Genomic DNA, 57671 nt, shown 5'->3' on the forward strand with positions numbered 1-57671 from the left:
CCGGTGGGCGATCCTCCCGTGCAGCGCCTTGACCCAGGCGCGGGACGGGTGGTGCCCGCTGTCCGTCGAACGAGCGTGCAGCCCGTCCGGGTACATCGTGGTGTTCTCCCCGTCGAGCTTCTCGGTGACGACGACGTCCCGGCCCGCGAAGCCGGACAGGTCGGCGGCGCGCACGTCGTCCGGGCCGACGCCCGGCGACCAGGGCAGGTGGGGAGTGCGGGGATAGTGCACTCGCATGATCCGCTCCTGCCGACGACCGACGATTCTCAGGGCCGCGTCGACCATAGGGGCGGGCGGGTCGGCGAATCCATCGAATTCCCGTCGGCCCGTGCGTTCGCCGGTCCGTGCCCGGCGGGACGACCGGTGACGCGCGCGGCTCCGGATGGGTGGATACCGCGCGACCGGTCCGAGATGTCGGGGGACGGCACATCCGATGGTCCGCGGCCCGTAGACTGCCCGGGTGTCGCTTACCCGGATCACGCTCTCCCGAGTCCCCGCGCCACTGCGCCCGCTGCTGGTCAAGCATCGTGAGCTGGTGAAGTTCGCCTTCACCGGCGGTGTCTGCTTCGTGCTGACCGCCGGGGTGAACTACGGGCTGAAGCTGACCGTCATGAAGACCAAGCCCGTGACGGCGCTCACGATCGCGATCATCGTTGCGACGATCGCGTCGTACCTGATGAACAGCGGCTGGTCCTTCCGGGCCCGCGGGGGCCGCAGCCGTCACGTCGAGGCGGTGCTGTTCTTCGCCGTGAGCGCCCTGGGCGTGGCCGTCAACGACATCCCGCTCTACCTGGCGCGCTACGCGTTCGACCTGCAGTACCCGAACGTCAGCCACGTCACCCAGGAGGTCTCCGACTTCCTCAGCGGCATGATCATCGGCACCCTGATGGGGATGGCCTTCCGCTGGTGGGCCATGAAGAAGTGGGTGTTCCCGCACGAGAAGACCCGCGGCGGCGTCACGACGGCGAACGCCGGGCGTCTGCCCACCCCCGCCGACGAGGAGTCCGAGCTCGTCGCCTGATCTGCACGCCCACCCGGCGGGCCGGCCTTAGGGCCTGTCTCGAAGTCCCGCTGTCCTACTGCGCGGTGCCCAGGCGGCGCCTCGCCGCGTTGTCGTCGGTCGCCAGCCAACACCAGGCTGACTCCCTCCTCCGCCTTGCGAGGCACCACCTGGACACCGCTCGCTACGGACGGGGACTTCGAGACAGGCCCTAGCAGCCCCGCCAGCGCTCCAGGACGGCGTCGACGTCGGCTCGGATCCGCTCCCGTGCGGTCATCCGCGGCACTCCGGACATCAGCAGCGTGTCGTAGCCGGTGTCCTCGTGCCGGATCGACGCGACGACCGCGGCTCTGACCGCCCCCTCGTCCAGGGCGCGCCCGGCGGCGGACCGCCCGACGCGCCCGCTGCCGCGCGTCCCGGCATGGCGGGCGATCGCGTCCGCCCGGTCGGCGGGGCAGCCCGGGAACATCCGCCTGATCTCGCCGGCCATCCTCGCCTGGAACTCCACGTCCTCATCGGCGCGCCGTTCACGGTCACGCTCCCGCCGCCGGGCCCGTACGTCCTCGTCGGCGAGGCACTGCTCCTCGGCCAGTTCCAGTGCGGGCTCCTCGACGAGCAGCCCCTGCCGGTCGTACCGCTTGCGTCGCCGATTGAACCGGACGACCACGGCGGACAGGGTGCTCGCCTTCTTCGCCCGCCGGGTGAGCGCGGCGTCGCCCGAGGGCAGGAAGACCAGGTGATCCATGTCGGCGCAGGTCAGGCAGGTCGACCGGTCGTCCTCCAGGATCATGAGGTCGCCGGTGCCGTGACAGACCGTGCAGTTCCAGTCCTTGAGCGGCATGACGACCACCAGGTCCGGAGCGCGGTTCTGCCGTTCGATCAGCCGTTCGCGCCTCGCCTCGGACAGGTCGGGGGACAGCCAATGCGTCCGGAACGCCCGCTCGACGGCCTCGTCGCCATCGGAGGTGAACCGTAGGGGCCGGCGATCGCGGGAGGCGGCGACGTACGCGGTCTCGCTCGGCCTCAGCCCCTGGCGCTCCGCCCATTCGCGGAGGGTCTCCAGCGCGGTGGCGAGCTTGTCGGCGCGTACGCTGAGCGCCTCCTCCAGGTCGGCGATGCGCCCCTGACGCCACTCGTCGACCCGCCGGGCGGGCAACCAGCCGAGTCCGGTCAGGACGTCGATCATGGACACCGACTTGGAGCCGGCGAGGGCGGCCTCGGCCGCGGTGACGACTCGGCGTTCGAGAGCCGAGGCGGTTGCCCGGTTCATGACGCCCAAAAATACTCGACCGGCCGCCCCTGCGCCCCGTCCGTCAGGCGGGCTGGACCTCCACCGGCACCCCGTTGAGCACGGCGTTGCCCGACAGCGGGTCAAGGGCGCGCGGGTCGGTGAGGGCGTTGGCGTTCGCCCCAGGGTGCGCGGCGGCCACGGACATCCGGGTGCCGGGCAGGCCGTGACCCCAGCCGTGGGGAAGGCTGACGACCCCGGGCATGACCTCGGCGGTGACCTCCACCTCGGCCTCGATCGTGCCGCCGGTGCTCGTCACCTTGGCCGTTCCGGCGTCGGTGAGCCCCAGCCGGCCGGCGTCGTCGGGGTTGACCTGGAGCGTGCAGCGGTTCGAACCCCGGACCAGGCCGGGCAGGTTGTGCATCCAGCTGTTGTTCGACCGCAGATGGCGGCGGCCGATGAGGACCAGGCCCGTACGGCGGCGGGCGAGGCCGTCGCGGAGGCGGCCGGTGTCCTCGGCCAGCGGCGGCGGGCACAGCTCGACCCTGCCGGACGGGGTCCGCAGCACCTCGGGCAGCCGGGGCTTCAGCGGGCCGAGGTCGATGCCGTGCGGCGCGTCGCGCAGCGCCTGGAGGGACAGGCCGCCGGGGTTCGCGCCGAAGCCGTCGCCGTACGCGCCGAGGCGCAGCATGAGGTCGAGGCGGCGCAGCGCGGGGGTGTCGCCGGTGAGCAGCGGGAGCAGCTCCGCCGGGTCCCGGCCGTGGACGGGGGAGGACGGGTCGGCGACGGCCTTGCCGAGGAGGTGGGCGATGATCGACTCGTCGACACCGGCGTCCTGCCCGGACACGACGCCGATGAGGCGGGCCAGGATCGCGCACTCGTCGAGCTCACCGTCCCGGAGGGGGAGCGCGGGCGGGGAATACCGCGCGTTGTTGCGCACGGCGAACTCCCCGAACGCGATGTCATAGTGCGGGGACCGGCTCGGCGGAGGCGGCGGGAGGATGACGTCGGCGTGCCGCGTTGTCTCATTGAGGTACGGATCGACGCTGACCATGAACTCCAGGCCGCCGAGCGCGTCGCCGAGGCGCTCGCCTCCTGGCGTGGACAGCACCGGGTTGCCGGCCACCGTGATCAGGGCGCGCACCTGGCCCTCGCCGGGGGTGAGGATCTCGTCGGCCAGTGTGGTGGCGGGCAGCTCGCCCTTCACCTCCGGCAGCCCGCGGACGCGGCTGCGCCAGCGGCCGGTCCGGAAGCCGGGTCCGGTGCCCTTGCCCGGGCGGCGGTGCGCGCCGAGGGGGAACATCGCGCCGCCGGGCCGGTCGAGGTTGCCGGTCAGCGCGTTGACGACGTCGACCAGCCAGTTGGTGAGCGTGCCGAACTCGGCGGTGCAGGTGCCGATGCGGGCGTAGACGGCGGCGCTGGGGGCGGCGGCGAGCTCGCGGGCCAGCCGCCGGATCTCCTCGGCCGGGACGCCACAGACCTCCGCGACCCGCTCGGGGGCGAAGTCGCGGCTGAGCCGCTCCACGTCCGGCACGCCGTCGACACCGGGAGTGTCGGCGACCAGCCCCTCGGCGAACAGGGTCTGCACGACGCCGAACAGCAGGTACGCGTCGGCGCCCGGCCGGATCGGTAGGTGCCGGTCGGCGAGGCGGGCGGTACGGGTCCGGCGCGGGTCGACGACGACCAGGGTGCCGCCGCGCCGGCGGAGCGCCTTCAGCTTCCCGGGGAAGTCGGCGGCGGTGCACAGGCTGCCGTTGGACTCGAGGGGGTTGGCGCCGAGCATCAGCAGATAGGAGGTGCGGTCCAGGTCCGGCACCGGGATGGCGAAGGGGTCGCCGAACAGCAGCCCGCTGGAGACGTGCTTGGGCATCTGGTCGACGGTGCTCGCCGAGTAGACGTTCGTGCTGCCGAGCGCCCGCGCGAGCGGTCCGGCGTACAGGCCGCCCGCCAGCGTGTGCACGTTGGGGTTGCCGAGGTAGAGAGCGAGCGCCTGGCGGCCGTGGCGTCCGACGACTCCGTCGAGGCCGCGGCGCACCGCCGCGAAGGCCTCCTCCCAGCCGACCTCACGCCAGTCGTCGCCGTCGCGGACCATGGGGGAGCGCAGCCGGTCGGGGTCGTTCTCCAGCTCGTCGATGGTCGCGCCCTTGGGGCAGATGAAGCCGTGGCTGAAGACGTCGGCGCGGTCGCCCCGGGCCCCGGTGACCCGGCCGTCGGTGATCGTCAGCTCGAGGCCGCACGTGGCCTCGCACAGGGGACAGATCCGGTACGCGGTCGTCGTCTCGGGCATCGGCCCTCCACAGCCCTGGGTTGTTTGACGCAACGATAGGACTGCGGGCACCGTAATGGAACCCGATTCGGGTTTCGGTTTCTCGCCGGACGGGCGACCCGGCCGCGTCGCCGGTCCGCCGGTCCGCCGGTTGCGGGTTGCGTGGTCGTCGGTCGCATGTTCGTCGGTCGCATGTTCGCGGGTCGCGGGTCGCGGGTCGCGGGTCGTCGGTCGCGGGTGGGGGTGTCGCCAGCCGCCGCCGCCGCCGTCGCCGTCGCCGTCGCCGATCGCCGTTGCCGGGCCGTGCCGGCGGGCCACGGACGCCGGCGAGGTCGCCGCCGAGGGCGGCCTCGCCGGTCCCGCGTCAGCGCGCGAAGACCTGGAAGTCGGCCGCCCTGACCTGGCCGGAAAGGGGGCTTCCGGTCGTGCAGTCGGTCGGGACGTTCGGGTCGTTCGTCTGCTGACCGGCGTAGTCCGGACCACCCGTGCACTGCGAGGCGGCGACCTCGAAGCGCAGGTGCGTGGCGGTGGTCCGCGGGATGGTGAAGGACCGCATGGTCAGGTCGGGCGCGACCGGGCGCGGCCGGACCGCCGGGAAGGCGTTCTTCGCGCTGGTGTAGGCCGTGCGGTAGTCGGTGGCCTTGGAGCAGTCGACCGTCGCCGAGGCCGTGCAGGCCAGGATCCTGAACGACCGCAGCGCGGTGAACCGGTTCTGGCCGCCAGTGTCACCGCCCGGGTCGTGCGGATCGGCCGGCCGCAGCAGCGCGCTGACCTGGACGCGCCGCACCTGCTGCGGCCCGTTCCCGGCGAGACGGACGGTCACCTGCCGGCCCGCGACGGGCGTCCCGGCGGAGCCGAGTGAGGCCCACGTGGTGCCCTCGTCGTCGTCGATGAGGGCGCCGAGGTCGACGCCGTCGCCGGTCGCCGTGGCGCCGCCTGCCGCCGAGGCGAGGTTGCGCGGCAGCCGCACCCGAACCGTGCGGTGCGATCCGGACGTGACGCGCGCGGTGAACCGCGCCATGCCGTGGCCCGGCGCCTGGGCGACCATCCGGTACCGGCCCGCCACCATCGCCGCGGTGTCCGGCCGGTCGGTGCTCGCGTCGGTGTCGGCCACCGGCACCGCCCGGGCCTGGTAGTCGCCCACGAAGAAGCGGGCGCCCGGCACCGGCCGGCCCGCCTCGTCGACCGCCTCGAACCGGACCGTCGCGTTCTTCGCGCCCGGTGAGGCGAAGCTCGGCGTCGCGTCCGTGTCGTTGGTGGTGTTGCTGGCCGCGTCGGCGCCCATGCCGCGCCCGGCGAAGGCGTTCCACAGCAGGGCCTGGTCGGCGCCGCCGAACCGCATCCGGTCGGCGGCGAGCATCGCGTCGCGCGCGTCGAAGACGAGTTGCACCCACCGCCGGTCGCCCGGACAGCGGGTGACCGGGATACGGCCCTCGGCGCAGGACCTGCGCAGGGAGACACTGCCCGCGCCGTAGCGGGCGATGAACGCCCGGCGGACGTCGTAGTTGACGGCGTTCCAGATCTCGCCGTCCGCGTGCACCTCGGGACCGGTCAGGTCGAAGCCGAGGTCACCGTAGTTCAGCGGGTTCTTGGACAGGTCGTAGTCGCGGATGCCCCGCACCCGGTTGCCGGTGACGTACGGGCCGGTGACGAAGGGCGACTGGCCGGCCGGCAGCAGGTGGTTGGCGTCGAGGTACTCCATGGCGACCAGGTCGGACCAGGACTCGCCCATCGAGTTGGCCTGGTAGCCGCTGAGCCGGTTGTCGGGGCCGGCCACCATCCGGTTGGAGATCGCGTGGGTGTACTCGTGGCCGATGACCGACATGTCGTAGTCGCCGTCGACGCAGGGGGAGTAGAACGAGCCGGCGATCGACTGCCACAGGTACATGTTGGTCGTGGGCGGGTTGCCGTCCGGCGGCGTGGCCTGGTTGGCGTTGTCCCGGATCAGGCTCGTCGTGACCCGCGCGCCGGACTGGGCGTTGCCGTGCTCGGGGTCGCCGCCGAGCCCGCCCTTGCCGAAGTCGTCGTCCTGGAGATTCCAGGCGGTCTCGGTGAACCCGAGGTTGTAGGAGAAGTCGTGCATGCGGTTGTGCATCGCGTGCAGGTTGGCGTCCGCCGCATCGATGTCGTTCCGCTGCGGGCTGTCGAAGACCCCCGGCGCGCACTTCTGGGCGTACCACTGGTTGGTCCAGGGGTACTTGTACTCGCGGTCCGGACGCGGTGTGGCGAAGCCGTTCATGTTGAAGCCCGTGCCGGTGGCGTTGTTCCACGCCTCGGCGGCCCACTCGTTGTTGCCGCGGGTCGTACCGGTCGAGGCAGTGCCACTGACGCCCGGGTCGACGTCCCAGGCGAGCGGGGACGCCGGGTTGCCGATGACGCGGTCGCAGCCGGCCGTCCTCGTCAGGCACCACGTCTCACGCGTGTCGCGCGTGCGGTAGTCGGTCGGCGGGTTCGCCGGGAAGGCCTTCCACTGCGGGTCGTCGGCCTCGTCGTCGACGTTGTCCTGACGGACGAGGACCTCGCCGGTGCGCGCGTCGACATAGCTGGTGTAGGACTGCGCGCCGTCGGGCGCGTCGTCGTTGACCGACACCTCGTACGCCGCCCGCGCGCCGCCGGCCGGCATCGGCACTGCGACGAGCTTGACGGCCTGCGTGCCCTGGAGCCCGCTCGCGGCGTACTGCCGCCAGTCGCCGGCGGTTCCCCGGGCGGTCACGGTCCCGGCGTCCAGGCGGACGTCGCGGGCCGCGGCCCGCACCGCGTCCTTCTCGGTGAGCGTCGGCGGCGCGGGCGTGGAGACATCCGGAGCGAGCGTCGAGCTCACCTGGTACACCGTGCCGCCGGCGACGCCGACCACGGCCAGCCCGTCGTGACCGGCGGGCAGGCCGCGTATTGCCACCGCGTTGACATATGCGTAACCGCACATATACAGTCTGTGACTGATCTGAGATGCCCGGTGCGGTATCGGCGTGCGGGGCCCCCGTTCCACCGGAGAGATGGTCCGGGGCCTCCCCGTGCGTCGTTGGCCGCGCCGGTATGGCCAGGTCGCAGGGAACCCGCCGTCCTGGGAGCGGACCGCACGCGAGACGTGCGTCGCCGCCGGGGGTTGAACGTGGGGGACCAGTGCGTCCAAGACCGTTCGGGGCGTGCCGCTACGCGGGACCCACTCGTGCTCAGTGTTAAGGAACGGTGCCCAGCCGGTTCCAGTGGACCGCTGCCATTGGGTGAGGTCGCGCTGCGCGGTGAAGCGGGCGCGGCCTCCCAGGCGGCGTCACGGTCGTCGGCTCCATAGTGCTCATTCGGGACCGGGGGCCTCGCGCGAACCCGCCGTCGGCTCGGCGGCGACCGCCCCCTCTCCGAGGGTGAGGAGCGCTCCTGCCGACATCACCGCGATCAGTCGATGGACTCTTGGGTGTCTGCGGTACTTGCGCACTGGCACACCGCCTTTGGGGGATTTGCGGGGTACTGGGGCGAATTGTGCCGGGAGCTTAAAATGTGCTGTAAGCAACCGTCAATGCGGTAGAAGACGCGGCTCGGTAACAGCTGGTCATTACCAAAGGTGAGGGATGTGGTTTGCTCGTCCGAGCCGGTGACGTGGCATGCGACGCGGAAATTCGTCCTCGATCGGAGCGAATACGGCGATTTACGGGAATCGCCATTTATCACATCCGCGCGCTTTTTTCATGGCCGGTTCGGGCCAGTGGGCAGGAGGGGATGGCTCTGGCGATCCGGGCATGGCCGGAGCCGCCTCTTCCGTGATCCGGCCAGGTCGCCTCAGTGCTTCGCGGTCGGAAGGCGGCCGCCCGGCCGCCGGAGGAGCGTGGCCCGCGTAGACGCCGGTGGCGCCGAGGATCTACGGTTTTGGCGGAATCCTGACCAAGATCCAATCCAGGATGACACGGTGGTGTCATGATCGCCCAAGTCGAGCCGCGCGATGCGCCGCGGTCCCGCCTTCTCCTCGTCGAGGACGACGCGGAGCTCAGCGAGATGCTCGCCCGGCTCTTCACCGACGAGGGCTACCTCGTCGACGTCGCCCGCGACGGCCAGCGCGGCCTGCACCTGGGCCTGAGCCGGCCGTACGACGCGATGATCATCGACCGGGGGCTGCCCGCGATCGACGGCCTCGACCTGCTGGTCCGGCTGCGCCGGCGGGCGGTCGCCACCCCCGTCCTGGTCCTCACCGCGCTCGGCGCCGTCGCCGACCGGGTCGCCGGGCTCGACGCGGGCGCCGAGGACTACCTGATCAAACCGTTCGAGGTCGACGAGCTGCTGGCGCGGGTACGCGCGCTGCACCGCCGCAACCGGGACAGCGCCCAGGTCCTGCCGTTGGGCGACGGCCGGTTCGACCTGGCGGCCCGGGTCGTGACCCTGCCTGACGGCGGGCAGGTGACGCTGTCGGGCCGGGAGTACGAGCTGCTGAGGGCGCTGGCGACGCGCCCCGACCAGGTGCACACCCGCGCCGCGCTGCGCGAACGCGTCTTCGAAGCGGCACAGGCGGAGTCCATCGTCGACACCTACGTCTACTACCTGCGCAACAAGCTCGGCCGGAAGGCCGTGCGCACCGTACGCGGCGTGGGCTACCAGGCAGGTGAGCTGTGAGCCGGATCGCCGGGCCACGGGGCGGGGGAGCCGTGAGCGGATCGCCGGCCCACCCGGGCGGGGGAGCCGTGATCAGAGCCCCGGACCTCGAGCGCCGTCTGCTGGTCCGCGCCCGTACCGTCATCACCGCCCAGGTCGCCGGCGCGGTCACCCTCGTCATCGCACTGGTCGGAGTGCTGGTCTACGGCGTGACGATCGACGGCCAGGGCTCCTCCGCACGGCGGGACCTGGCCGGCGCGGTCGCGCGCGCCGACATCGCCCACCCACCACCCTGCATCTGGCTGTTCGAACTGCGGGGCGCCGCCCTGACCACATCCCCCGGCGCGCCCACCGACCTGCCCGTGCGCACTGAGCTGCGCCGGGTCGCCGCCGGCCACCGCCCCCGGACCGGCCGGTTCACGGTCGGCCGGCGGGCCTACATCGTCCGGACCGAGTTCCGGGCCGGCGTGGTCCGCCAGGCGGTCATCGACCTGCGTTACCAGGTGGAGGAGCGGCGTCGCCTGTACGAGGCGCTGGCCGCGGCCGAGGCCGCCGGGCTGCTGGCCGCGCTGCTCGTGGGTCAGCTGCTCGCCCGCCGGGCGATCGCGCCGCTGGGCGAGGCGCTCGCCCGCCAGCGCAGGTTCGTGGCCGACGCGAGCCATGAGCTGCGCACGCCGCTGACCCAGCTGCACACGCGGGCGCAGCTGCTGGAGCGGCGGCTGCGGCCCGACGCCGACCCGTCGGCCCTGGCCACCGAGGTGCGGCGGATGGTCACCGGGACGCGCCAGCTCGGCGAGGTGATCGACGACCTGCTCCTGTCCGCGCAGCTGCGGCAGACGCGCCGGCTGTTCGGCCCGGTCGACCTCGGCGCCCTCACCGACGGCCTGATCATCGCCGAGAGCGCCCGCGCCGAGGCGCGCGAGGTGACCCTGGAAGTACGGCTCCGGGACCTGGGCCCGCACGTCGTGCGCGGCGTCGAACCCGCGCTGCGGCGGGTGGTCACCTCACTGGTCGACAACGCCTTCGGCCACACCGCGCCCGGCGGCCACATCACGGTGACGCTCTCCCGTGACGGAGCCATGGTCGAGTTGGAGGTCCGCGACGACGGCGTGGGGCTCGACCCGCGGGACGCCGAGCGGCTGTTCACGCGGTTCGCCCGCGGCGAGCACGGGGCGGGCCGCCGGTTCGGCCTCGGGCTGGCCCTGGTGCGCGAGGTCGTCGACGGCCACGGCGGCACGATCGAGGTGGACGGCCGCCCCGGGGCGGGGGCGGCCTTCACCGTCCGGCTGCCCGCCGAGCGGACGGCCGCGACCGCGCGGTCTGCCGGCGTCGAGCCGTCCACCCGCACCGAGCCGGCGGACCAGGCCGAGCCCGCCGGCGACCCGGTCAGCCCGTCTCCGCCTCGACCAGTGGCAGCCCGGCGGTCTCCATCCCGGTGAGCCACAGCACGAGCGCCGCGGCGGCGACGGGCGTCGCGACGACGAGCGCCAGCGTGCGCAGCTCCGGCGCCGACGTCAGCAGCAGTGGGCCGAACATGCCGCCGACCTTTCCGGCCGCCGCGGCCAGGCCGCTGCCGCCGGCGCGCAGTGCGGTCGGATAGACCTCGGTGGAGTACGGCGACAGCAGCGCGATCATGCCGCCGGCGCCGGCCAGCAGCGTGACGAGCAGGACGAGGAGAAGCCCCCGGCCGCCCTCGCCGTCGACGCCGAGCACCGGGAAGAGCACGAGCACCCCGCCGGTGATCGCCGCGTAGCAGAACATCGTCCGGCGGCTGCCCCACCGCCCGTACAGGTAGGCGGCCAGGGCGGTGTTGGGCACCGCGAACAGTGCGGAGAAGAACAGCAGCGCGCTGGCCGAGGACTTGTCGTGGCCCAGGAACGTCGGCAGGAAGGTGATGAACCCCCAGTTGACGATGCCCCAGCCCAGGCCGTACAGCGTGATGGTGGCCGTGCGCCGCCGGAACGGCGGCACGAGCAGCGCGCGGAGCCGGAACCGGAACGACGACCACGCCGGGGGCGTCGCGGAGGCGGTGCCGGCCGGGCGGGTCGTGATCCCGTACCGCGCCATCACCCGGGCGGCCTCCTCGTCCCGGCCCACGGACAGCAGGAACCTCGGCGACTCGGGGATCCAGCGGCTCAGCACGAGCAGCAGCGCGCCGGTGGGCGCGCCGAGCACCCACAGGATCCGCCAGCTGAAGTGCGGCACCAGCAGGGTGGCGGCGCCGCTGGCCACGAGGTACCCGAGGGCGGCGCCCAGGCCGCTCTGCAGCACGATGAGCCCGCCGCGCCGCCGGGCCGGGATCGACTCGGCCATCAGCGAGTAGACGGTCGGCAGCATGCCGCCCGCCGACGCGCCCATGAAGAAGCACATGACGAGGTTCCACCCGAGGCCGGGCATGAAGCCGCAGATCGAGGTGGCGATGTAGATGACCGAGGACAGCAGGATCGTCGACCGGCGGCCGAAGACGTCGGCGAGGAACCCCCACAGGATCGAGCCGGTGACCGTGCCGGTGATGGCGACGAACGGCAGGGACGCCGCCTCCCGGGTGCTGATCCCGTACTCCTTGGCCATGCCGGGCACCACGAAGCCGAGCGAGGCCGGCTTCATCGTGTCGACGACCAGCCCGATGGTGAGCACGACCACGAGCAGCCAGTGCGCGCGCGACAGCGGCGCCTCGTCGAGGGCGGCGTACGGGACGGCGGGAGCGCGCCGGGCGCGGGTGGCCCGCTCCTCCCTCCCGGGCAGCATTCCCCAGACGCACAGGGCCAGCCCGGCCACGATCAGCGCCATGCCGAGCGACATCGTGCGGCCCATCGGCATGCCGGCCATCATGAAGTGGTCGTGCCGGGCCATCACGTAGTCGGGGACGTGCAGGAGCACCCCGGCCGCGACCAGCAGGCATCCCAGCCAGAATCGTTTCACCGCGGCCTCCCGGTGACGGGGCAGGCCGAGGCCGCCTCGATGTTCGCGAAGTGGCGCTCGCACAGCCGTTGCCGGCGGGCGTCCCAGACCATGTAGCCGCCGAGGACGAGCTGGACGGCGCTGCGCCACAGGTCCTCCCACCGGTCCCGGACCCGCATGGCGGCGAGCACCGCCGCCCGCCGTACGCCCGGTGCCGCCGCGTCGCGGGGGACGAGCAGGCACGGCCCGCGGTTGGGAACGGACCGGGTGTGCGCGGCGGAGGTGTGCAGTGTGAAGCGCCGGGCGATCTCGCGAGCCGCGACCCGCATCGTGATCGGGGTCAGGTGCCAGGCCGGGCAGGGCCGGTTCGCGGCGATCCCGAACGGGATGTGGTTGACGTCGCGGGCCGACAGCGTCTCCCAGCGCTCGGGCCGGAACTCGCCTGCGTCCTCGAACCCGGCGCGGTGGAACGCCGGATAGTCGAAGCACAGCACCGAGCCCGCCGGGATCGTCGTCTCCTCGACCCGCACCTCCGCGGAGGTGATCCGGTGCGCGATGCCGAACAGCGGGTAGAGCCGCAGCGTCTCGTCGATCACCCGGTTGACGTACCGGTCGTCGGCGTCGCGCAGCCGCTCCTGCACCTGCGGGTGCTGCGCGAGGACCATGAGCAGGTGGGTCATCGCCTCCGACGTCTGCACGATCGCGGTGTTGAAGAAGGTGCCCTGCAGGTACAGCGCGCGCTCCCGCGCCGACAGCCCCTCCGGAAGGGGGTGCCGCACGTCGGCGAGGCGGCGTTCCAGGTAGTCGGTGAGCCGGTGCCGGCGGTCCATGTGCCGCAGCCCGCAGCACTTGAGGGCGGTCACCACGTCGTCGGCGTTGGCGACGATGAGGTCGCGTGCCTCCGGCGGGCAGCGCTCGCCGAACACCACCTCGTAGTAGAACTCCGCCCAGATCGGCATCATCAGGTCGCGCAGCCGTACGGTCGTCATGCCGTCGATTCCGCTCAGGCCCCGCTCCACGCACTGGGCGGTCAGCTCCTCGGCCCGCACGGTCGGCATGGACAGGAACGCGCGGGTCGTCCTGGCGACCTCCTCGTAGAGCGGCCCCGGCTCCAGGTGTTCCTGGTGGATGTGCGGGCCGGGCGCGAGCCAGTACCAGAACAGGTCCGACAGGGCGGCGCCCTTACTGCGGCCGTTCGCCGCCGGGTCGGCGTACACCTGCCTGAACCGCGACACGTCGACGAGCGGGCAGGGGACGGTGATCCCCTCGTCGCCGTTGACCCGCTCGAAGATCCACACGCGCAGCGCGACGACCCGGCCCGGCAGCCAGTACGGCAGGCTCAGGACCAGGACCGCCGCGGCGACGGCCACGATCACGGGTGGCATCGGACGAAGCTCCGGTCGAGATCCCGGACCGACGCGCAGCCGCACTGGACGAGGGCGTGGTCGACCTCGTCGCGGATCCGCTCCAGCACGCCCTTGACGCCCTGCTCGCCCTCGGCCGCCAGGCCCCAGACCACCGGGCGGCCGAGCGCCACCGCGCTCGCGCCCAGCGCGAGGGCCTTGAGCACGTCGGTGCCGCGCCGGATGCCGCCGTCCATCAGCACGGGCAGGCCGCCGGCGGCGTCCACGATCTCGGGGAGCACGTCGATCGTCGCGGGCACGGTGTCGAGCTGGCGGCCGCCGTGGTTGGACACCAGGAGCCCGGCGACGCCGGCCTCGGCGGCGAGCCGGGCGTCCTCCCGGTGCAGGACGCCCTTGAGCACGATCGGCAGGTCGGTGATCTCCCGCAGCCAGGCGATGTGGTCCCAGGAGATCTCCGGGGACATGGTGATCTGCCGGACGTCGCCGGGGGCGTCGCCGATCCGCAGGTTCTCGCAGCGCATGCCGTCCGGCAGCTCGTGGAAGTCGTTGCGGTCGTCGCGTTCGCGCCGGCCCAGGGCGGGGGAGTCGACCGTGATGACGAGGGCCGTGCAGCCCGCGGCCTCGGCCCGCCGGATGATCGCCTCGGTGAAGCCGCGGTCGGGCTGGATGTACAGCTGGAACCACAGCTTCGCGCCCGGCGCCTCGGCCGCGATGTCCTCCACCGCCACGGTCGAGGCCATGCTCACGATCATGATGGTGTCGGCGGCGGCGACCGCCCGTACGGTCGCGCGCTCCCCGTCGGGCGCCGCGATCCGGTGGAACGCCGTCGGCGCCACCAGCACCGGCATCGACGCGCGCGTGCCCAGCAGGGTCACGCCGAGCTCGCGCCGGGCGCTGCCGCGCAGGATGCGCGGGACGAGCGCGAGACGCGCCAGCGACGCCTCGTTCGCCCGCAGCGTGACCTCGTCGCCCGCGCCGCCCGCGAAGTAGTCGTAGTACACCGGGTCGAGGCGCTCGCGCGCCACGGCCTCGTACTCGCGCAGGGTCCGCACCGCTCCTCCCTCAGGCCGAGACCGTCGCGGTCCGCGCGGCGAAGAACGCCCGGAGCGGTTCCCTGTGTGTCGTCGGGGAGTCCCACTCGTTCTCGAGGTTCTCGGTGATGTGGTGCGTCGCGACGAGCTCCTGACCGCGGTAGTGCCGCACGACCGGGTGCAGGTAGTGGCCCTCGTCCGCCCGGCCGGCGTCGCTCTGGGCGATGCGGCGGACCGAGATGTCGAACGGGTCGTGCTTGTCGTGGTCCGGCCCGTACTCCAGGGTGATCCGGTAGTGGTCGGGCAGGTCGACGTGGTCGAACGGCATCTCCTCCAGGTACCGCGCGCCGTCACCGTCGATCGCGATCACGTCCGCCAGGAAGCCGAACTGCTGCCACAGCGCCGACGTCCGGTTGACGCGCTCGAGCACCGCGTCCGCCAGCGCGTCCGGTGTGGCGGGAAGGGCGCGGTGCGGCCACTCGGCGTCCTGGTACCTGCTCTCCAGGATCCGGTGGAGGGACCGCACGCCGTACCGGAACCCGTGGATGAACCCGCTGGTCCCCCGCTTGAAATCCCGCGACTGAGTGATCGTCCCGGCGAAGTACAGGCCGGGGACGTTCACCGACTCCCACGCCGGCGTCAGCGCGGGGAACCGGTCGCGGATCGTCAGCTCGGGACGGCACGTCTCGTCGAAGATCGAGGCGTCGAAGCGGAAGCCCGTGCACGCGATCACCCGGTCGTACGGCACGTCCTTGGTGACCTCGTCCGCGCGGGAGAAGCTCACGGTGACGAGGTAGCCGTCGTCCCGCTTCTCGATCTTCTTGATGTTCCCGTCGAGGATCGCGTTCTGCGACTTGAGCTGGTACGTGTCGAGGAAGTTGTTGTTGACGGCCCGCAGGTGCCCGACGAAGTGCGTCTTCCACGCCAGCCGTACGGAGCTGGGCCCCGCGACGTGGATCACCGCGGCCTTCTCGATGAGGTTCTCGGCGGTCTCGAACGCCGAGTTGCCCTTGCCGATGATCAGGACCCGCTGGTCGGTGAACTCCGCCGGGTCGACCGACACGGTCGTGTACAGGTCGGCGGTCTCGATGCCGGGGATCGGCGGGACGTACGGCCGGGAGAAGCCGGTCGCCGCGACGAGGCACCGGGCGCGGTGCACGTCGCCGTTCTCGGTGCGCACCTCGAAGCCCTCGTCGTCGCGCGTGACGCGCGTGACCCGGCTGTCGTACGCGATGCGCAGCCCGGTCGTCTTGGCGAAGTCGGCCAGGTAGCGCACCATCTCGTCGGCGGGCGGGTAGTAGCGTTCGGTGTAGCGGGTGAACAGCAGCTCCGGGTCGTCGGACAGCAGGGAGTTCCAGTCCATCCGCAGGTTCAGGTCCGGGTCGGTCCACCCGGTGTGCACCTTGTTGCTGGAGATCAGCGTCCGGTGCCGGGGAAAGGTCTTGAAGAAGGTCCCGGGCGTCGAGCCGGCCTCCAGGATCAGGTAGTCGCGGCCCGCCTTCTCCAGGAGATATCCGAGCTGGAGTCCTGCCGGTCCCGCTCCGAGCACCAGGTAGTCCTTCACCACGCCCACCTCAGCAGTTCGATCAGGGTTCAGACGCGGCAAGCATGGGAGCGCGAATCTCAGAGGATCCTCAGAGATCCGATGTGACGAACCGCCCGACCTCCCCGGTGTCCGCTCCCGGCCACGCGGCTGTGGTAGATCAACAGGGCCGTCCCCGTCCCCGTTGCCTGACGCATTACGAAACTTGGACTATTCGTTCCCTTGAATCGTTCGTGTTTATGGCGATAGGTTGGGTGCCATGACCGCACCCCAGACGCCGACCACCGCCGATGAGCTGCGCGGTGTCGGCCTGCGGGTGACGGCCGCCCGCGTCGCACTGCTCGAGACCGTCCGGGGCGGTGACCACCTTGACGTCGAGGCGCTCGCCTCGGGGGTGCGCGACCGCGTGGGCCACATCTCGCTTCAAGCCGTCTACGAGGCCCTCCACGCGCTCACCGCGGCGGGACTCGTACGCCGGATCGAACCGCCCGGCAGCCCGGCCCGGTTCGAGGGACGCGTAGGGGATAACCATCACCACATCGTCTGCCGGTCGTGCGGTGTCGTCGCCGACGTCGACTGCGCGGTCGGCGAGGCGCCCTGCCTGACCGCGTCCGACGACCACGGCTTCTCGATCGACGAGGCCGAGGTCATCTACTGGGGCCTGTGCTCCGACTGTTCCACCGCCCGTAGTTCCTGAGCATTGTGATCCGCCTAGTCCGGAAGGATTCCCATGACCGAGAACCATGACCCGATCGTCACAGAGTCGGCGACGGAGGAGGCCGGAGGCGGCTGTCCGGTCGCGCACGGGCGCGCCCCGCACCCGACTCAGGGCGGCGGTAACCGCCAGTGGTGGCCGGAGCGGCTCAACCTGAAGATCCTTGCCAAGAACCCGGCCGTGGCCAACCCCCTCGGCGAGAAGTTCGACTACGCCGAGGCGTTCAAGAGCCTCGACCTTCCGGCCGTGAAGCGGGACATCGCCGAGGTGCTGACCACCTCACAGGACTGGTGGCCGGCGGACTTCGGTCACTACGGCCCGCTCATCATCCGGATGGCGTGGCACAGCGCGGGCACCTACCGGATCAGCGACGGCCGCGGCGGCGCCGGGGCGGGCCAGCAGCGCTTCGCCCCCCTCAACAGCTGGCCGGACAACGCGAACCTCGACAAGGCGCGCCGCCTCCTGTGGCCGGTCAAGAAGAAGTACGGCCAGAACATCTCGTGGGCCGACCTGATGATCCTCGCCGGCAACGTCGCTCTGGAGTCGATGGGCTTCAAGACCTTCGGCTTCGGCGGCGGTCGTGCGGACGTCTGGGAGGCCGAGGAGGACGTCTACTGGGGTCCCGAGACCACCTGGCTCGACGACGAGCGCTACACCGGCGACCGGGAGCTGGAGAACCCGCTGGGCGCCGTCCAGATGGGCCTGATCTACGTCAACCCGGAGGGCCCGAACGGCAACCCGGACCCGCTCGCCGCGGCCCGCGACATCCGTGAGACGTTCCGCCGGATGGCGATGAACGACGAGGAGACGGTCGCCCTGATCGCGGGCGGTCACACCTTCGGCAAGACCCACGGCGCGGGCCCGGCCGACAACGTCGGCGCCGACCCCGAGGCCGCCCCGATCGAGGAGCAGGGCCTGGGCTGGAAGAACTCCTTCGGCACCGGCAAGGGCGGGGACGCGATCACCAGCGGTCTCGAGGTCACGTGGACGCCCACCCCGATCAAGTGGGACAACACCTTCTTCGAGACGCTGTTCGGCTACGAGTGGGAGCTGACCCAGAGCCCCGCCGGCGCGAACCAGTGGACGGCGAAGGACGGCGCCGGCGCGGGCACCATTCCCGACGCCCACGACTCGTCGAAGAGCCACGCGCCGACGATGCTCACGACCGACCTCGCGCTCCGGTTCGACCCGGTCTACGAGCAGATCTCGCGGCGCTTCCTGGAGAACCCCGACGAGCTCGCGGACGCCTTCGCCCGGGCGTGGTTCAAGCTGACCCACCGCGACATGGGCCCGGTCGTGCGCTACCTCGGCCCGGAGGTTCCGGCCGAGACGCTGCTGTGGCAGGACCCGCTCCCGCCGGTGACGCACGAGCTCGTCGACGCCGAGGACATCGCCTCTCTCAAGGCGAAGATCCTCGCCTCGGGCCTGACGGTGTCCCAGCTCGTGTCCACCGCGTGGGCGTCGGCCTCCTCCTTCCGCGGCAGCGACAAGCGCGGCGGCGCCAACGGCGCCCGCATCCGCCTTCAGCCGCAGGCCGGGTGGGAGGTCAACGACCCCGACCAGCTGGCGACGGTGCTGAGCGCCCTGGCGAACATCCAGGAGACCTTCAACGCCGCCCAGACCGGCGGCAAGCAGGTCTCGCTCGCCGACCTGATCGTGCTCGCCGGCGGCGCGGGCGTCGAGAAGGCCGCCAAGGACGCCGGCGTCGAGATCGAGGTCCCCTTCACGCCGGGCCGCGCTGACGCGTCGCAGGAGCAGACCGACACGGAGTCGTTCGCCGCGCTCGAGCCGACCGCCGACGGGTTCCGTAACTACCTCGGGAAGGGCAACCGGCTCCCGGCCGAGTACCTGCTGCTCGACAAGGCGAACCTGCTGACCCTGAGCGCCCCCGAGCTGACGGTCCTCGTCGGTGGCCTCCGCGTCCTCGGCGCGAACTACCAGCAGTCGTCGCTCGGCGTGTTCACCGCGAACCCCGGCACCCTGACCAACGACTTCTTCGTCAACCTGCTCGACCTGGGCACGACGTGGAAGTCGACGTCCGAGGACGCGACCACGTTCGAGGGCCGCGACGCCACGGGCGAGGTCAAGTGGACCGGCAGCCGCGCCGACCTCGTCTTCGGGTCGAACTCCGAGCTGCGCGCGCTCGCGGAGGTCTACGCGAGCGACGACGCCAAGGAGAAGTTCGTGACGGACTTCGTCGCGGCGTGGGACAAGGTGATGAACCTCGACCGGTTCGACCTCGTCTGATCCCGTCTGATCAGAACGTCCAGGCCGGCCCGCACGGGCCGGCCTGGACGTTCTCATTTCCGTGAACAGTGCTCGTCAGCCCTGAAACCACTACTGACCTGCATCGCAGTATCGCCAGCACGTGCTGGGGCGGACTGATCTTACGGTCCAGCGATGCCTCGGCACCGTACAGGAGCGCCGCGCCCTGCTCGTCGCGATAGCGCTGGTCACGGCATGCCCGCGAGGTTTCCAGTCACGGGGCGACGGATATCTTCCCACCAGCATCTGATGTGTCCGGTCGCGTGGTGGGGGGCCATGGATCTCTGGCAGCAGGGTGTGTTCAGCGGCGTGGTGGCGGCGCTCCTTCCGGTCGCCTCGTTGGCTGCTGCGTGCGGGGCGGATCGCGACCTGCGAACCGCTTCCGCTGTGGCCCCCGGCTGCACGTCCCCTCCGACGGTCACGCCGCTCGGCTGCATCAGCAAGGTCGCCGAGACACGCCTCACCGAGTCGCAGGTACGGGCGATCCGCAAGGCCTGCCGCGACGCGGCCGAGATCCCGCAGGTGGGCACCGACGATTGCGGGAGAAAGCTTCGGGGGGTGCCCTGGCACCACCAGCGGTGCAGGCTTCAGGACCTGTGCGCAAAGGCGCTCAAGGTCTCCTCTGGCGCCGCCCCCGTGGCTGGATACATCGAAATCATCGACTCTCGGCCGCCCGGCGAGTCACTGTGCAAACCCAGCATGTGCCTGCACGTCGGCGTGCCCACACCGGATGTGCTCAACCAGATCATCGGACCGGCGCCGCGTACCACCTCACCCACGGGATCGGTTGGACCAAAGGAGTCGCCGACAGCGTCACCGACGCTGCAGACCTCACATCCAGGGCCGACGGTGACCACCTCCGGGCACGGTACAGGAGGACCCGGACCAGGAGGACCCCCACCAGGAGGACCCGGACCAGGAGGACCTCCACCAGGAGGACCTCCACCAGGAGGACCTCCACCAGGAGGACCCCCACCAGGAGGACCAACTGGGTGAACAGAGGCTTGCGACGAGAGCGGCCGACCCGCCAGGCGGCTGGGAGCCCGGCCCGTTGCTTGATTTCGTTGTCCGGCTGCTGGTGCCCGCCGGTGTTCTGACCGCGCTGGTGTACTACTTCGGGTACACGCGCGCGAAGGCGCAGTACGAGTACTTCGGCGTGGACCTCGGCAGTATCGGGTTCTCGACGAAGGACTACCTCGTGCGAGCCGCAGGGCCGCTGTTCACCCCGCTGGCAGCGGTGCTGGTCGCCGGGGTCTTCGTGCTCATCGCGCACCACGTGCTCGTATTTGTGCTTGACCGCCTGTCCCTGCGGTGGCGGCGCGTCATCTGGGGTGTCCTGGCCGGCGGCGCGTTCGTCACACTCATCGTCGGTGCGATCGGCCTGTATAACGTGCACTGGCCGATCACTGGTCCGCTTTTTTCACCTGTGGCCCTCGGGGCAGGCGCACTGCTGCTTGAGTACGCCACCGAGAACGCGCTGATCCGCGGGGCGGTGCCGGACGGGCTCGCGGCGGTCCTTGCCTCAACCCGTGCCCTGCGCCGTGGCCTGCTCGTCGCGGTCGCACTGGTCGCGGCCTTCTGGGCAACGGCCGGCGTCGCGGATCGGCAGGGCCGGTCCCATGCGCGGGCGATCGAAGTGTCGCTGATCACTCAGCCGCAGGCGATCGTGTACAGCCGTGAGCGCCTGCGGATCGAGGGGCGGCGCGGTGTCCAAATGAGCCGGCTCGGCGGCAGCACGGACTCGGCATACGCCTTCCGCTACGACGGCCTGCGCACCCTCTTGCACACGCCGGGCCGCTGGTTCCTGCTCCCGACGGACTGGACGCCTGACAACCGACAACCGGTCATCCTGCTGCCGGACTCCCGCAACGACATCAGGGTGGAAGTGGCACCGCCCTCCTAAGCTGTTGTTGTCCCACCCGTGAGGGAAGCGGGCCAGGCCATAGTGTGCGGTGGAGTGCCCCACCGGACGAACGACGTTTGCCGCTGGGCGCCATTCCGCGCATGTTCCGCAGCCTCGTCGCACCGGTCCGGAGTGCTTACCCGCGGGTGCGGTGAGACGTGGTGACAGACGGAATCGCGTGGGTGAGTGCTCCCGTTCGCGGGGAGGCAGGGGGCTGCGAAGCCCGCGCTTCACTCTCGATCGACACGGCGACTCCGCCCGCACCCTGCGCGCAGCCTGATGACGGCGAGTCCTCGTGTGGTTCTTCTCGTACGCTCGCGCACAGCTCCCAATAACCCTTTGTCTCGAATCCCTCCAGGTGCTTAGTTGTGGGCCGTCCTCGTTCCTTAGCACTTGGAGACCCTGTGAGCACACCCCAGTACACCCCGCATGGGCTCGTCTACGAACGCGCCGGTTGCAGCGGCGACGCCCCGATCGTCCTCATCCACGCTGGCGTAGCCGACCGGACCATGTGGGATGCCCAATGGGAGGCCCTCACGGCCAAGTTCGACGTCGTTCGCTTCGACCTTCGCGGCTTTGGCGAGTCCAGTAGGCCACCCCGTGGTCGCTGGTCACATACCGAGGATGTCCTGTCCGCGTTGGGCTATCTCGACATCAGTCGGTGTCACCTCGTGGGAGCCTCGTTCGGTGCCGGGGTCGCGACCGAGGTCGCCCTACTCAAACCGGGGCTGGCTCTGTCCCTGCTGCTCTGCCCGCCAGGCGGGAGTTTGTTGGCGGAGTTGACCGAGGACCTCAAGGACTTCTTCGAAGCGGAGAAGAGCGCCCTGGCCGCTGGCGATCTCGACGCAGCGGTGGAGGCCAACATCACCGCATGGGTGGTCGGCCGCGACCGAGAGCCGTCCGATGTGGCATCCAGCGTTCAGGATCACGTACGCCGTATGCAGCGGCGCGCGTTCGAAGTTGCAGAGTTCTTGGGCGAAACCGGCGAAGCCGAGTTCGACCCACCAGCACTCGAACGCCTGCCTGACCTCACCGTTCCGGTGCTCGTCCTCGTCGGAGGGCACGACCTCGATACCACTCGTGACTCCGCCGAGCGGGTCTGCCAAGCGCTCCCTGACGTCCGCCGTGTCGACTGGCCCGACGTTGCCCACCTGCCCCCTTTGGAGCGACCCGAGGATTTCCTCACACTTCTGCTGGAGTGGGTGGCTCAACATCCGAGCCGATAGGGCACTCAAGCAGCCCAGTTGATCATTTATGGCAGCCGGTCGCGCAATGCCGTTGGAACTTGTTGCAGGAGGTCAGGGCCGGTTTTTGCTGATCAACTACGGCAACGGCGGACGCCCGATGATCAAGGCATGCGTTCCTTGGGAAGGCTTTTCCCTTTGGGGCTCTGACTAGCGCTAAGTCAGTCACGGCCGGAGGCATAGCCGCACTGTGGGCGGAACGAGCGTGCAAGCTGAGTTGCCCCGACGTCACAGGGATCTCTTCGGCGTGAAAGTGATCAAAGTGCCACACCGCGGGCGTGCGCAGGCTGCGACCGGCACCGGATAGGTCAGCGACGTTCAAGGGCTAGGCGGCCTCTTAGGCGGCCCGGTCGGTCGTGTACTGGCCACGGTGCGCTGCTCGTGTGAAGCCACTGACGGGTGTATGCAGTTCAACGTGACGAGGAAGCCGTGGCAACGCTTCTATGGATTGACCGCCGCGCACCTGGATGGTTGCCGTATCAGGGACTCGCCCGGGAGATTGCGACGGGCCTTCGACGCCAGGAGCCACCATCGCGGATCCGAGGTCTTCGACAGTTCGTCGAGACTATCGGCTTGTAGCCCGGAGCCGTTCATGCCGTCGAATATAAGTGTCGTGGTTATGGCGTGGAAAAGAGTTCAAGTTTTTCACAGTGATAAGATAGGTGGCATGCTTCGAACTGGAGTTACGGAAAATAAGGCAGTTTCCAGGCCGATGCGGCGATTCTTTCGGGAACTTCAGAGAAAACGGAATATAAGCGCCGAAGACGTTGCCAAGAATTATGCCCGATATTTTTGCCCTATAGCGAATTTCGGGCCCGCGAAGCACGAGAAGAAAGTATCAAGATCCCGCTATCACGTCAGCCTGGCGACGAGTGACATGAGCTTCGCGCAATTGACCAAGCGTACAACTCTAATATCGGATACGCTTTTGCTTTCACATAATCGACGGGGACAGTTTCGTGGGATTGGCCGTTATCAAACACCTCCAATAGGTTTGCAGGAGCAGGTCGGCCCAGGTATGGAGGACATTATTGGTCCTCCATATCCGGAGTTTGGGATCTACTGTGATGATCTCTCAAACTTGGGACAGTGGATCCTAGATACTAAGCCTCTTCTGCGGGCAGGCCTCGTTTGGTATCTTCCAAGCTTTGCGGTGAGCGATAAGGGCACGGTCGATGACATTCGTGGTTCTAAGATCCTGGGAGAGGGGCACGAGAGTGTCGATTATATAATCCGTGACGGCAGAGCCATAGACGCCTCTGGGGCCTCACCCTTTAAGAAACAGGCTCGTTCGGCCGATTCTTCAGATCGATCTCCCGTTCCTTGATGGGATTAGCCTCGAGCGTTTCAGTCAGATCACGGTCGATGAGTTCAATTCATATGTCAGCTTTCGTGACTATCTTCGTACGTCGCTTCTGGATATGGATGATGCGCTCGATGCTGTCCAATCGGAGATTGAGCTAGCTAAGATCGGTTTGCATATATCCGACCATGTGCGATCAATGGCGGCGGACATGAGAAAAGTGCAGAAAAGGCGTGCGGTAGCCATCACTGGTGCGAGCGTTGGAACCGTCGCGGCGATCCTGACTGCGGTGTACGGGCCCGCGCTGAAAGACGCTCTCGCGATAGTTGGAGCGACGGGGGGCGCAGGCTTGTGGTCAGTAATTCAGCACCTTGCCGAGGACAATCGAGGCTCCTTTAAAGAGAACACCTGGTATTACGTATGGACTCTTCAGCGGAGAGCCGAACGGCTTTAGCGGTGATAGTCATCGTTCCCCGGAACGCCTGCAGTGGGGTCATGGTGACGGTAGATCGCCATGAGGCGAGCCCGAGATCGTGATCTTTACGGAGAGTGCCTGCCCGTAACGTCGAGCAGCTCGGTCATGCCTCTGTCCCGCTCGGCGGGCGGGCCAGCAGGGCCTTGGTGCGCAGGAACAGGTCCTCATCCTTCATTCGCACGGACTTTGACGTCAGGTCATCGACGAGGCGGCGGAGCAGCTTCAACCATTCACCAGTGAGGACGGCCGTCTCGACGGTGAGCCTGCTGCGCTCGTTGAGCAGGAACTCATAGTTGCCCACGACGGTATCCCAGTGGGAGTCGATGACCAGCTCGTCCTTCTCCTTCCGGATCCACCATTGGGCGAAGAAATCGGAGGAGCCAGTGGACACGTAGGCGTCAGCGAAATTCGCGGTCTGGATATCCTCCAGCAGCTGGACGATGTCATACACGAAGACATAGACGTCTGTGTGGTAGTTCACCGCTATCGGGATTCGGTTCCAGGAGAGGATCATGTAATCCGTGTCGACGGGATACAGGAGCGGAATTGCCTCGTACATGTTCTCCGCGATCTCATCGACGTCCAGGAGCGTGGGAGATCCGGGTTGAATCCAGAACATCGTCGTTCGCTCGTCTATCGGCGGGAAGAGCCGCGCGGTCGTGTCCGGGCGGATCTTCGGGATGGGCTTGAGTATCAACCGTACTGGTAGGCCAGTCGAAGATCGTGAGCTCTGTGGGAGCAGCAGGACGTGCAACGCGAGCAGCCGTCCGGTGATCTTGATGTGTGACGATCAACGACCGTGGGGCGGCTGCCGCCGCCATCGTAGAGGCTACGGCGGCCAGCGGGTATCTCGATGATCTGATGGCCGGCCACGTGCAAAGCAGCAAGGATCTGGTGTTCTGCACCAGAACCGGGACGGCGCTCGGAGCGATTGCGATGAACGAGATCTTCCCGGCGGATTCCGGGCCGTAGTCATCCAGTTAGACACTCACTCCCCGTCTCCGAGCACGGAGACGGGGCGTTTGGGCTGATCAGAGAGGTGGACAGGGGCGAGGTCGAACCGCCGACCTTCCGCTTTTCAGGCGGAGGAGGCGTCGGCCTCGCGGGCGGCCATGAGCGGGCCGAGCACGCGCGTGCCGGGGCCGACCCGCCCGCCCGGTCCCGGAAGCTGAGTCGTGTTGTGCACGGTGAGCGGCTCGCCGCAGTGCGCGCACGCGGCCACGGCATGGGTGTCGTGGCCGCAGTCGAGGTGGTGGATGCGGGCCGGCGGCCCGGCGGGCTCGGCGTACCAGCGGTCACCCCACTCCATCAGGGCGAGCAGTACGGGGTACAGCTCCTCGCCCTTGCGCGTCGCGCGGTAGTCGTCGCGCGGCGGGCGCTCCTGGTAACGCTCGCGGACGAGGACGCCCTCCTCGACGAGCCGGGTCAGCCGGGCTGCGAGCACCTTCCGCGAGATGCCCAGGTCGCGGGCGATGTCGTCGAAACGGGTCACACCAGTGATGACGTCACGCATGATCAGCGCCGTCCAGGCGTCACCGAACAGGTCGGTCGCGCGCGCGATCGAGCAGGCCACGTCGGCGAGTCGGGTTCGGGTCACGCTGCGAATGTACCCCGAGTTCCCTCAGGAAACGCACGCTGTTAGATTCCCTTAGGGAACTCACTGGGGAGGCGCAGCATGGCGGCACCGCACATCGAACTGGACTCGCCCGACGCGATCGACGGACGCCACATCCGGGCGGTCGCCTTTCAGCAGGTGCGCGTGGAGTACGTGCGAAGTGTCCTAGCGCGGGACGGTGCCCCACCGCCCGGGGGCAGGGCGCTGGTCGTCGGAAGCGGTCGCGGCGACCTGGCCGCCGCGCTCGACGGGCTCGGCCTCGACGTCACCGCCGTCGACCCCTCACCCTCCGCGACGGCGCTGGCGCGGCGGCGGCACGGCGACGGGATTCTCTACGAGACGGCCACGGCCGAGGACCTCGGCCACGCGGACGGATCGTTCGACCTCGCCTATTACGCCGACACGTTCGAGATCACGCCGGACCTGGACCGCGTCGTCGGGCACGCGGCGCGGGTCCTGCGACCCGGCGGTGTGCTGATGTACGACACGGTCACGCGGACGCTCGTCTCCCGGCTCATCTACCTGGGCGCCTTCCAGGCCGTACCGCAGACCCGCATCATGCCGCGCGGCCGGTACGCCGCGGCGCGCCTGCGCCCACCGGCCGAGGTGGCCCGCGTGCTCGAGCGCCACGGCCTGCGCGACGAGGACGTCTGCGGTTTCAGACCGACCCGCCCGCGCGACCTCGTCACCGCCGTGCTCGCCCGCCGGCGCGGCCGCATCACCGACGACGACATCGCCGAGGCGTGCCCCTTCGTCCTCGACCCGGACCACCGCCCGGTCGTCACCTACCTGGGGTACGCCCGCAAACCGTAGGCCGGTGGATCACCACGCGGCGCCCGGTGCGTCGCCCTTGCCCTGCCGCTTCCCGGCCGGAACGGCGAACGACGCCGTACGCCCGGTGGCGAGGTCGACCCGGTGGATGCGCCAGCCCTGGGTGTACAACGCGAACCGGCCGGAACCGTCCAGGGTCAGGCCGCCGAGGCCGTCGGCGGCGCTTCGCAGGCGCGCGAGCGTCTGAGCGGGTCCGCCGTCCAGGGACCGTCGTTCGATGCGCGACCCGGTGAAGACGATCACCGCTCGGTCGTCCGGGGTGACCACTGCGTCGAACGCGTCAGGGAGGTTCGCGACCGGCCGCAACGCCGGCGCCAGTTCGGTGTCGGGGCGCGTCGTGTCCAGCGTCTTGAGCGTTTGCCCTGTCCACAGCCAGAGGCTGCGCCCGTCCTTCGCCCAGCTCAGATCGGTGATGTGAGTCCCGTGACCGGCCCAGGTGTGTCCGACATGCGTGACGATGTCCACTACGACGAGGCCCCCAGTGGCCATCGACGTGAAGGCGAGTCGCCGGCCGTCCGGGCTCAGCGCGCCCACGAGTTCGCCGTCGGGCGAGTGCGGGCCGGCCGCTGGCATCGGCGCCAAGACCTTGCGGGCGGTCCCCGGCCGGCCCTGGTCGTCCAGGCGCACGGTGTAAAAGGTGAAACCGGCGCCCGGTCCGGTCGTGCCGCCGATGACGAAGGTCCGGTCGTCCGGGGCCGCGGCGACCACCGACCAGGAGGAGAAGACGCCCGGCGGTGTCGTGATCGTGTGCAGGACCCGCCCGGTCTCCGCGTCGAGTACGACGGCATGCGCGGGAATGTAGGAGGTCGCGTCCTTGGCGCTCGGCGGGTCGAACACCGCCACCGGTGCCGTGGCCGCGACGATGAACTTCGGCGTTCCCGGCGGCCGCAGGGCCGGGTAAACGGACAGGCGCGGTATCGGCAGCGGGCGCTGTGTCGCCACCGGCGTCGCCGCCTCGGAACGCGCCGGTGGTACCGCCCGCTTGGTGTGCCCACCGCTGCAGCCGGTGAGCGCCAACGCCGCGACGATCACGGATGACACCGAGAGCCGCGCCGCCCGACCGTGTGGATTCGACGTCATCGTCTTTCCCGCCTCCCCGCGCCGGCGGACGCCTCACTCGCCCCGAGATTGGATCATCGTCTGTCGCCGAGCGGTGCCGCAAGGGCGACCGGTCCGAATGATCCCGCTTCCGCCGACCGTAAATGGGCCTGCCGCGACCCGGCGGACAGCGGCACCGGCAGGGCGCGGCGGGCTTGCCGGCGGGTGAGGGCGTCGGGGCCTGATGGTTAGATTGTTGAAGATCAAATTAAGAAAATCAAGATCTAGTCGTTGATAACTCAAGAAAGTTCAGGTACAACTGAACGGCGGGCATGTCGCCGAGAGTGAGGGGATCGAGGGTGGACTGGCAGGAGCTGACGGACCTGACGCACGGACGGGCGTTCGTGGTCGAGCGGGTTCGCCTCGCCGGTAGCGGTGTTGTGGTCGAGGGTCGGTTCGAGCCGCCGCAGCTGGCTCAGCTCAGTGTCGATGATCAGGTGTTCGTTGCCGCGTTCGTGCGGTCGCACGGTTCGATCAAGGAGATGGAGCGGGTCTTTGGAGTGAGCTACCCGACGGTCAAGTCCCGGTTGAACCGGATCGCTGAGCGCCTCGATTTCGTCGACATCGACCCGGCGCCCACCGGCGCCGATGTCGTTGACCGCCTGCGGCGGGGGGAGATCAGCGTCCAGGAGGCGCTGGTCGAGCTGGAGAAGTCCCGGTGATCCCGCACCTGGTCACGGTGCGCCATCGCCTTCGAACAGGGGCGGGCGGCCGTGCTGATCAGCGTCAGATGAGTCAGAGAAGAGAGCAGCGATGAACGAGCAGCGTCGCCAGATCCTGCAGATGCTGGCCGAGGGCAAGATCACCGCGGACGAGGCCGAGCGGCTGATCGATGCCCTCGATCGACAACAGCCCGAGTCGCCGCCGGGAGCCGCACCCCGTCCGAAACCCCGGCCCAAGTACCTGCGCGTGGTGATGAGCTGGGCGGACGACTCCGGCGGCGACGGGCCAGGCCGGATCAACGTCCGGGTCCCGCTACAGCTGCTGCGCGCCGAGGTCCGGCTCGCGAGCCTCATCCCTCCGCAGGCACTCACCCGGGCCAACGCGGCGCTGGAGAAGTCAGGGGTACCGATCGACCTCACCCGGCTCAAGCCGCAGCAACTCGAGGAGCTCATCGAGCACCTCGACGACCTCACCGTCGACGTCGACGACCCCGACACCAAGATTCAGGTGTTCTGCGAATGACACCGCCACGGGCTGACGCAGGGAGATCCCGATGACGACACAGGCGATCCACGTGCAGGGTCTTGAGAAGTCCTACAAGGAGCTGCGCGTGCTGCGCGGCGTGGACTTCGACGTGGCGCGGGGCAGCATCTTCGCCCTGCTCGGCTCCAACGGCGCCGGCAAGACCACGGTCGTGAGGATCCTGTCCACGCTGCTCAAGTCCGACGCGGGGACGGCCACCGTCGACGGCTTCGACGTCGCCACGCAACCGGCGGACGTGCGGGAGTCCATCAGCCTCACCGGGCAGTTCGCGGCCGTGGACGAAACCCTCACCGGCCGAGAGAACCTGGTGCTGATGGCCCGGTTGCGGCGCGTGAAGGGCCCCGGCCAGGTCGCCGATGACCTTCTGGCCCGCTTCCAGCTCACCGACGCGGCGGGGCGGAGGGTGTCGACGTATTCCGGAGGCATGCGCCGCCGCCTGGACATCGCCATGAGCCTCATCGGGAATCCACCGGTGATCTTCCTGGACGAACCGACCACCGGGCTCGACCCACAGGCCCGCGTCGAAGTGTGGAACAGCGTCAAAGAGCTCGCCGGGCAGGGCACGACCGTGCTGCTCACCACGCAGTATCTGGACGAGGCCGAACACCTCGCCGACCGGATCGCGATCCTCCACCAGGGGCGGATCATCGCCAACGGCACCCTCGACCAGCTGAGACAGCTCCTCCCACCCGCCAAGGTCGAGTACGTCGAGAAGCAGCCGACCCTCGAAGACGTCTTCCTCGCCATCATCGGCAACGACGACACCGGCGCGGACGACCCGACCACGGCACGGACCGCGAAGGAACAACGATGACCATGCGTTTCTTCGGCGACACCGCCCTGTTGACGGGCCGAACCATGCGCCACATCACCCGCAGCCTGGACACCATCCTCACGGTCGCGATCACGCCGATCGCCCTCATGCTGCTGTTCGTTTACGTCTTCGGCGGCGCGATCCGCACCGGGTCGCACCACTATGTGAACTACCTGCTGCCCGGAATCCTGCTGATCACGATCGGGATGGGCATCTCCTACACCTCACTCCGGCTCTTCACCGACCTGCAAAGCGGAATCTTCGAGCGATTCCAGTCCATGCCGATCGCACGCTCGAGTGTGCTGTGGGCACACGTGCTGACCTCGGTGGTCTCCAACCTGATCTCGCTCGCGCTGGTCCTGCTCGTCGCCCTCCTCATGGGATTCCGCTCAGGCGCGGGAGTCTCGGCCTGGCTTGCCATCGCCGGAATCCTCGTCGTGTTCACCCTGGCCTTGACCTGGCTCGCCGTCATCGTCGGCCTCACCGCCAAGACCCCGGACGGCGCGGGCGCCTTCGCCTACCCGATCACCTTCCTGCCATTCATCAGCTCGGCATTCGTGCCCACCCACACCATGCCCGGCGCCGTGCGCGCCTTCGCCGACAACCAACCGGTGACATCCATCGTCAACACGGTCCGCGACCTGTTCGCACAACAGCCGGTCCACACCGACATCTGGACCGCCCTCGCCTGGTGCCTCGGCATCCTCATCGTCGCGTACGCCCTCGCCATGGCCACCTACCACCGCAAAATCGCCTAGGTGCCCTCTCTCCTTAGACCGATCAGTCAGCAATTTCGGTGGCGGTGCCACCACGTCGCCGCCGAGGAGGCCGGATGTCGGCAGATCCGTCCAGCTCACCCGCGCTGCGCGCGTCCGACGCGGACCGCGACCGGGTCATCGAACTGCTGCGCGCCGCCCTCGCCGACGGCCGGCTCGACCCGGTCGAGTTCGACGAGCGGCTGGACACGGCGCTGGCGGCCCGCACCATCGACGCGCTGTCCCCACTCACCGCCGATCTGATCGCGGTGCCAGGCGGCGGCGCGCTCACGCTGCCCCTGGCTGGGGCCGAACTGATCACCATCAAGGAGAAGCACGGCACGGTGCGCCGTGACGGCCGGTGGACGCTGCCGCACCGGCTGGCGCTGCGTACTGCGTGGTGCGACGTGATGCTGGACCTGACCAGCGCGGTGCGCAGCGGGCCCGAGCTGGTCATCGAGCTGCGGGTGAGCGGCGGCAACGTGGAGTTGGTCCTCGCGCCGGGCATGGTGGTGGACGCCAACGAACTGTCGGTGCGGCACAGCGCGCTGGCGATCAGCAGGGACGCGGGCGACAACACGCCGGAGACGCTGCACGTCCGCTTGGCAGGCCGCATACGGCACGGCCGGATCGACACCCGGTGGGAGGCGCCGCGCCGGTGACGCGGCAGGGCCCGGATACCGCGGCATCCCGCCCCTGACATCTCGCGCGTGGTGCGGGCGCGCGCTTCATGACGGCTTCGTCACGGACAGGCCGTCACGGCGGCGTGATCGCACGCGATTCCCGACGAAATTGGAGCGCTCCATGCAAAAGTAACGCCATGTCCCGCCCTATGCACTTTGTCGGCAGTCTGCCGCCGGACCTGTGCGGCTCACCGCGCCAGGCCATGCAGTGGATCGTCGGTCAGTCCGACGGCCATCGGCAGACCACCCTGCCCTGCGACATCGATCCCAACTGGATCGTCGCCTACCTGCGGAACCTCGCCGAGCGGCCGGCGTTCGAGATCAAACGGCCGGGGGAGTACGCCGACTACGACGACATGCGCACGTACGGCGTGCGCCGCGGCCACGAACTGCGGCCCGCCGACGTGTCGATGAACCGCGAGGACCGGCTCCGAGAGATCCTGGAGCAGTTCCGCGCGCTGCGCGCCGAGCGTCCCGAACTCGCCGACGTCCGGCTGCAGTTCGGCATCCCCAACCCTCTCGACCTGGCGATCTTCGTCTTCAACGGTCGCCCGTGGTGGTCCCTGCGATACCTGCCGGTGTTCGCCCAAGCGGCCGTGGACGACGTCACCGCGCTGACCGCCGAAGCCGGACAGGACGTCGTGTGGCAGCTGGAGACGCCCGCCGTACTGATCGGCATGGACATGGCCAAGCGGCTGCCGGGAGGCCGGTCCCTCGCCGCACGGCTGCTGGCCCGCCAGGTCGCGGCCCTGCTCACCCGCTTCCCGACGGACGCGGAGGTGATCCTGCACCTGTGCTACGGCAACCACCGGAACACCGAGCTGGTCGCTCCCCGGGACCTCGGGCCGGCCGTCGAGTACCTCAACCTCCTCGCCGCCGGACTCCGCAGCCGCGGCCGGCCGCTGCCGCCGGTCCACCTCCCGGCCGCGTACGGTGCGAACCCCGCGCCCCGGACCGAGGAGTTCTACCGCCCGCTGCGACGGCTCGACCGCGAGTGGAGGATCATCGCGGGCATCGCGTCCGCGACCGACCCCGCAGGCGGCGTCGAGAGCCTGAGGCTCCTTGAGGCCGCCGCCGACCGCGAGGCGTACGCCGTCGCCACGGCCTGCGGCCTTGGCCGGCACACCGTGGAACAGGCCGAGCGAGCGGTCGAGGCGATGGCCGCCGCGGCCGGTGCCGACCCGCGCTGACAGCCGACGGCCCGGGTGCCGCGACTCACGACGGTGCCCGGGCCGGCAACTCCTTACAGTGCCTGGGTCAGCAGCTCTTCCATCACCGCGAGCTGCGCGTCCGGATGCGTCCGCATCGCCCAGATCACGTGCGCGGCGCCGAGCGACCGGACCCGGGGCAGGTCCTCCAGAACCTGATCCACCGATCCGGTCAGCGGCGCCCGCTCGTCGAGCGGCTTGGCGGTGACGGACCCGTTGACCCGCACGACGACCGGCAACGACGCCGGGTCGCGCCCGGCCTGCTCGGCCGCCCGCCGGAAGCCGGTGACCGTCTCGTCGAGCTGCTCCCAGGACATGACGACCGGGTTCAGCCCGAGCCCCAGCCGCGCGGCGCGCGCCACCGCGGCCGGGGCGACGGCACCGGCGAGCAGCGGCGGCCCGCCCGGCCGTACGGGCTTTGGACCGATCTGGGACTCGGGGATCTCGTAGAACTCCCCGTCGAACCGCACCGGATCCGGCCCCCAGACCGCCCGCATCGCAGCGACGTGCTCCGCGAACCGCGCACCGCGCCGCTCCGGCGGCACACCGGCGACGGCGAACTCCTGTCGCATCCACCCCTGCCCGAGCCCGACGACCAGCCGCCCGCCACTGAGCACGTCGAGGGTCGCCAGCCGCCGGGCCAGCACGACCGGGCTGTGCAACGGGGCAGGGATCACACTGGTCCCGAGCCGGATCCCGCTCGTCCGCCCCGCGAGGTAGCTGAGCGTCTCCAGAGGGTCGTAGACGGTGGCGTACGCCTTCGGCAGCGGCGCCGGCGGCGCGAACCCGCCGTACGAGACCGGCTCCACGACGCGCAGCAGCCGCTCGAACGTCCACACCGCCCCGAGCCCGATCCGCTCGGCCTCTTCCGCGAACCGGACGATCGTCCCAGGCGACGCCACCGGTCCGTACGAGGGAAGGTTGAGCCCGAAGTCCACGCGCGCCCCCTTCGCCTTCCGAAAGAGATCGCTCCTGACGACGAACCTACCCGCCCGGAGCCGGGTAGCCGTCGGAGTTCGTCGATCAGTTCGGCCGCACGGATGACGGCAGCGAGGGCGTCGATGCCCGTAGCGGAGAGTGGACGAGGTGTTCCGGATGAAATCAGGCCGGCGGGAGGAACTCGTCGATCAGTTGGTTGATCAGTTGCGGGTCCTCCAGGGCGGCGAGGTGGGCGACCTCTTTCAGGGCCAGGAATGTGGATCCGGGGATCGCGTCGGCCATGGCGCGGGTCTCGGCGACGGGGAAGGTCGCGTCCTCGTCTCCAGCGATGACCAGGACGGGGGCGGTGATCGTGGTGAGCAGGGCGAGTTGGTCTGGGCGGGCCGGCACGACGCTCTTGACCGCCCAGGATGCCGAGGAGATGTCGACGTGCCGCAGTGATTCACGGACGGTCGCCACGACTGCGGGCCGGGTTCGGAGCGTGGTGGGGCCAAGGAATGCGCTGAGGGTCGTCCGGGTCAGGGGTGGCCGGATGCCGCCTAGAACTTTGGCCATGCGGAGCAGGAGGGCGTATTCGATCTTTTGCTGTCGGCGGGCCGCTGAGCCGGTGCAGTTCATCAGGACGGCGCTGCTGATCCTGTCGGGGTGGCGGGCGGCGAAGGTGGCGCCGATCATCCCGCCCCAGGAGTTGCCGATGAAGTGTGTGGTGGTGATCTGGAGGTGGTCGAGGATCTCTGTGATGCAGCGGACGTTGTCGTCGAAGCCGAACATCGAAGTGAGCCGCTGGCTACGGCCGTGACCCGGTGGATCAACCAGGACCACCCGGTACCGGTCGGCGAAGTAGGCCGCCTGGGCGGCCCACATGTCGGAGGTCATGAGCAGGCTCGGCCAGAACAACATCGCTGGGCCCTCACCGCCGACTCGCACGTGGATCCGGCCGAGAACGGTCTCGACCTCATGGTCGATCACGCGCAACACCCCCCTCGCAGAAAACTTGGCGACCAACAACACCACAGAACCCGTCTCACCCCCAATTCCGATGGCGTACGACGACTGGACCTGTGGCCGGTGAGGTGCGGTTGGGGCTGGACCGCGCTGAGGAGCGGGCGCGGCGCTGCTCGAAGAGCAGGGTTTCGGTGACGTGCCCCAGCGAGGCGTCGTTATCTGTCCTGGCGGGGCTGGGTGCTCGTATGTCGCGCGGTACATCCCGGCAGCGCATGACGGGACGTCATTCCAGCAGGTAGGCGCGGAGCTGTTCGGCGGTCATACGGTCGAAGTGGGAAAGGGCGATGCCGAGGAACCGCAGTTGGTCCAGATCCGCCGTCGCCACGTAGACAGGGCCGTCGCCGTGCCACTCCCATAGCGGGATGCCGTTGAGATTCGAGGTCGGCGACCAGCCCGGAGGCGCGGGAAGGTCCGCGGGGATCCGCTGAGCGAATTTCAGGCTCATGCTCGCCGCGGCCGGATACTTGCGGATGAGGAAGTCGAGTTGGAGCAACTCGGTGGACGAGGACGGCGGTTTCTCCGTCAATGAGTCGATCGACTTCCGAAGCCGTGAGAGCGAGTGCATGAGCTCTTCTTCGGGCGTCATCGCCGAGGTACCTGAATGGAGACGACGTTCTTGATCGCCGCCACGAGTTCGTCGACTTCGTCCGGTGTGAGGATCCGCGTCATGTCGCGGAGGTGAGTGATCGGCCTGCCCCAGGACCACAGCCACCGAAGCGTGCCGTTCTCATCCAGCTGGCAGGTGACCTGCTCGGACAGGCGGTGATCGTCGGCGATGACCCACACCGTCCCGCCGTACTGCTCCGCGTCGAGGCCGGCTACCCGGCAGGCCTGGGTCAGCCACTTCGCGTAGGCGCATATCTTTTCGGTCGTCTGATACTCCACGGCAGCTTTCCTTCCTTGAATGGTGCCCTCAGGATTCCCTTGACCATTTATGATCGGAGCGCCTTCAAGTGCTTGTCACGGCAAGGCAACGACGTGGCGGCGCAGGGTAATGCGCGCTATGGTCCGGCGAAAGGGGACAAAAATGGGCAGGGTGCCGAGCCCGGCATTGATCACGCTCGGGCGTCAAATCCGGCGGTACCGCGACGCGGCCGGGCTTCGCCAGCGCGAGCTGGCCGACCTCCTCGGCTACAGCGAGCCGTGGATGAGCGCCCTGGAGACCGGACGGCTGCTTCCGAAGGCCGACCAGATCGCGGCCATCGAGGAGGCGCTCCACATCCCGGCCGGCATCCTCATGGAGGTCTGCAAGCAACTCGACATCGACCCCACGCCCCAGTGGTTCCGCGAGTGGCGCGACGTCGAGACCACCGCCGACGTCCTCCGCTGGGTCGAGCTGTCGATCATCCCTGGGCTACTCCAGACCGAGGACTACGCGTCCGTCCTGTTGGGAGGGGACAAGGCGGCCGTCGCCGCTCGGATGGAGCGCCAGCAGATCCTGACCAGAGAGTCACCGCCACCACCAACGCTGCACTTCGTCCTCGACGAAGCAGTCCTTTATCGAGGACGAGGAGGGCCCAAGGTCATGTATGACCAGTTAATGCATCTCGTCGACTCCGTGGGGCCTCGTCTCACGATTCAGGTTGTACGCTCGGACGTGAATCCCCGATCACTTGGGGCATACATCCTCGCGACCGCTGATGGGCGCGACGTGGCGTATCTGGAGACGGCGGTGCGCGGACTGGTCACCAGCACGCAGGACGATGTCTCGATCCTTTCGTGCGCGTGGGAGTCCGTTCGGTCGTTCGCAATGCCACAGCACGAGTCGATCGATTTCATTCGCAGAACGGCGGAGGAACGATGCATCTGATCACCGACTGGCGGAAGTCGAACCGCAGCGGAGAAAACGGTGGTGCCTGCGTAGAGGTCGCCGTGGCGGAGAAGGCGGCTGGGTAGTCGGCTTCCTTCACTGGTGGTGAAAGAGGACCGGTGCTCTGGACTCAGACGCCGGTGGCCAGATGGCCTGAGATGAAGTCACGCCAGAGGGTGGTCGCCGTAGGTCTGGTCTCGCTGTGCGCACCGGCGTAGCCGACCAGTTGTTTTTCCTGTGATCCCAACCGGTCGAACAGGTCCAGTTGCCCGTCCCGAGGGAAGACTTCGTCGTCCCATTGGATGTGGAAGAGGGCGGGGGCGGTGACCCGCTGGGCGTCCTTTGCGACCCGTTCCGGTACGGCCAAGCCCTTGTCCATGGCCGCGCACTGCCGAAGACCGAACTTCCCGAAGACCACACAGCGAAGCTCGTCGCCCATGGCGGCGGCGAGGGGAAGACCGAACCGCGTCCCCAGGGACATTCCCAGATACCCGAGGCGGGACGTGTCCACGATGCCCAGAGCGCCGAGGGCGTCCACGGTCGCCCGCCATTCGTCGGTCATCCGATCGAGGACGACCTCGATCCCCTCCGCCGCGATGCGAGGCTGATACTTCTCGGCGGCCATCGGGGCGGGAACGCGGTCGCCGTGGTACGGCCCGTCGATCGCCAGTGCCGCGAAGCCGGCATGGGACGCGAACCACCGGGCCTGGCTGACGATCCGCTCACTTCGCTTGTGCCCGCTGCCCCCGTGCCCCAGAAGGACCAGGGGAGGGGCGGAGACCGCAGGCGGCAGCCACAGCACGCCCGGAACAGTACTTCCTGCCCGGACGAGCCGGAGCGACCGCTCGACGACACCGCCGTCAGAAACCTGGCGTCCGACCCACTCCAGCGCCTCGTCCATGAAGACGATCGAACCACGGGCGTAGCTCAGCGTCACCCGTTGTCCGTTGCTCATCGGCTTGCGAGACGCCGGTCCTAGTTCGTCGGTGGCGGTCACCGAGATGTGTCTCCCAGGACATGTCGTCAGAGCTCGTCGATCAGTTCGGTCGCGCGGATGACGGCGGCGAGGGCGTCGGGGTCGCCCGTTCGCCGGTAGACGTCGAGGCAGGTGTCGGCGAGCTTGATGGCGTGCTCGTCCCCGTGCCGGACGGCACGGGCGAACACCTCCTCGGCTGAGTCCGGTGCGGTGGGCAGGCTGTGCCTGGGTGTGGGTGCGGCGGGGGTGTACGCGGCGGTCACCGCCGCACTCGCGGCCCAGGCGGCGTACAGGCTCGCGGCCCACTGGGCGCGGGGCAGCGCGGGCAGGGTGCGGAGTACGGCCGTGGGCGCGGTCGCGGCGTGGACCAGCATGACGGCCGAGCCGTGCGCGTTGGGAAGGTAGTGCACGGTGGCGGCGGTGGTCAGGTCGGCCAGCAGGTCCCGGGCCCGCTCGGCGTCGGCGGCGGGTCGCAGCGCGGAGAGCGCGGCCGTCCAGCCGGTGAGGTCGGTGAGCTGGCCGAGCCGGTTGTTGATGCCTATCTTCGGCTCGGGAATGCGCGGGACGGCGGCGAGGGCCGCGGTCGGGTCGGCGGTGCCGGAGGGCACGGCGAATCCCGGGACCTGCTGCCAGCGGGCCGCCCAGTAGCCGAGCGCCTGACCGAGCTCGGCCAGGCGCGGTCCGTCTTCCTGGTCGAGCAGCGCATGGACCGCGTGGCCGGTACGGATCACTCCGTGGGTGGCGCCGGCCGCGATCCCCGGGAGCAGCCGTGGCCACCAGGTCTCCAGCACCGTACGCCAGGGCCGTTCCGTCACCTCGCGGCCGAAGAACACGAGCCAGTCACCGAGGCGATGTGGGTCTCCCAGTGCCGAACGCCAGCCGTCGGCGGTGATGGGCGAGGAGCCGCGCGGCAGCTCGTCCAGCCGGCTCTCATAGGCGTCGAGCCAGCGGTGGACCTGCCGCGCGTGCCCGTGCCGGACCATGGCCTCCACCGCCATGGGGCCATGATTGGTGAGCCAGCCTTCGAACTCCGGGCCGGTCCGGTGAAGTCGTTCGTAGGCCTCTTCAAGCGTGCCGTTGCCGTTCATGTCCCCGATCGTCGTCCACGTGCCGGTTCGCGCGCACCGGCCCTGGGGCCGAGGCGCATTCGGCCATCGGTCCTAGGGCGCGGCCGCGCTTCGGGCGGCACCCGGTGGTGTGCTACGGGCGTACGTAGGGCCGGGTCATGATCTCCATGTTGTGGCCGTCGGGGTCGTCGAAGTACGCGCCGCGGCCGCCGAACAGGTCGTTGGCCCGGCCGGGTTCGGTGTGATGGGGGTCGGCGTAGTACGTGACGCCGGCCGCTTCCAAGCGGGTGATCATTCCGCCGAACCGCTCCTCCGGTACGAGGAAGGCGTAGTGCTGCGACTGGATCGGCTCGTCGCGCTTCTCGTAGTAGTCGAGCGTCACGCCGTTGCCGAGGTCGATGGGCAGGAACGGCCCGAACGGCGCGCCGACCTCCAGGCCCAGGATCCCCGCGATGAACTCGGCCGACCGCCGCCGGTCGGTGGCGTAGACGGCGGTGTGGTTCAGCTGAACGGCGGTGACGGAGTAGTCGTGCTGGTCATGCGTCATGTGATACCTCTCCAGGTGCTGATTTTCAGGTGCCCCGCGGTGGCGGCGGGAGCGAAGATGTGGAGAGGGGAAGGCGGGCCTCGGGCCCGCCCTGGCGTCACGCGGAGGCCGGGTGCCTCACTCGTGTACGGCCCATGGCCGACCCGGCAGTCACATGATCGACCCTAGTGCCCGCGGTGAACGGGGACAAACGCCGGGGCTCGGTGGTCGCCCCCGCGTCCTCGCGCGGAGACTCGGCACGTTCGCCGCAGTGGGCCGCAATCGGCCACAAATCCCACCTTGTCCGAACATAGCTAAACAGGTACAACCAGGACGGCCACGAAATTCGAACGCGTTCGCTCACCCCTGGAGCCCCGCCATGCGTCGGATTCTTCGTACTTTCGGCATGCCGGCCGTCAGCGCCGGCCACGTCCCGCCACCCGCCACCCCGGCGGTCGCCGCGCCTATCGCGCCGAGGCGAGGGAACGGGAACCGCGGTCGTCCCGCCCTCGCCCTGTCCACCGTTCTCCTGCTTTTCGCCGCGCTTCTCCTCGGCGTTGGTCGCGCCGAGGCGGCGATCGCGAACAGCCAACTGCTGAATCCGGTCTCGGGAAAGTGCCTGGATGTTACCGGTAACACCAGCACTGACGGGACCCAGGTGGAGATCTGGACCTGCAACGGCGGCGCCAACCAGCAGTGGACGTCGACGGCCGCGAACGAACTGCGCGTGACGATCGGCGGGGTGACCAAATGCCTCGACGCGTCCGGGCAGGGCACCTCCGACGGCACCAAGGTCGTCATCTGGACGTGCAACGGCGGCGCGAACCAGCAGTGGAACCTCGCCTCCGACCAGACCATCGCCGGCGCCCAGTCGGGCAAGTGCCTGGACGTCAACGCGGGCGGCACGGCGGACGGCACGATCGTCCAGCTGTGGACGTGCAAGACGCCCGGCGACAACAACCAGAGGTGGATTCCGCCGAGCACCTCGACCAGCCTGACGATCAACGGAACCGGGAGCGGACGGGTCTTCGACGGCGTCGGCGCGATCAGCGGTGGAGGCGGTAACAGCCGGCTGCTGATCGACTATCCCGAGCCGCAGCGTTCCCAGATCCTGGACTACCTGTTCAAGCCCGGCTACGGCGCGAACGTCCAGTTGCTCAAGCTGGAGGTAGGTGGTGACGCCAACTCCACCGACGGCGCGGAGCCCAGCGTCGAGCACACCCGCGGCGCCGTGAACTGCGACGCCGGGTACGAATTCTGGCTGGGCGAGCAGGCCAAGGCGCGTAACCCCGACATCAAGCTGTACGGGCTGGCGTGGGCCGGTCCGGGCTGGATCGGTGGCGGCGACTGGTGGTCCCAGGACGCGATCGACTACCTGATCACCTGGCTGGGCTGCGCGAAGAGCCACGGTCTCACCGTCGACTACCTCGGTGGCCGCAACGAGAAGGGTCACGACAAGACCTGGTACGAGAACCTCCACCAGGCACTCGCCGACCGCGGATACGGCAACGTCAAGGTCGTCGGCGACGACACCGGCTGGAGCGTCGCCGACGACATGGCAGCCGACCCGGCCTTCAACGCGGCCGTCGACATCGTGGGCGTCCACTACCCGTGCGGCTACCTCTCCGACTCGACGACCTGCAACTCGACCGCGAACGCGCTTGCCACCGGCAAGCAGCTGTGGGCGAGCGAGAACGGCTCCCTCGATATCGACGGCGGTGCCGCCGCGCTGATCCGCTCCATCACCAGGGGCTACATCGACGGCCGGATGACCGCCTACCTCAACTGGCCGCTGATCGCCGCCCTCACGCCCAACCTGCCCTTCGCCACCGTCGGGCTGGCGGTCGCGCCGTCGCCCTGGTCCGGCTCCTACCGGCTCGGCAAGGAGACGTGGGCGATGGCGCAGGTCACCCAGTTCGTCAAGCCCGGCTGGCGGTTCATCGACTCCGCGAGCGGATACCTCGGCGGCGCCCGCTCGAACGGCAGTTACGTCACCCTGAAGAACGGCGCCGACTACAGCACGATCGTCGAGACGGCCGGCGCGAGCACCGCCCACACCCTCAGCGTCGCGGTCACGGGTGGCCTGTCCACCGGCACCGTCCACGTGTGGGCGACGAACCTGAACTCGGGCGACTACTTCATCAAGCAGCCCGACATCACGCCGTCCGGCGGCGGCTACCAGCTCACCCTCCAGCCCGGTTACATCTACACGCTCACGACCACGACCGGGCAGGCGAAGGGCACCGCCACCGGCCCCGCCCAGCACGCTCTCGCCATCCCGTACCGCGACGACTTCGACGCGTACGGGCAGGGCACCGAAGCCAAGTACGTATCCGACATGCAGGGCGCCTTCGAGGTACGCGCCTGCCTGAACGGCCGCAGCGGCAACTGCGTGCAACAGGTCGCGCCGGTCAAGCCCATCGAATGGCAGGGGGACAGCGACGCGTACGCCCTCGTCGGTGACACGACCTGGACGAACTACACGGCCTCGGTCGACGTCGACCTGCAGCAGGCCGGGACGGTCAAGCTGATCGGCCGGGCGGGCGCCCAGTCCCGTCCCCAGGATCGGCAGTCCGGCTACGAGTTCCGTGTGGGCGACGGCGGCTCGTGGACGCTCGGCAAGCGCGACACCGGCGGCACCTTCACGACGCTGGCGAACGGGACGACCACCGCCCTCGGCCTCGGCCGCTGGCACACGCTGGCCCTCAGCATGCAGGGCAGCACCATCACCGCGAAGCTGGACGGCGCCACCCTCGGCACGGTCACCGACGGCACCTACACCTCCGGCCAGGTCGGCTTCGGCGTCGCGGGCTACCAGACCGACCAGTTCGACAATCTCTCGATCAGCTAGCCCTCTGGAGCCCCCGCCATGCGTCGGATCCTTCGTACCCTCATCGTGCTGGCCGTCGGTGCGGCCGGCCTGATCTCCCCGCCCGCCAGAGCGGCCACCCCCGTGACGCCCACCGCGACCCCGCCGATGGGCTGGAACAGCTGGAACCACTTCGGCTGCGACATCAACGAGTCCCTGATCAAGGGCATCGCCGACTCGATGGTCGCGAACGGCCTGGACAGGCTCGGCTACAAGTACGTCAACATCGACGACTGCTGGATGGCCTCGAACCGCGACTCCAGCGGCCATCTCCAGGCCGACCCGACCCGCTTCCCGTCCGGTATCAAGGCCGTGGCCGACTACGTCCACGGCAAGGGCCTCAAGCTCGGCATCTACGAGTCCGCCGGTACGGCCACCTGCGCGGGCCGGCCGGGCAGCCTCGACCACGAGACCACCGACGCCGCGAGCTTCGCCGACTGGGGCGTCGACTACCTGAAGTACGACAACTGCAACAACCAGGGCCGGCCCGCCGCCCAGCGCTACAAGACGATGGGCGACGCGCTGAAGGCCACCGGCCGGCCCATCGTCTACAGTCTGTGCAACTGGGGGGAGGACTCGCCCTGGCTGTTCGGCCCGGGCACCGGCGGCAGCCTGTGGCGGACGACCGGCGACATCAGCGACTCATGGTCCAGCATGACCTCGAACCTGGACCAGCAGGCCGGGCTCGAGCCGTTCTCCCACCCGGGAGCCTGGAACGACCCGGACATGCTCGAGGTCGGCAACGGCGGCATGACCGACACCGAGTACCGCGCGCACTTCTCGCTGTGGGCACTGCTCAACGCCCCGCTGATCCTCGGCAACGACCTGCGCTCGATGAGCGCCGCGACCAAGGCCATCATCACCAACCCCGACGTCGTCGCGGTCGACCAGGATTGGGGCGGCTCCCAGGGCCGCCGGATGCGCGACCTCGGCGGCGGCCTGCAGGTGTGGGCCAAGCCGATGTCGGACGGCTCGGTGACGACCGTGCTCCTCAACCGGTCGGCGTCGGCCGCCACCGTCGCGACCAGCGCCGCCGAGCTCGGGCTGGGCGGATCCAGTTCGTACGGTCTCAGGGACCTGTGGAGCGGGACCACCTCGACCACATCGGGGACCATCTCATCGAGCGTGCCGAGCCACGGCGCGGTCATGTACCGGGTCACCCGCGCCGGGACCTCGCAGGCCGCCCAGGCCGCCGGCACCTACCAGGTCAGCGACCTCACCTGGCTGGCCTCGAGCAACGGCTGGGGCCCGGTGGAACGCGACCGCTCGAACGGCGAGCAGGCCTCCGGCGACGGGAAGACGCTCACCATCGGCACGACGACGTACGCCAAGGGCCTGGGCGCGCACGCCGACTCGGCCGTCCACCTGTGGCTCGGCGGATCCTGCAGCCGGTTCACGGCGGACGTCGGGATCGACTCCGAGGTCGGCTCCGGCCACGGCAGCGTCCGCTTCGCGGTGTACGGCGACGGCCGGCTGATCGCCTACACCGACGTGAAGTCCTACGGCGCGGCGACCCGGCTCGTGGCCCCGGTGGGCGGCGCCCGTACGCTCGAACTGCGCGCGACCGACGCCCGCGACGGCATTAACTACGACCACGCCGACTGGGGCAACGCCTCCATCACCTGCGGCGCCGCGGGTACCGCCCGCGGCGTCACCTGGACGACCTCGTCCAACGGCTGGGGCCCGGCGGAACACGACCAGTCCAACGGCGAAACGGCCGCGGGCGACGGCCAGGTGCTCAACGTGGGCGGCGTCGACTACCCGTCCGGCATCGGCACCCACTCGCAGGGCGACATCACGGTCGACGTCTCCGGCTGCACGCGCTTCACCGCCGCCGTGGGCATCGACGCCGAGACGGCGGGGAAGGGCAGCGTGAGCTTCACCGTGACCGCCGACGGGACGACACTGGCCTCGACCGGCACGCTGACCTCCGGCGCCGCCACGACCGTGGACGCCGACGTCACCGGGCACTCGACCCTCCACCTCGTGGTCGGTGACGGCGGTGACGGAACCTCCTACGACCATGCCGACTGGGCAGGTGCGCGGCTCGTCTGCTGATCTCCACCTGGCACCGCCCGTGCCTCGGCTGCGGCCAGGGCACGGGCGGCCCGGTGCTCTGGGTCGTGGCGTAGTGCGTCGAGGACGACGTTGACCGCCGCCCGCGGCGGTGAGCCGCGGCGGATCGCCGCGGTGATGGTCCGGGTGACCGGGGCGGCGAGGCGGCGGGTGACGACCCGGTACCGCGGGTCGACGGCCAGGCCGGGCAGCAGCGCGATGGAGAGACCGGCCTCGACGTGCTGCATGGTCATCATGTAGTTGCTGAAGCGGCACACCACCCGTGGCTCGAACCCGGCTTCGCGGCACAGGCGGGTGGCCAGGCTCGCCATGTAGGACCCGGGGATGTCGAACGTCCATGCCTCGTCCGCGAAGGCGGCCAGGTCGGCCGGGCCACGGCCCGCGGCGGGGTGGCCGGGCGGCGCCACCAGCACGATCGGGTCGGTGGCCAGCGGCACGATGTCGAGGTCGGGCCCCAGCGGCTGCTCGACGAAGTCCGTGGTCGTGATGATCACGTCGACGTCGCCCACGCGGAGGGCGGGCATGCTCGCGTGCGGTTCCAGCTCCAGCAGTTCGACGTCGAGATGCGGGTACGCCTCGGCGAGCCGGGTGACCGCCGGGACGGCCAGGCTGTGGATCGCGCTCTGGAACACGCCCAGCCGGACCAGCCCGGCCGGTTCCTCGCCGAGGCCGCGCAGCTCCGCCCCGACCGCGGTCATGTGGTCGAGGATCTCCCGGGCTCGCCGCGCCAGGATCAGCCCGGCCGGGGTGAGCCGCACCCGTCGCCCGGTGCGTTCGAGCAGCCGGGTGCGCGTCTCGGCCTCCAGCACGGACAGTTGCTGGGAGACGCTCGACGCGCTCAGGTTCGCGGCCTGGGCGACCGCGCGTACGGTGCCCAGCGTGTCGAGCTGAACCAGCAGCCGCAGCCGCCATGGGTTGAACATCACGCGACCATTGTGCGGTTTTTCCGAACAGGACGGCCGGAATCGTGAGATGGACGTGTCGCTCGGCGGGCTCTTACGGTCGAGGACATGACCGCTCCGACCTCCGCCCCGTCCTCCACCGAGACCTTCTGGGCCGACGCCGACCGGCACCTGGTGCGTTACGCCGGTGCCGGCGAGTTCACCCGCGAGATCATCGAACGCGCCGCCGGGAGCTTCCTGTACACCGAGGACGGCCGGAAGATCCTCGACTTCACCTCCGGCCAGATGAGCGCGATCCTCGGCCACTCGCATCCGGAGATCGTGTCCACGGTGCGGGAGCAGGTGACCAGGCTCGACCACCTCTTCAGCGGCATGCTGAGCCGTCCGGTCGTCGACCTCGCCCGGCGGCTGGCCGACACGCTGCCGCCTCCCTTGGAGAAGGCACTGCTGCTGACCACCGGGGGCGAGTCGAACGAGGCCGCGATTCGGCTGGCCAAGCTCGTCACCGGCAGGCACGAGATCGTGTCCTTCGCCCGCTCGTGGCACGGCATGACACAGGCCGCGGCGTCCGCCACGTACAGCGCGGGCCGTAAGGGCTACGGCCCGGCCGCGCCCGGCAACTTCGCCATCCCGGTGCCCAACGCGTACCGGCCCGACTTCACCACCGCCGACGGTGAGTTCGACTGGCGGCGGCAGCTGGACTTCGGCTTCGAGCTGATCGACGCCCAGTCCGTCGGCAGCCTCGCCGCCTGCATCGTCGAGCCCATCCTCAGCGCGGGCGGGATCATCGAACCGCCCGAGGGTTACTTCGCGGCACTGCAGGAGAAATGCCGCGAGCGCGGCATGCTGTTGATCCTCGACGAGGCCCAGACCGGCCTGTGCCGCACCGGCGACTGGTACGCGTTCCAGCGCGACGGCGTCGTCCCCGACATCCTCACGCTGTCGAAGACCCTCGGCGCGGGGCTTCCGCTCGCGGCGGTGCTGACCAGCGCCGAGATCGAGGAGGAGGCCCACGACCGCGGCTTCCTGTTCTTCACCACCCACGTCGCGGATCCGATGATGGCCGCGGTCGGCAACACCGTCCTCGACGTGCTGACGCGGGACCGGCTGGACGACCGCGCCGCCCGGCTCGGCGCCTTCCTGCGTGACGGCCTCGAGCAGATCGCGCGGCGGCACCCGGTGGTCGGGGACGTACGCGGCCGCGGCCTGCTGGCCGGGCTGGAACTCGTCGCGGACCCCGAGGGCCGACGCGGCTCCGATGAGCTCGGTGCGCTGGTCACCCGGCGCTGCCTGGAGCTCGGCCTGCACATGAACATCGTGCAGCTACCGGGCATGGGCGGCGTGTTCCGGATCGCGCCGCCGCTGACCGCCACCGAAGCGGAGATCTCACTCGGCCTGGCCATCCTCGACCAGGCCATCGGCGACGCGACCACCCTCACCTGAGGCCGCAGCCCTCCGTCAGGCGATCGCGGAGCGCAGCGCCGGCAGGACGTCGTCGGCGAGGCGCTCGGCCTGCGAGCGGGCGCGCGGATGCGGTCCTGACCGCCCTGACCGATCCGCAGGGCACCTGACGGCCGTCGACGGAGTCAGGGTGACGAGCCGCTCCATCAGGATGCGGAGCGCCTTCCGCGCCGATTCGGAACGGCCCGCGGTCCTACGAGAACGGTGATCGGCTACAGTCGGCGCGGCGATCGGCGTGCTGACGGAGGCGGATGATGGCGACAGCGGTCCGGCGTGGCTCGTACGGGGTGGACGCGCCGTACGTCCTGTTCGGCCTGGCGTGCGGTGCGGTGGGGTTCGTGTTCGCCGGCTTCGGCGCCGAGATGGGCCCCGGTATCGCTCTCGCCTCGGTGTTCTTCCTCCTCGCCGTCGTCATGGCCGTGAGCTCCGCGCTGTACCTCAACGCGACGCGGCGCGGGAAGTTCCAGGTGTGGTCGGAGATCCTCGACGAGCTCGCGCTGCGCGGCGACGAGCAGGTGCTGGATCTCGGCTGCGGGCGGGGCGCGGTGCTGCTCATGGCCGCGGAACGGCTCACGACGGGCCACGCGGTCGGCGTCGACCTGTGGCGCACGGTCGACCAGTCGGGCAACGCCCTCGACGTCACCGAGCGCAACAGCGTCGCGGAGGGCGTCCGCGAACGGGTCGAGCTGCGGACCGGCGACATGACGGAGTTGCCGTTCGGCGACGGGGAGTTCGACGTCGTCGTCTCCAACCTCGCCATTCACAACATCAAGTCGTCTGAGGGACGCGCGCGGGCGATCGACGAGGCGGTGCGCGTGCTCCGCCCGGGCGGCCGCCTGGTGATCGCGGACATCGTCGCCGCCTCCGCGTACCAGCGCCGTCTCACCGAGCTCGGCGTGGCCGACGTCCGCGTCCGTCCCCTCGGCCCGCGGATGTGGTGGGGCGGACCGTGGATGGGCACCCGCCTCGTCAGCGCCACCAAACCGGCCGACTCCTGACGGACCCCGTTGGTACGGCGCGCGCCATGGTCGATCACGAGGTATGGCGGTCCAGGTACTCGATCAAGCCGACCTCGCTGTGTCGAAGCCGGTCCCGCTCCTCGGCCGGGAGGGCGGCCAGCGCATCGGTGAGCGCCTCACGGCGCGACACATGGACCATGGTTCCGGTGTAGACGTGGCAGCCGGAGCACCAGGAGAGCCCGATGCAGCGTTCGTAATTCGGCGACTCGACCGGGTGGTAGCGGTACACATACGAGCGTACGGCCATGCCACAGGCAGCGCACACCCCACGATCGCCATCACGGATGAAGCTCGACAGGTCCACCTTGAGCCAGCGCTGTGGACGGCGCCGGCCGTGCGCTCTTCAATTCGCCATATGCGCATTGTGCTACAGCGGCCGGGTCAGGTGGACGATTCGCTCGCCGGTGCTCAGATGCCCCGTACGACCGGTGGGCCGAAAACCGGCCCGTTCGTACAGACGAAGGGCACGGTCGTTGCCCTCGCCGGTCCATAGTTGCAGCGACGTGTGGCCTTGACGGAGTGCCTCCTCGCGCACCGCGTCGAGCAGGAGCTCCCCGATCCGATTACCCCAGTGGTCGGGGCGGACGAACACCATGGAGATGTGACACAAGCCGGGTACGACTCCGCGTGCGCCGTCTTCCTCCCGGCCCGGCTCGGCCGCCGCCATGCCCACGAGTTCTCCGGCGCGCTCGGCGACGACCACCAGGGCGGCCGGGTCGGCCAGCTTGGCCTGAACCCGGGCGACGCGGTCCGGGCCGGGCGTCTTGTGCCTGGCGGCGTTGGCCAGCCGCCAGACTTCAAGGGCCGCAGTGAGATCACCGGGCCGGGCGAGGCGGGTTACGGTGCTCATTCGACGGCCATGCCGGCGCCGGACAACGCAGTGATCACCAACTGATCGTGCCACAGCCCCTCCCGCCGGCGGCGGTCCCTGCCGCTGCAGGGGGACCGCCGCCGTACGGGCTCAGCGGGACAGGATGTGGTCGCGTGCCTCGGCGTAGCGGTCCCGGATCGCGGGGACCGCGTCGGCCTCGTACGTCTCCAGGCCCTCGCGCTCCCAGCGCGGCGGTTCGGCCGCTCCGGACAGCGCCCAGGCGGCCTGGGCGGCCGCGCCCTCGGCGACGTACTCGCCGGTGGGCGGGACCAGCACCGGCCGGCCGAAGACGGTCGGCGCGATGCGGCGTACGGCCTCCGAGCGCGCGGCGCCGCCGATGAGCAGCACCCGCTCGGCCCGTACGCCCTGGGCGAGGAGCGCGTCGAGCCCGTCGGCGAGGCCGCACAGCATGCCCTCGATCGCCGCCCGCGCCAGGTGCGCCGGCGTCGACGTGGCCAGGCGCAGGCCGTGGACCGAGCCGGTGGAGTCCGGCCGGTTCGGCGTGCGCTCGCCCTCCAGGTACGGCACGAGCACCAGGCCGTCCGCGCCGGGCGGTGCGGACAGCGCCAGCCGGGAGACCTCGTGGTGGTCGACGCCGAGCAGGGCCGCGGCGGCGTCGAGCACGCGGGCGGCGTTCAGCGTGCAGACGAGCGGCAGGAACCGGCCCGTCGCGTCGGCGAACCCGGCGACGTCCCCGGCGGAGTCGGCGGACGCCCGCTCCGCCGCGGTGAACACCGTCCCGGACGTGCCGAGGGACACCACCACGTCGCCCGGCCGGAGGCCGAGGCCGAGGGCCGCGCCCATGTTGTCGCCGGTCCCAGCCGACACGAGCGCGCCGGCGGGCGTACGGCCCGCCGCCTCGGCCGGGCCGAGGACGCGCGGCAGCGCCGGGACCCGCCCGAACGCCATCTCCAGCAGGTCGGGCCGGTACTCCCCGGTGGCGGGGGACCAGTAGCCGGTGCCGGACGCGTCGCCCCGGTCGGTGACGAACTCACCGGTCAGCCGCCATGTGAGGTAGTCGTGCGGTAGGCACACCGACGCCGTACGGGCGGCGGCGTCCGGTTCGTTCCGGGCCAGCCAGCGCAGCTTGGTCACCGTGAACGACGCGACCGGCACACTGCCGACGGCGTCGGCCCACTTGGCCGGACCGCCGAGCTCGTCGACCAGGTCGCGGGCCGCGCCGGCCGAGCGGGTGTCGTTCCACAGCAGCGCGGGCCGGACGACCTCGCCGGCCTCCGACAGGCACACCATGCCGTGCTGCTGCGCCGCGACGCCGATCGCCGCGACGTCGTCCAGGCCGCCCGCCTCGTCGGCCGCCCGCCCGAGCGCGTCCCACCAGGCGGCGGGGTCGGCCTCGGTGCCGTCCGGATGCGAGGCCTGACCGGCGCGCACGATCCTGCCGGTGGCGGCGTCGGCCACCACCACCTTGCAGGACTGGGTCGACGAGTCGACCCCGGCCACGAGCGTGCTCATCGCCTGACTCCCGTCGCCGGCGTGCTCAACGTTCCGCCTCCGCCACCATCAGCGCCCCGGGTCACCGGGCGCCGAGGAGGTGCTCGACCGCCAGCTGGTCGAGGCGCTCGTAGTGGTACCCGCGCTCGCCCGCGGCCTCCACGTCGAAGTCGTCCTCGGCCAGGTGCTCGTACGTCTCGCCGGGCGCGAGGGTCGGCTGCGCGAGCTGGTCGACGCGGGACGCGGCGAGCGCCTCCTGCACCTCCGGGTCGGCGCGGAACGCCCGGGCCCGCTCCTTGAGGATGAGGTAGGTGCGCATGTTCGCGGCGGCGGACGCCCAGACCCCGGAGATGTCCTCGGTACGGGCCGGCTTGTAGTCGAAGTGGCGCGGCCCGTCGTACCCGCCGTTCTCCAGCAGGTCGACGAGGAAGAACGCGCTCTTCAGATCGCCGTGGCCGAACACGAGGTCCTGGTCGTACTTCGGGCCGTGCTGGCCGTTCAGGTCGATGTGGAACAGCTTGCCGTGCCACAGCGCCTGCGCGATGCCGTGCACGAAGTTCATCCCGGCCATCTGCTCGTGCCCGACCTCGGGGTTGAGGCCCACCATGTCCGAGTGCTCGAGCGAGCCGATGAACGCCAGGGCGTGGCCGATCGTCGGCAGCAGGATGTCGCCGCGGGGCTCGTTCGGCTTCGGCTCGAGGGCGAAGCGGATGCCGTAGCCCTTGTCGGTGACGTACGCGGCGAGCAGGTCGATGGCCTCGCGGAACCGGTCGAGCGCCACCCGCACGTCCTTGGCCCCGTCGGACTCGGCGCCCTCGCGCCCGCCCCAGAAGACATAGGTGTGCGCGCCCAGCTCGGCGGCCAGGTCGAGGTTGCGCATGACCTTGCGGATGGCGTAGCGGCGGATGTCGCGGTCGTTGGAAGTGAACGCGCCGTCCTTGAACACCGGGTGGGTGAACAGGTTCGTGGTCGCCATCGGCACCTTGAGGCCGGTCTCGTCGAGGGCCGTGCGGAACGCCGCGACCGCCTTGTCCCGATCCGGCTCGACCGCGAGGAGGTCGTCGTCGTGGAACGTCACCCCGTAGGCGCCGAGCTCGGCGAGCCGGTGCACCGCCTCGACCGGGTCGAGCGGGGGCCGGGTGGCGTCGCCGAACGGGTCGCGCGCCGGCCAGCCGACGGTCCACAGCCCGAAGGTGAACTTGTCCTCAGGGGTGGGTTCGAACATCTCGTCTCCTCAATTCGTTCAGGCTCTGGACTAATTAAAACCCGCAGGTGCCGAGTGTCAACAGGGGAGATGTTCAATGATTAGTCTGTGAACATGCGCAATGAGATCACGCCCGTCCGGCACGGCACCATGCGCGCCCGCAACCTGGCCGTGGTGCTGGGTGAGATCTCCCGCAGGCAGCCGGTGAGCCGCGCCCGCCTCGCCGACGTGACCGGCTTCACCAAGACCACCGTATCCAGTCTCGTCGCCGCGCTGAAGGACGCCGGTCTCGTCCGCGAGGACGGGCCGGTACGGGACGGCGAGCGCGGCCGTCCCGCCACGGCCGTCTCGGTCAACGGCGACCGCGTCGCGGGCCTCGGCCTGGAGGTCAACGTCGACTACCTGGCCGCCTGCGTGCTCGACCTCGGGCGGCGAATCCGGCACCGGCACATCGTCGCCGCCGACAACCGGGGCCGTGACCCCGAGCGCGTCATCGGCGCGCTGACGGACCTGGCCGAGACGGCGATCGCCGCGGCGGGGGAGCAGGGCCTGACGGTCGCCGGCGCGGTGGTCGCGCTGCCCGGCACCCTCGACCGGGCCGGCGGCCGCGTACGGACCGCGCCCAACCTCGGCTGGCGCGACGTCGCCGCCGAGGACCTGCTGACCGCCGGGCTGCCGCCGCTCGCGCTGCCCGCCGACCAGGACAACGAGGCGAACCTCGCCGCTCTCGGTGAGTTGTGGTTCGGCGACGGCCCGGACCTCGGCTCGTACGTCCACGTCTCCGGTGAGATCGGCGTCGGCGCGGGCATCGTCGTGGACGGCCGGGTGTTCCGCGGGGCGCACGGCTTCGCCGGCGAACTCGGCCACGTCGTCGTCGACCCGGACGGCCCGCCCTGCGCGTGCGGCGGCCGCGGCTGCCTGGAGCAGGCCGCGGGCCAGGAGGCGATCCTGCGGGCCGCGGGCATCCCGGACGTCACGGCCACGTCCACCGCCGGCCCCGACGGTCCGCTCGCCGCCCTCGTGACCCTGCTGCGCGGCGGCGACGAACGGGCGCTGTCCGCGGTACGCCGCGCGGGCGAGGCACTCGGGCAGGCGCTCGCCGCGGCCGTCAACCTCCTCGACCCGGACACCATCGTGCTCGGCGGCATCTTCTCCGCGCTCGCCCCCTGGGCGCGCCCGGCGGTGGAGGCGGCGCTCGCGCGCGGCACCGGCATCGTCCGGACCGCGCCTCCCCGGCTGACCGTCTCGCGTCTGGGCGGCGACGCCGCCGCCCTGGGAGCCGCCGCGCTCGTCGTCGAACGCGTCATGAACGATCCCGCGCTTCTTCTCGCGGAGATATCGGCACGGCCGGACGGACGGTGACGGGAGGGATCCGTCAGAGTCACGGAAAACGACGGTCCGGTGGCATGTTTCCGTTTCGTGATCAAACGTCGGACAACCCGGTGTCGAAGAGGTTCGTCTTCTCTCTCGCGTGAAGATCACGCGAATCCATCATTCGACCCACAGGTGATTGCTTTGCGACGTATCACCCTCGGCATCCTCAGCGCTTCGGCGGTGATGTGCACGCTCGCAGCCGTGCCGCCCGCCGCGCTGGCCGAAACGGCGGCCCCTGGCGCGTCCCAGGCGCGACTCGACCAGAGGCCCCTCTCCTTCAGCAGTTTCACCGTCTCGTACGACCCGTACGCGAATGTGACGATCAACGGGGGTCTGCGCAGCGATTCCGCCATTTATGACGCGCTGCCGCTAACGATCGAGTACTCGTTCGACGGAAAGACGGGCTGGACCGTCAAGAAGACGGTCACGGCGGACACGGGCGCCAACGCGTTCAACACCACTTTCAACTACAACCAGTCCGGTTACTGGCGGGCGCGGTTCGCCGGTAACGCGACGTACCAGGCGGCGACCAGCCCGGTGCGCAAGGCCTGGCGCTGGCGGACCGAGATCCACTCCTTCAAGGTCTCGCCGAAGAAGGTCCGCAAGAACCGGTACGTGACGGCGAGCGGCCGCCTGATCCACTGGACCACGATCAGCAAGCACAGCGGCTACGCCGGCCGTAGAGTCCGGATCATCTTCCGGTTCAAGGGCAAGAAGACCTGGTACCACCTCAAGTGGACCAAGACGAACAGCAAGGGCTACTTCAAGCAGAAGGTCCACGCGTACGGCAGCGGCTACTACGCCGCGGTCTTCGAAGGTGGCAAGGGAACCTTCGCCACCGGCTCGGACAACACGCCGTACGTGAAGACCTACGGCATCGGCGGCGGGTCCGTCGCGGCGCAGACTGTCCCCGGTCCGGTCGTGAACTGGACGCCGTCCCCGTCGTCGTCGGCGGTGTCCGCCACGGCTCCGCAGCTCTCGGCCCGCCGGGACTGATCGGAGACACCGAGCCTCTCGAGGCCGATCGGGCGTCGCCCGTCCACCGCGGTGGACGGGCGACGCCCGTGTCGCACCGGCCCGACGAGGCTCACCGGATCCGTTAAGTTGATCATGATTCGTGAGGGAGACTCATTTGCCTCGGTCGGCGAGCGAACGGGAAGGGGGCTCGATGACGATGGACGCGATGGTCCCGGACGGCCTCGACACCGCCACCCCGAACGTGGCCCGCACGCACGACGAGTCCCGTGTCGAGTGGCTGCACCCTCGCACCCTGACGCCCAGGGCCCACATGCCCTGGGCGCGACATGGGTGTCGAGTCGGAGGTCACAGGGCGGTGTCGTCGAACTGCTCGAGGAGAGCGTCGGCCAGTGTGCCGCCCGGGGCGCTGTGGGCGCCGTCGTCGAGGGACTGTTCGGCCCATATGACCTTGCCCTCGGATGTGTACCGCGTCCCCCAGCGCTGAGAGAGCTGCGCCACGAGGAACAGTCCCCGCCCGCCTTCATCCATGGTCGCGGCGCGGCGCAGGCGTGGTGAGGTGCTGCTGCCGTCCGACACCTCGCAGGTCAGGCCGCGTCCGTGGAGCAGCCTTACCCGGATCGGCGGTGATCCGTACCGGATCGCGTTCGTGACCAGCTCGCTGACGATCAGTTCGGTTGTGAAGGCGACCTTCTCCAGCCCCCACTCCCGCAACGTCTCTCTGAAGTGCTCGCGCGCGGTGGCGACCGCTGCGGCGTTGGCCGGCACGTCCAATTCGGCCACGCGCGAGGGCGGGAGCAGCTTGGTGCGCGCTACCAGCAGTGCGATGTCGTCGGTGGGGTGCGTCGGAATGACAGCGTCGATCACCACCTGACACGTCTCCTCCGGACTGTGTCCCTCGGTCCGCTCCAATGTCCGGCGCAGTTCGTCCAGCCCGCCGTCGATGTCGCGGGTCCGGTCCTCGACCAGCCCGTCGGTGTACAGCACCAGTCGTGCGCCCTCTGGCAGGCGCAGCTCGACGGTTTCGAAGGGGTGGCCACCGAGTCCGAGCGGGGGTGATGCCGGTACGTCCGGAAAGGTGACTGTTCCATCCGGGAACACCACCGCCGGGCCGAGGTGTCCCGCACGGGCGATCGTGCACCCCCCTGTTACCGGGTCGTAGATCGCGTACAGGCACGTGGCTCCCGTCACCTCGTCCGCTCTGTGGCCTTCGGTGTCCTCGCTGGTGCTGTCCTCGTCGTCCATGCGCGTGACCAGGTCGTCCAGGTATCCGAGGACCTCGTCCACCGGGAGGTCCAGCGCGGCGAAGTTGTGCGCGGCGGTGCGCAGCCGCCCCATCGTCACCGCCGCGTGCAGTCCGTGACCGACGACGTCACCGATCGCCAGCGCCACTCGTGCCCCTGGCAGGGGGATGAGGTCGAACCAGTCCCCGCCTACTCCTGCCTTCGCGGGCAGGTATCGCCAGGCCACATCCAGGGCTTCCTGTTCCGGCTGCCCCCGCGGCAGCAGACTCCGCTGCAGCGTGGCCGCCATCGCGTGTTCCCGGATGAAGCGCCGCGCGTTGTCGATGGCCACCGCCGCCCGTGCGGTCAGCTCCTCCGCCAGCAACAGGTCCTCCTGCTCGAACGCCGGCGCATCCCCCACCCGGAAGAAGCTCGCCACGCCCAGCGGAATGCCCCGTGCCTGCAGCGGCACGGTCACCAGCGAGTGGAACCCGTACTCCAGCGCCCTCTCGGCGCGCTCCGGGGCCTGCTCCTGCCATCCCCGCGCCTGCCGCAGCTCCGCCCTCAGCACCCCGCAACCCCGCTCCAACGCTTGTATCTGGGGCGCCGCCGACGTATACGTGATCCGTTCACCCACCGGCCACAGGGGCGACGTCGGCTGATCGCCGCTCTTCGCCGTACGCCGCAGATGCCGCAATCTGTCCGCCGTTGGCTCCTCCCCTCGCATCACCGCGTCCAGTAGGTCCACCGTGACGACGTCGGCCAACTGTGGTACGGCCACCTGAGCCAGTTCCTGTGCCTCATGGACCATGTCCAGCGTGGTCCCAATCCGTATTCCCGCCTCATACAGCAGCTTCAGACGCTCCCGCGCCACCTCCGCCCGCCCGGTCACCGCAGCCAGTTCGGTGGTGTCCCGCAACGTCACCACGCTGCCCCCCTGAGCCCCGTTCAGGAACGTGGGCCGCTTGTTCACCGCCAGCAACCGGTCCTCCGCCCGATGCACCTCATCCGTGACCGGCTCCGCCGACAGCAGCAATCGCGATATCCGCTCCGGCAGCCCGAGGTCCCGCACATGCCGCCCATCCGCGTCCGCCGGCAGGCCCAAAAGCCGCTTCGCCTCGTCGTTGGCCAGCACCAGTCGCCCATCGGCATCGGTGATCAGTACGCCTTCTCGCACCGCGTGCAGGACCGCGTCGTGATGCTCGTACATCCGCGTCATTTCCGCCGGACCCAGGCCGTGCGTCTGCCGCCGCAGCCGCCGTGATACCAGCGCCGTCCCGGCGGCAGCCACGGCCAGCGCGGCCGCGCCGCTCCCCAAGGTGATCGGCAGTTGCGGCGTCCACTGTCTCGCCACGGCCTGGACCGTGAGCCCGGCGGACACCAGGCCGACGACCGCGCCCCTGTCATCGGTCACCGGGACCACCGCCTGGACGTAGGTTTTCCAGCCCACCGGTACGGGCGGCCCGCCTGCCTCCTCAATGACGATGTGGCCCTTCAGCGCCGGTTGGATGTGGCCGACGAACTTCCCGCCGATCGCGCTGGTGTAGGGGAACGTGTAGCGGATTCCTTGGGTGTTCATGACGACGATGAAGTCCACGCCCGCTACCTTGCGGGTCGCTTCGGTGCGCGGTTGCAGCACCGCCGTAGGGTTCGGGCTGCGCAGCGCCTGGACCAGGCCCGGGGACTTCGCGAACGCCACGGCCGTGGCGAGCGACACTCGACGCGCCTGCTGCAGGGCGTGATGCGCCGCCTGCCGCACCTCCATCGTCACCGTGGCCGCGACCAGCAGTACCACGATCACGACCTGGAGAAGGAACACCTGCCCGGCGGCACTGCGCGGGTTCAGCAGTGAGACGCGACGTTCAAGCGAGCGCCCGACGAACGGATGACGGAACGGCATCCGATATCGCCGGAAAGGTGCCCCCATGTCCCATTCATAGCACTACCCTGAGAGGCCGGACGGACCGCCCAGCGCCGTAGCGAGCACCACGCCTGGCGGTCGGTGGTGGCAGCACCGGCGGAGGCATGACCGCCGAGGTGGCGCTGCGCGCCCGTGATCAGGGCGGCCCGGCGAGGCTCACCGGATCCGCTACGTTACTCATGATTCGTGAGGGAGACTCATTTGCCCCGGTCGGCGAGTGAACGGGAAGGGGGCTCGATGACGATGGACGCGATGGTCCCGGACGGCCTCGACACCGCCACCCCGAACGTGGCCCGCATGTACGACTACTACCTGGGCGGCAAGGACAACTTCGCGGCCGACCGCGAGGCCGCGAGCCGGATCCTGAAGGTCTTCCCCGACACCCCGGTCGCCGCGCGCGCCAACCGGGACTTCCTGCGCCGGGCCGTGCGCCACCTCTCCGCCGCCGGGATCTCCCAGTTCCTCGACATCGGCTCGGGACTGCCGACGCAGGGCAACGTGCACGAGGTCGCCGCGGACGCGCGGGTCACCTACGTCGACAACGACCCGATGGTGCTCTGCCACGCGCGGGCCCTCCTCGGGGGCGCGTCCGACGTCTCGATCATCCAGGCCGACCTCCGGAAGCCCGAGTCGATCCTCGGGCACCGTGACCTGAACCTGGATCTCTCGCGGCCCGTGGCGCTGCTGCTGGTGGCCGTGCTGCACTTCGTCACGGACGACGAAGCGCCGTACGACATCATCGCGCGGTTCCGCGACGCGCTGCCCTCCGGCAGCCACGTGGTGATCTCGCACCTGACCACCGAGGGCGTTCCGGAGGAGCACGTGCGGGCCGGGCGTGCGGCGTACAAGAACGCGACCGCCCCGATCGTGCCCCGCCCGCGCGCGGACATCCGCCGGTTCTTCGACGGCCTCGAGCTGATCGACCCCGGGCTCACCCGCATCGCGGAATGGCGCCCGGACGATCCGAACACGCCGCGCTCGCACGGCTTCGCCGGCGTCGGCCGCAAGCACTGACCGCCGGTACCGTTCCCCTGGCCCGTGCGGGTCACTCCGGAACGTCGAGGCCGTACACCCGGACGGCGTTGCCGGCCAGCACGAGCGCGGCGGTCTCCTCGTCCGGGCAGAGCGCGGCGACGGCGCGGGCGTTGGCCGCGATGCCGGGCACGCCGGGCCAGTCGGTGCCGAAGATGAACCGCCGGCACAGCCGCGAAAAGTCGTACCGCGCGTAGTACTCGGGCAGCCGGCGCGGTGGCAGCCCGGACAGCTCGATCCAGACGTTGTCGCGGGACAGCGCGAGGAACGCCGCCGCGTCGTACCACCAGCCGCGCCCGCCGTGGGCGAGGACGACGTTCAGCGTCGGGAAGTCGCGCAGCACCGCGTCGAGCAGCACCGGGTCGGCGTAGGAATTGGTGGACCCGGGGAAGCTGCTGGTTCCGCAGTGCACCACGACGGGGATTCCACGGGAGCGGCACACCTCGTACGCCGGGTAAAGCGCGCGGTCGTCGGCGGCGAATCCGCCGTGCACCGGGTGCAGCTTGAGCGCCACCGCGCCCAGCCCGAGCTGGCGTTCGAGTTCTTCCGCAACGGGAAAGTGATAGTGCGGGTTGATGTTCGCGACCGCGCGCAGGCGGCGCGGGGCGTGCGCCGTGAGCGGCAGCAGGTCCTCGATCGGCTGGATACCGGTGGCCTTCGGGCTGTACTCGCACAGCATCAGCGCGATGTCGACGCCTTCGGTGTCGAGGAGTTCGACGAACCGCTCCGGGATCGGCGTGCCGCCGGAGTCGAAGACCCGGTCGAGGACGGCCGCGTCGCCGAACTCGGTGGCCCAGCCTCGCCAGGCGGCCTTGAGCGTCGGCAGACGGGCGGGATGTGTGTGGGCGTCGATGAGCGGGCGGCCATCGAGCACGATGTGTTCCTGCCTCTTTGTCACGGTTTCTACAAGGCGCCAATTATGCACCTGATTTATGTAGAATTAAGT

Annotated in this window: 50 protein-coding genes (2 of these 50 only partly in view); 25 read left to right on the forward strand and 25 right to left on the reverse strand. The window is 70.0% G+C overall.

Annotated elements, in window-relative coordinates; genetic code table 11:
• Window positions 1-237, reverse strand: the start of a protein-coding gene (locus ABEA24_RS20275; protein ID WP_345432507.1) for an RNA ligase family protein. 1848 nt of this gene lie to the left of the window's left edge; only the first 237 of its 2085 coding nucleotides appear in the window; it begins with the start codon at window positions 235-237; its stop codon lies beyond the left edge, outside the window.
• A gap of 223 nt (window positions 238-460) precedes the next feature.
• Between ABEA24_RS20275 and ABEA24_RS20280 the strand changes: the two genes are divergently transcribed.
• Entirely contained in the window at window positions 461-1021 is a 561-nt protein-coding gene (locus tag ABEA24_RS20280; protein ID WP_345432508.1) for a GtrA family protein, read from the forward strand.
• A 190-nt stretch (window positions 1022-1211) separates the two neighbouring features.
• Here the strand turns inward: ABEA24_RS20280 and ABEA24_RS20285 are convergent, their stop codons facing one another.
• From ABEA24_RS20285 to ABEA24_RS20295, 3 genes are all read right to left on the reverse strand, one after another.
• Window positions 1212-2270, reverse strand: coding sequence for a DUF2293 domain-containing protein (locus tag ABEA24_RS20285; protein WP_345432509.1), 1059 nt, complete (start codon window positions 2268-2270; stop codon window positions 1212-1214).
• A gap of 43 nt (window positions 2271-2313) precedes the next feature.
• Complete coding sequence (locus ABEA24_RS20290; RefSeq protein WP_345432510.1) at window positions 2314-4515, reverse strand: molybdopterin oxidoreductase family protein; 2202 nt, start codon at window positions 4513-4515, stop codon at window positions 2314-2316.
• Window positions 4516-4858: 343 nt separating this feature from the next.
• Complete coding sequence (locus ABEA24_RS20295) at window positions 4859-7390, reverse strand: M36 family metallopeptidase (protein WP_345432511.1); 2532 nt, start codon at window positions 7388-7390, stop codon at window positions 4859-4861.
• A 1010-nt stretch (window positions 7391-8400) separates the two neighbouring features.
• On the opposite strand from ABEA24_RS20295, the gene ABEA24_RS20300 reads away from it, so the two are divergent.
• Together ABEA24_RS20300 and ABEA24_RS20305 are read left to right on the forward strand one after the other, a co-directional pair.
• Window positions 8401-9090 carry a response regulator transcription factor gene (locus ABEA24_RS20300; protein ID WP_345432512.1) on the forward strand — a complete coding sequence of 230 codons (690 nt, stop codon included), beginning with the start codon at window positions 8401-8403 and terminating at the stop codon, window positions 9088-9090.
• 68 nt (window positions 9091-9158) lie between these two features.
• Window positions 9159-10508: a sensor histidine kinase gene (locus tag ABEA24_RS20305; RefSeq protein WP_345432513.1), complete on the forward strand. Its 1350-nt coding sequence runs from the start codon at window positions 9159-9161 to the stop codon at window positions 10506-10508.
• On the opposite strand, the gene ABEA24_RS20310 is transcribed toward ABEA24_RS20305, so the two are convergent.
• Genes ABEA24_RS20310 through ABEA24_RS20325 form a run of 4 tightly spaced genes read right to left on the reverse strand, consistent with a single transcriptional unit; the run spans window position 10456 to window position 15929 of the window.
• Complete coding sequence (locus ABEA24_RS20310; protein ID WP_345432514.1) at window positions 10456-11991, reverse strand: MFS transporter; 1536 nt, start codon at window positions 11989-11991, stop codon at window positions 10456-10458. The two genes, ABEA24_RS20305 and ABEA24_RS20310, sit on opposite strands and share 53 nt — an antisense overlap.
• Window positions 11988-13355 (reverse strand): cytochrome P450, encoded by a 1368-nt coding sequence (locus tag ABEA24_RS20315; protein ID WP_345432515.1) that lies wholly within the window; start codon window positions 13353-13355, stop codon window positions 11988-11990. The genes ABEA24_RS20310 and ABEA24_RS20315 overlap by 4 nt, the downstream gene beginning before the upstream one ends.
• Complete coding sequence (locus tag ABEA24_RS20320; RefSeq protein WP_345432516.1) at window positions 13343-14386, reverse strand: alpha-hydroxy acid oxidase; 1044 nt, start codon at window positions 14384-14386, stop codon at window positions 13343-13345. Before ABEA24_RS20320 ends, ABEA24_RS20315 begins: the two co-directional genes overlap by 13 nt.
• A 10-nt stretch (window positions 14387-14396) precedes the next feature.
• Entirely contained in the window at window positions 14397-15929 is a 1533-nt protein-coding gene (locus ABEA24_RS20325; RefSeq protein WP_345432517.1) for an NAD(P)-binding domain-containing protein, read from the reverse strand.
• A 238-nt stretch (window positions 15930-16167) separates the two neighbouring features.
• Here ABEA24_RS20325 and ABEA24_RS20330 point away from each other — a divergent pair, with 238 nt between their 5' ends.
• The 4 genes from ABEA24_RS20330 to ABEA24_RS20345 all read left to right on the forward strand — a co-directional run bounded on the left by ABEA24_RS20330 (window position 16168) and on the right by ABEA24_RS20345 (window position 22017).
• On the forward strand, window positions 16168-16605 hold the full coding sequence (locus ABEA24_RS20330) for a Fur family transcriptional regulator (protein WP_345432518.1): 438 nt from the start codon (window positions 16168-16170) through the stop codon (window positions 16603-16605).
• A gap of 33 nt (window positions 16606-16638) precedes the next feature.
• Entirely contained in the window at window positions 16639-18870 is a 2232-nt protein-coding gene (gene katG, locus ABEA24_RS20335; RefSeq protein ID WP_345432519.1) for a catalase/peroxidase HPI, read from the forward strand.
• 1069 nt (window positions 18871-19939) lie between these two features.
• Window positions 19940-20791, forward strand: a complete 852-nt coding sequence (locus ABEA24_RS20340) for a hypothetical protein (RefSeq protein ID WP_345432520.1) — start codon at window positions 19940-19942, stop codon at window positions 20789-20791.
• Between the two features lie 404 nt (window positions 20792-21195).
• Window positions 21196-22017, forward strand: coding sequence for an alpha/beta fold hydrolase (locus ABEA24_RS20345; protein WP_345432521.1), 822 nt, complete (start codon window positions 21196-21198; stop codon window positions 22015-22017).
• A 1899-nt stretch (window positions 22018-23916) separates the two neighbouring features.
• On the opposite strand, the gene ABEA24_RS20350 is transcribed toward ABEA24_RS20345, so the two are convergent.
• Complete coding sequence (locus ABEA24_RS20350) at window positions 23917-24510, reverse strand: hypothetical protein (RefSeq protein ID WP_345432522.1); 594 nt, start codon at window positions 24508-24510, stop codon at window positions 23917-23919.
• 86 nt (window positions 24511-24596) lie between these two features.
• Between ABEA24_RS20350 and ABEA24_RS20355 the strand changes: the two genes are divergently transcribed.
• Window positions 24597-24785, forward strand: a complete 189-nt coding sequence (locus ABEA24_RS20355; RefSeq protein WP_345432523.1) for a hypothetical protein — start codon at window positions 24597-24599, stop codon at window positions 24783-24785.
• A gap of 106 nt (window positions 24786-24891) precedes the next feature.
• Here ABEA24_RS20355 and ABEA24_RS20360 read toward each other — a convergent pair whose 3' ends face one another.
• Window positions 24892-25410 carry a winged helix-turn-helix transcriptional regulator gene (locus tag ABEA24_RS20360; RefSeq protein ID WP_345432524.1) on the reverse strand — a complete coding sequence of 173 codons (519 nt, stop codon included), beginning with the start codon at window positions 25408-25410 and terminating at the stop codon, window positions 24892-24894.
• A 78-nt stretch (window positions 25411-25488) separates the two neighbouring features.
• On the opposite strand from ABEA24_RS20360, the gene ABEA24_RS20365 reads away from it, so the two are divergent.
• Window positions 25489-26241, forward strand: a complete 753-nt coding sequence (locus ABEA24_RS20365) for a class I SAM-dependent methyltransferase (protein WP_345432525.1) — start codon at window positions 25489-25491, stop codon at window positions 26239-26241.
• Window positions 26242-26250: 9 nt separating this feature from the next.
• Here the strand turns inward: ABEA24_RS20365 and ABEA24_RS20370 are convergent, their stop codons facing one another.
• Window positions 26251-27339, reverse strand: coding sequence for a WD40 repeat domain-containing protein (locus ABEA24_RS20370; RefSeq protein WP_345432526.1), 1089 nt, complete (start codon window positions 27337-27339; stop codon window positions 26251-26253).
• A gap of 317 nt (window positions 27340-27656) precedes the next feature.
• On the opposite strand from ABEA24_RS20370, the gene ABEA24_RS20375 reads away from it, so the two are divergent.
• From ABEA24_RS20375 to ABEA24_RS20400, 6 genes are all read left to right on the forward strand, one after another.
• A complete protein-coding gene (locus ABEA24_RS20375; protein ID WP_345432527.1) occupies window positions 27657-28019 on the forward strand; it encodes a DUF2089 domain-containing protein in 363 nt (120 codons plus the stop codon).
• A gap of 91 nt (window positions 28020-28110) precedes the next feature.
• Window positions 28111-28542 (forward strand): SHOCT-like domain-containing protein, encoded by a 432-nt coding sequence (locus tag ABEA24_RS20380; RefSeq protein WP_345432528.1) that lies wholly within the window; start codon window positions 28111-28113, stop codon window positions 28540-28542.
• A 31-nt stretch (window positions 28543-28573) separates the two neighbouring features.
• Window positions 28574-29377 (forward strand): ABC transporter ATP-binding protein, encoded by an 804-nt coding sequence (locus ABEA24_RS20385; RefSeq protein ID WP_345432529.1) that lies wholly within the window; start codon window positions 28574-28576, stop codon window positions 29375-29377.
• Window positions 29374-30135: an ABC transporter permease gene (locus tag ABEA24_RS20390; protein WP_345432530.1), complete on the forward strand. Its 762-nt coding sequence runs from the start codon at window positions 29374-29376 to the stop codon at window positions 30133-30135. The genes ABEA24_RS20385 and ABEA24_RS20390 overlap by 4 nt, the downstream gene beginning before the upstream one ends.
• Window positions 30136-30209: 74 nt before the next feature.
• Complete coding sequence (locus tag ABEA24_RS20395; protein WP_345432531.1) at window positions 30210-30794, forward strand: DUF1707 SHOCT-like domain-containing protein; 585 nt, start codon at window positions 30210-30212, stop codon at window positions 30792-30794.
• Window positions 30795-30952: 158 nt separating this feature from the next.
• Window positions 30953-32005: a uroporphyrinogen decarboxylase/cobalamine-independent methonine synthase family protein gene (locus ABEA24_RS20400; RefSeq protein WP_345432532.1), complete on the forward strand. Its 1053-nt coding sequence runs from the start codon at window positions 30953-30955 to the stop codon at window positions 32003-32005.
• Between the two features lie 53 nt (window positions 32006-32058).
• On the opposite strand, the gene ABEA24_RS20405 is transcribed toward ABEA24_RS20400, so the two are convergent.
• The 4 genes from ABEA24_RS20405 to ABEA24_RS20420 all read right to left on the reverse strand — a co-directional run bounded on the left by ABEA24_RS20405 (window position 32059) and on the right by ABEA24_RS20420 (window position 34852).
• A complete protein-coding gene (locus ABEA24_RS20405) occupies window positions 32059-32961 on the reverse strand; it encodes a TIGR03619 family F420-dependent LLM class oxidoreductase (protein WP_345432533.1) in 903 nt (300 codons plus the stop codon).
• A gap of 163 nt (window positions 32962-33124) precedes the next feature.
• On the reverse strand, window positions 33125-33931 hold the full coding sequence (locus ABEA24_RS20410; protein ID WP_345432534.1) for an alpha/beta fold hydrolase: 807 nt from the start codon (window positions 33929-33931) through the stop codon (window positions 33125-33127).
• Window positions 33932-34190: 259 nt separating this feature from the next.
• The gene (locus ABEA24_RS20415; RefSeq protein WP_345432535.1) at window positions 34191-34532 is read right to left on the reverse strand and encodes a hypothetical protein; all 342 of its coding nucleotides are present in this window, start codon (window positions 34530-34532) and stop codon (window positions 34191-34193) included.
• A 17-nt stretch (window positions 34533-34549) separates the two neighbouring features.
• A complete protein-coding gene (locus tag ABEA24_RS20420; RefSeq protein WP_345432536.1) occupies window positions 34550-34852 on the reverse strand; it encodes a hypothetical protein in 303 nt (100 codons plus the stop codon).
• Between the two features lie 166 nt (window positions 34853-35018).
• Between ABEA24_RS20420 and ABEA24_RS20425 the strand changes: the two genes are divergently transcribed.
• Window positions 35019-35777, forward strand: coding sequence for a helix-turn-helix domain-containing protein (locus ABEA24_RS20425; protein ID WP_345432537.1), 759 nt, complete (start codon window positions 35019-35021; stop codon window positions 35775-35777).
• Window positions 35768-35863 carry a DUF397 domain-containing protein gene (locus tag ABEA24_RS53585; protein WP_425551208.1) on the forward strand — a complete coding sequence of 32 codons (96 nt, stop codon included), beginning with the start codon at window positions 35768-35770 and terminating at the stop codon, window positions 35861-35863. The genes ABEA24_RS20425 and ABEA24_RS53585 overlap by 10 nt, the downstream gene beginning before the upstream one ends.
• A gap of 44 nt (window positions 35864-35907) precedes the next feature.
• Here ABEA24_RS53585 and ABEA24_RS20430 read toward each other — a convergent pair whose 3' ends face one another.
• From ABEA24_RS20430 to ABEA24_RS20440, 3 genes are all read right to left on the reverse strand, one after another.
• On the reverse strand, window positions 35908-36732 hold the full coding sequence (locus tag ABEA24_RS20430) for a dienelactone hydrolase family protein (RefSeq protein ID WP_345432538.1): 825 nt from the start codon (window positions 36730-36732) through the stop codon (window positions 35908-35910).
• Window positions 36733-36800: 68 nt separating this feature from the next.
• Entirely contained in the window at window positions 36801-37841 is a 1041-nt protein-coding gene (locus ABEA24_RS20435) for a questin oxidase family protein (RefSeq protein WP_345432539.1), read from the reverse strand.
• A 112-nt stretch (window positions 37842-37953) separates the two neighbouring features.
• Window positions 37954-38367 (reverse strand): VOC family protein, encoded by a 414-nt coding sequence (locus ABEA24_RS20440; RefSeq protein WP_345432540.1) that lies wholly within the window; start codon window positions 38365-38367, stop codon window positions 37954-37956.
• Between the two features lie 358 nt (window positions 38368-38725).
• Here ABEA24_RS20440 and ABEA24_RS20445 point away from each other — a divergent pair, with 358 nt between their 5' ends.
• Window positions 38726-41197 carry a ricin-type beta-trefoil lectin domain protein gene (locus ABEA24_RS20445; protein WP_345432541.1) on the forward strand — a complete coding sequence of 824 codons (2472 nt, stop codon included), beginning with the start codon at window positions 38726-38728 and terminating at the stop codon, window positions 41195-41197.
• Between the two features lie 18 nt (window positions 41198-41215).
• Window positions 41216-43273 (forward strand): NPCBM/NEW2 domain-containing protein, encoded by a 2058-nt coding sequence (locus ABEA24_RS20450; protein ID WP_345432542.1) that lies wholly within the window; start codon window positions 41216-41218, stop codon window positions 43271-43273.
• Here ABEA24_RS20450 and ABEA24_RS20455 read toward each other — a convergent pair.
• Complete coding sequence (locus ABEA24_RS20455) at window positions 43231-44214, reverse strand: LysR family transcriptional regulator (protein WP_345432777.1); 984 nt, start codon at window positions 44212-44214, stop codon at window positions 43231-43233. The two genes, ABEA24_RS20450 and ABEA24_RS20455, sit on opposite strands and share 43 nt — an antisense overlap.
• Before the next feature lie 87 nt (window positions 44215-44301).
• Here ABEA24_RS20455 and ABEA24_RS20460 point away from each other — a divergent pair, with 87 nt between their 5' ends.
• Both ABEA24_RS20460 and ABEA24_RS20465 read left to right on the forward strand, forming a co-directional pair.
• Window positions 44302-45636 carry an aspartate aminotransferase family protein gene (locus ABEA24_RS20460; RefSeq protein ID WP_345432543.1) on the forward strand — a complete coding sequence of 445 codons (1335 nt, stop codon included), beginning with the start codon at window positions 44302-44304 and terminating at the stop codon, window positions 45634-45636.
• Window positions 45637-45908: 272 nt separating this feature from the next.
• Window positions 45909-46652: a class I SAM-dependent methyltransferase gene (locus ABEA24_RS20465; protein ID WP_345432544.1), complete on the forward strand. Its 744-nt coding sequence runs from the start codon at window positions 45909-45911 to the stop codon at window positions 46650-46652.
• A 34-nt stretch (window positions 46653-46686) separates the two neighbouring features.
• Here the strand turns inward: ABEA24_RS20465 and ABEA24_RS20470 are convergent, their stop codons facing one another.
• The 4 genes from ABEA24_RS20470 to xylA all read right to left on the reverse strand — a co-directional run bounded on the left by ABEA24_RS20470 (window position 46687) and on the right by xylA (window position 50221).
• Window positions 46687-46920: a hypothetical protein gene (locus tag ABEA24_RS20470; protein WP_345432545.1), complete on the reverse strand. Its 234-nt coding sequence runs from the start codon at window positions 46918-46920 to the stop codon at window positions 46687-46689.
• A gap of 120 nt (window positions 46921-47040) precedes the next feature.
• Complete coding sequence (locus ABEA24_RS20475) at window positions 47041-47523, reverse strand: GNAT family N-acetyltransferase (RefSeq protein WP_345432546.1); 483 nt, start codon at window positions 47521-47523, stop codon at window positions 47041-47043.
• A gap of 111 nt (window positions 47524-47634) precedes the next feature.
• Window positions 47635-49017, reverse strand: a complete 1383-nt coding sequence (gene xylB, locus ABEA24_RS20480; RefSeq protein ID WP_345432547.1) for a xylulokinase — start codon at window positions 49015-49017, stop codon at window positions 47635-47637.
• Between the two features lie 61 nt (window positions 49018-49078).
• Window positions 49079-50221, reverse strand: a complete 1143-nt coding sequence (gene xylA, locus ABEA24_RS20485; RefSeq protein ID WP_345432548.1) for a xylose isomerase — start codon at window positions 50219-50221, stop codon at window positions 49079-49081.
• A 93-nt stretch (window positions 50222-50314) separates the two neighbouring features.
• On the opposite strand from xylA, the gene ABEA24_RS20490 reads away from it, so the two are divergent.
• Entirely contained in the window at window positions 50315-51562 is a 1248-nt protein-coding gene (locus ABEA24_RS20490) for an ROK family protein (protein WP_345432549.1), read from the forward strand.
• A gap of 153 nt (window positions 51563-51715) precedes the next feature.
• A complete protein-coding gene (locus ABEA24_RS20495; protein WP_345432550.1) occupies window positions 51716-52570 on the forward strand; it encodes a hypothetical protein in 855 nt (284 codons plus the stop codon).
• 327 nt (window positions 52571-52897) lie between these two features.
• On the opposite strand, the gene ABEA24_RS20500 is transcribed toward ABEA24_RS20495, so the two are convergent.
• Entirely contained in the window at window positions 52898-55699 is a 2802-nt protein-coding gene (locus ABEA24_RS20500) for a SpoIIE family protein phosphatase (protein WP_345432551.1), read from the reverse strand.
• Window positions 55700-55930: 231 nt separating this feature from the next.
• Here ABEA24_RS20500 and ABEA24_RS20505 point away from each other — a divergent pair, with 231 nt between their 5' ends.
• Window positions 55931-56707, forward strand: coding sequence for an SAM-dependent methyltransferase (locus ABEA24_RS20505; protein WP_345432552.1), 777 nt, complete (start codon window positions 55931-55933; stop codon window positions 56705-56707).
• Window positions 56708-56738: 31 nt separating this feature from the next.
• On the opposite strand, the gene ABEA24_RS20510 is transcribed toward ABEA24_RS20505, so the two are convergent.
• Complete coding sequence (locus tag ABEA24_RS20510; protein WP_345432553.1) at window positions 56739-57599, reverse strand: amidohydrolase family protein; 861 nt, start codon at window positions 57597-57599, stop codon at window positions 56739-56741.
• 45 nt (window positions 57600-57644) lie between these two features.
• Between ABEA24_RS20510 and ABEA24_RS20515 the strand changes: the two genes are divergently transcribed.
• Window positions 57645-57671, forward strand: the 5' end (the start) of a protein-coding gene (locus ABEA24_RS20515; RefSeq protein WP_345432778.1) for a PaaX family transcriptional regulator. It continues 840 nt past the right edge of the window; the window shows 27 of its 867 coding nt (coding positions 1-27); its start codon is at window positions 57645-57647; its stop codon lies off the right edge, out of view.

Origin of the sequence: Actinoallomurus vinaceus (assembly GCF_039542055.1) — a bacterium.
Classification (GTDB): Bacteria; Actinomycetota; Actinomycetes; order Streptosporangiales; family Streptosporangiaceae; genus Actinoallomurus; species Actinoallomurus vinaceus.

Bases quoted from the DNA above. Each gene is read 5' to 3' on its own strand.
- ABEA24_RS20285 (WP_345432509.1), bottom strand. From the start codon at position 2,270: ATGAACCGGGCAACCGCCTCGGCTCTCGAACGCCGAGTCGTCACCGCG.
- ABEA24_RS20290 (WP_345432510.1), bottom strand. From the start codon at position 4,515: ATGCCCGAGACGACGACCGCGTACCGGATCTGTCCCCTGTGCGAGGCC.
- ABEA24_RS20300 (WP_345432512.1), top strand. From the start codon at position 8,401: ATGATCGCCCAAGTCGAGCCGCGCGATGCGCCGCGGTCCCGCCTTCTC.
- ABEA24_RS20315 (WP_345432515.1), bottom strand. From the start codon at position 13,355: ATGCCACCCGTGATCGTGGCCGTCGCCGCGGCGGTCCTGGTCCTGAGC.
- ABEA24_RS20330 (WP_345432518.1), top strand. From the start codon at position 16,168: ATGACCGCACCCCAGACGCCGACCACCGCCGATGAGCTGCGCGGTGTC.
- katG (WP_345432519.1), top strand. From the start codon at position 16,639: ATGACCGAGAACCATGACCCGATCGTCACAGAGTCGGCGACGGAGGAG.
- ABEA24_RS20365 (WP_345432525.1), top strand. From the start codon at position 25,489: ATGGCGGCACCGCACATCGAACTGGACTCGCCCGACGCGATCGACGGA.
- ABEA24_RS20370 (WP_345432526.1), bottom strand. From the start codon at position 27,339: ATGACGTCGAATCCACACGGTCGGGCGGCGCGGCTCTCGGTGTCATCC.
- ABEA24_RS20380 (WP_345432528.1), top strand. From the start codon at position 28,111: ATGAACGAGCAGCGTCGCCAGATCCTGCAGATGCTGGCCGAGGGCAAG.
- ABEA24_RS20385 (WP_345432529.1), top strand. From the start codon at position 28,574: ATGACGACACAGGCGATCCACGTGCAGGGTCTTGAGAAGTCCTACAAG.
- ABEA24_RS20390 (WP_345432530.1), top strand. From the start codon at position 29,374: ATGACCATGCGTTTCTTCGGCGACACCGCCCTGTTGACGGGCCGAACC.
- ABEA24_RS20395 (WP_345432531.1), top strand. From the start codon at position 30,210: ATGTCGGCAGATCCGTCCAGCTCACCCGCGCTGCGCGCGTCCGACGCG.
- ABEA24_RS20400 (WP_345432532.1), top strand. From the start codon at position 30,953: ATGTCCCGCCCTATGCACTTTGTCGGCAGTCTGCCGCCGGACCTGTGC.
- ABEA24_RS20415 (WP_345432535.1), bottom strand. From the start codon at position 34,532: ATGCACTCGCTCTCACGGCTTCGGAAGTCGATCGACTCATTGACGGAG.
- ABEA24_RS53585 (WP_425551208.1), top strand. From the start codon at position 35,768: ATGCATCTGATCACCGACTGGCGGAAGTCGAACCGCAGCGGAGAAAAC.
- ABEA24_RS20430 (WP_345432538.1), bottom strand. From the start codon at position 36,732: ATGAGCAACGGACAACGGGTGACGCTGAGCTACGCCCGTGGTTCGATC.
- ABEA24_RS20435 (WP_345432539.1), bottom strand. From the start codon at position 37,841: ATGAACGGCAACGGCACGCTTGAAGAGGCCTACGAACGACTTCACCGG.
- ABEA24_RS20440 (WP_345432540.1), bottom strand. From the start codon at position 38,367: ATGACGCATGACCAGCACGACTACTCCGTCACCGCCGTTCAGCTGAAC.
- ABEA24_RS20445 (WP_345432541.1), top strand. From the start codon at position 38,726: ATGCGTCGGATTCTTCGTACTTTCGGCATGCCGGCCGTCAGCGCCGGC.
- ABEA24_RS20450 (WP_345432542.1), top strand. From the start codon at position 41,216: ATGCGTCGGATCCTTCGTACCCTCATCGTGCTGGCCGTCGGTGCGGCC.
- ABEA24_RS20455 (WP_345432777.1), bottom strand. From the start codon at position 44,214: ATGTTCAACCCATGGCGGCTGCGGCTGCTGGTTCAGCTCGACACGCTG.
- ABEA24_RS20460 (WP_345432543.1), top strand. From the start codon at position 44,302: ATGACCGCTCCGACCTCCGCCCCGTCCTCCACCGAGACCTTCTGGGCC.
- ABEA24_RS20465 (WP_345432544.1), top strand. From the start codon at position 45,909: ATGGCGACAGCGGTCCGGCGTGGCTCGTACGGGGTGGACGCGCCGTAC.
- ABEA24_RS20470 (WP_345432545.1), bottom strand. From the start codon at position 46,920: ATGGCCGTACGCTCGTATGTGTACCGCTACCACCCGGTCGAGTCGCCG.
- ABEA24_RS20475 (WP_345432546.1), bottom strand. From the start codon at position 47,523: ATGAGCACCGTAACCCGCCTCGCCCGGCCCGGTGATCTCACTGCGGCC.
- xylB (WP_345432547.1), bottom strand. From the start codon at position 49,017: ATGAGCACGCTCGTGGCCGGGGTCGACTCGTCGACCCAGTCCTGCAAG.
- xylA (WP_345432548.1), bottom strand. From the start codon at position 50,221: ATGTTCGAACCCACCCCTGAGGACAAGTTCACCTTCGGGCTGTGGACC.
- ABEA24_RS20490 (WP_345432549.1), top strand. From the start codon at position 50,315: ATGCGCAATGAGATCACGCCCGTCCGGCACGGCACCATGCGCGCCCGC.
- ABEA24_RS20500 (WP_345432551.1), bottom strand. From the start codon at position 55,699: ATGGGGGCACCTTTCCGGCGATATCGGATGCCGTTCCGTCATCCGTTC.
- ABEA24_RS20505 (WP_345432552.1), top strand. From the start codon at position 55,931: ATGACGATGGACGCGATGGTCCCGGACGGCCTCGACACCGCCACCCCG.